This window comes from Gallibacterium sp. ZY190522 (assembly GCF_054166015.1).
In genome coordinates, this window is record NZ_CM135118.1 from 2,356,200 (window position 1) to 2,409,136 (window position 52,937).

Consider the following 52,937-nt stretch of genomic DNA (forward strand, 5'->3'; position numbering starts at 1 on the left):
GAGCAATCTTTTGTTCTTGTTGTTTTATTTGTTGCTGAATTGATGCAAGATCATTTACTGCATAGCTGATATTGCTGTTCATTAGTAATAATGAACACAATATTAGGTGGCATAAAGACTGAACAGTAAAACGGGTATTGAACATAATCCAAACAATGATAATGATAAAAAACAGAATAATTTGGTGTTATTTTAGAATTTTTTTTGTTAAAGATCAGCAATTCTAATAAAAGCGAAGCCGTTCTATTTTAAAAGTAATCAAATTTTGTTATAAAGAGCGCAGTTTTTTGATCTAATTTTTAGGAGAATCATTATGCAATTAGTGTTTATTCGTCATGGTTTAAGTGAATGGAATGCATTGAATCTTTTCACCGGCTGGCGTGATGTTAATTTAAGTGAAAAGGGAGTTGAAGAAGCAAAAGCAGCAGGACGTAAATTAAAAGAAGCTGGTTTTGAATTTGACATCGCATTTACTTCTGTATTAACTCGTGCAATTAAAACTTGTAATCTTGTTTTGGAAGAATCTAATCAGTTATGGGTTCCACAAATTAAAACTTGGCGTTTAAATGAACGTCACTATGGTGGTTTACAAGGCTTAAATAAGAAAGAAGCTGCGGAAGAGTTTGGTGATGAACAGGTTCACATTTGGCGTCGTTCTTATGATGTACTGCCGCCTGAATTAGCAAAAGATGATCCTAATTCAGCACATAATGACCGCCGTTATAAACATTTGCCGGCGGATGTAGTGCCTGATTGTGAAAATTTAAAAGTAACTTTAGATCGTGTGTTACCTTTCTGGGAAGATCAAATTGCACCAGCATTATTATCCGGTAAAAAAGTATTGGTTGCGGCTCACGGTAACTCACTTCGCGCTTTGGCGAAACACATAGAAGGTATTTCTGATGAAGGCATTATGGATTTAGAGATCCCAACTGGACAGCCTTTAGTTTATGAATTAAGCGATGATTTGAAAGTAATTAAAAAATATTATCTTTAATGCTTAATTAAAAGAAATAGGCACTTTTCTGCATAATGTAGAGAAGTGCTTTATTTTTGTTGAGATTTTTTCCGGAAAAATGATGTTTCGATTGTTTAATTCTATAGAGTAAGGTTATACTTATTCAACTTTTTAACCATTAATAAGATAAGAGATCAAAATAAATGGAAGAATTTATGCCGAAGGCAATAGCGTTTGCCTCTCAACATACGGTGATGGTTATTGCGTGGATTGTCGTATTTATCGGGACAATTTATGTTTTTGTAAAAAGTGCTGTTTCTGGTGCAAAAGAGATTGATCAAGCGACTTTGTCACAATTAGTTAATAAACAGAATGCCGTTATTATTGATTTACGTAGTATTGAAGAGTTTTTGCGTGGTCATATCGCAGGCAGTCAAAATGTGTTACCAAGCGATATTAAACAGCATAATCTTGGTAAATTGGAGCAGTACAAAGAGCAACCGGTCATTGTTGTTTGTGCTTCAGGAATGACTTCACGCGGTTCAGCAGAGCAGTTGTATAAACAAGGTTTTAAGCAGGTTTATTCATTAAAAGAGGGAATCCAAGGTTGGCGAGCAGCGAATTTACCTCTTGTTAAAAAAAGTTAATTAGATAAAAAAGGAAATTAGTGATGGCAGAAGAAAATAAAACAGCAGAACAAGGTTCAGAACAACAAGCACAACCAATGTTGCAGATTCAACGCATTTATGTAAAAGATGTCTCATTTGAAGCACCGAATTTACCTCATTTATTCCAACAGGAATGGAAACCGGTCTTAAAATTTGATTTGGATACAGAAACAAATGTATTAGCAGAAAATCTTTATGAAGTGGTACTTAATGTTTCTATTGAAACCAAACTGGAAGGTACTGATACTGTTGCCTTTATTTGTGAAGCAAAACAGGCTGGTATTTTCGCCATCAGCGGTTTAGAAGAGATGCAGTTAGCTCACGCATTAACTTCACAATGTCCGAATATGTTGTTTCCATATGTTCGAGAATTAGTTTCAAATTTAGTTAATCGAGGCACATTCCCTGCATTAAATTTGGCACCGGTTAATTTTGATGCTTTATTTGTTGAATATTTGCAACGTCAACAAGCAGCGCAGGCGGAGACTGCCCAAGAACAAAAAACGGAAACTGTTATGGGGTACTGATTAATTTTGCATAAAGTAAAAAGAAAAAATTTGGGTCGGAAAAGTTAGGTGAAGGCTTGTGTTTATTGAGGTTATGGTGGTTGGTGGTGTAGTTTTATGCAAAATAAAAAGGAAATGAATTTGAGCAGAAATGAGCGAAAAATGCGTTATTTTTTGCATAAAGTGATCCACATTTAAAAACGTTTTAATCTGTTTTTAAAAAACGTGTGATCACTTTTAAAGTTTAAAAATCCCGATATCCTCTCACAACTTGTCCAATAATCATTAAAGCATCTATATCCTCTAAAGTTAAAGTAATTGGCGGATATGTTGGATTGTCGCTGATTAGTTTAATACCATTAAAATCAAAATGGATTTTTTTGACCCACATAGATCCTTGATGATTTATTACAAAAATTTTTCCTTCTTGTAGCCGTTTTTGTGCCATATTAACGATAATGTCTTCATTATCTTTAAGAGTTGGATACATACTATCTCCACTAACTCTAAACATAGCTAAATCATCTGCTTTAAAACCTCTATATTTCAGCCATGATGTTTCAATGGTTGTATAGTCTGGGTTATCTATTTCGTCATTAAAACGTCCAAAACCTGCCGAAACAAGCACATTACGATAATCAATAATATATGAATTATCAGCATATAAATTGAGTTCTGTTTTTTCAGATTCATTTTTAACTGTTTTTTCTGGTTCTGTTCCTAATGCTAACCATTCAATGCTGACGCCTGCATATTTAGATAAAGTTATTAAGTTATCCAATGTAGGTTGGCTTATATCTGATAAATAATTATGTAATGTGCTATATGAAATATTTACTTCTTTAGCAAATGAACGACCGCTCCTATTACCGATCAGTTGTTTTAATCTTTCGCTAAATTTTGTTCCTGAATGTTCCTTTTTAAAAGGATCATTATCCATTTTTACCTCAACCTGATCCTTTTGTTGCTCTGATTGGGCTGACATAGTTTTTACCCTCTTAATTAATTTCCTTAAAAAGGAACAAAATTTTATTGACTTGTTCCTTTTTCTGATCAATAATTTTATTACAGTGAATAACACTCTTGTATTATTACAAGTAATAGCAGTTTAGGTTATCAGAAAAAGGAACAAATGCAATGAATAATGACTGGAAACGAATAGATATTATCTATGCATTAAATAAGAAAGGAACAAATTTAGCTAGACTTTCAAGAGAAGCTGGGCTGAATTCACGCACATTAAATAATGCTCTTGATCGTCGTTATCCTAAAGGCGAGCGAATTATTGCCGAAGCGATTGGAGTTGAACCAAAAGATATTTGGCCATCACGTTATCCAACACAAGCTATCTAATTACGGGGGATATATGTGGCTAACAGTATCTGAATTTGTTAATTGTCCAGAATTTCCTAGTACGCCTAGAGGATGTCGAATTGCTTTAGATAAATTAGCAAAAGAAAATCCTGATATAAGACGAAAAAAGCAAGGAACAAAAGCATTTGAATACAATATCAATGCATTTCCAGAAGAGTTAAAAATTGTTGTTAAAACTTATATAGCAAAGAAATTTTTAAATAAAAGTGAAAACGTTAGCTTATCTAATATAGATACATCTAACTTAGAAAATCTAACAGAAGAACAACGGAATATTGCTGATGCAAGAATGGCTATTATTGCCTATGTACAGCAACTAGAACAATTACAACCACGTTATAAAGCAATTAAGTATTTTTGTAATCAAGCAAAGAATAATGGTTTGCCTGAACACGTACAAAGTCTAATTAAGGTAGCTAATGCTCGTAATAAGAACGGAAAAAGTGAGAGAACCTTATCAGAAAGAACCCTTAATCAATGGGTACTTGATTACGAAAAATGTAAAACCCCAGCCGAAAGATTACAACGTCTTGCTCCTCTGCAAAGACGTGAAAGAGATATTAATGAGTTGACTTGGTTGCCACACTTTTTAGCAGTGTATCGCAACACGAACGGCGTCAATATTGCCGAAGCCTATGCTCAATATATCTCGCAAGCAGCGGAACATTATGAAGATCAACCTTATATGCTTGAAATTTTGCCATCGCTCTCTGCTGTAAGACGTGGATTGAAAAAACTTAATCCGTATATGCGAGCGATTGGACGTAAAACCGGTGCGGAATTACGTGCATTAAACACTTACGTGAAACGTGATTGGTCGGTGCTAAGAGCCAATGATGTCTGGGTAGGCGATGGACATAGTATGAAAATGAGGGTCGCTCACCCTGATCACGGTCGCCCGTTTATTCCTGAATTAACCTTAGTAATGGATACCGCAAGTCGCTTTGTCGTTGGTTGGTCGGTATCACTTGTCGAAAACTGTTTAGCGGTGGCGGACGCAATCCGCTACGGAGTCGAAAAACACGGTATCCCGGCGATTTATTATTCCGATAACGGTGGTGGCGAAAAAAACTGGATGCTGGATGCGGATATTACAGGAATTTTACCGAGATTAGGGATTAATCACCAAACCGGTATCCCCGGTAATCCACAAGCACGAGGGATTATTGAACGGGTAAACCAAACCTTAGCATTACGCATTGCTCGCCAATTTGCCACTTACCACGGCACAGGTGCAGACCGTGAAACCGTGCGTAAAACCTCAACAGCGGTGATTAGCCTTGATAAGGCAATGCGAGCAAATAAAACCGAGTTGACAGATAAACAAAAGTGGGCAAAAGGCAAACTGCCAACGTGGCAACAGTTTATTGATGCGGTGCAAATTGGGGTTGATTGGTACAACAACGAGCATATCCACCGTGAAATCGGGATGACGCCCGCTCGTAAACGCCAACAGCTATTAAATAATGACGACATTATTAGAGTTACCCCAATCGAGGCTCGCGATATGTTTAGACCGCAAGTGTTGCGTGTTGCTCAACGTGGCTGGGTGTCGCTCTTTAACAATGATTACTTTAGTCAAAAATTGCTGGATGTGGACGGCGAAAAAGTGGTGGTGGCGTTTGATATCCACGATGCCAACAGTGTGATTATCCGCAAACAAGACGGCACTTATCTCTGTGATGCCGTCTGGAACGGTAACAAACGTGCCGCATTTGCTGAAGCCTTTGTCGATAAAGCTCGCCAAGCACGTCATCAACGCCGAATGAAACTCAAACAGGAGCAGGTGGATGAAATTAATGCAGAACTTAATCCTGTTATCAGTATAGAGCACAAAGAAAGTGCGGACTGGTTACATCAAATCAGGGTGAAAGGATCATCAGAGTGGGAAGAGGTAGAAGAAATCGCCGTGTTCCCAAGCGAAATGAAACGTCAACAGCAAAAAATAAAGGCAGGTTAAAAATGAAAGAACAATTACAACACTATATGCAGACACACGGGCTAACGCAGGGGCAAATTGCGAAAGCCATTGGTAAATCCATCACTACCGTCAGCCAGTATTTAAAAGGTAATTACAACGGCAAAACCGAAGACATAGATGATGCGGTAGCCCGCTTGTTGCAACGTGAAAAAGATAAGGTGGTGGAACGCCGTTTTAATGGGGAATTTGTCAACACTTATGCCGCAGAACGTTGTTTAGATGCCATCTACATTGCCCACGCAGAAAATGATGTTGCGGTGATTACAGGGGCAGCAGGCTTAGGCAAAACCCAAGCGTTAAAACATTATGTGGCACGCAACCCCGAAACCATTTTTGTTGAAGTTGAGCCAAGTTACAGCCCGAAAGTGTTACTTAAAAATCTATGTCAGCAGTTGGGACTAAACGAAAACGGACTAAACCACGAACTCTTTACCCGTATCATCGAAAAACTTGGTGAAAACCGCTTAATTATTGTGGACGAAGCGGAACTATTAAGCACCAAAAGTTTGGAATATTTACGTCGTATCCACGATTTAACTAAGTGTGGTGTGGTGTTGGCGGGAATGCCGAGACTGATCGTGAACCTCAAAGGGAAATATGGTGAGTTAGCCCAGTTATATAGCCGTGCGGGCGTACATTGCGATTTACAAAACGCCCTAGATAAGGAAGACATCGCCTTACTTGCTCAACAAGGCTTAGGCACAGACGAATTTAACGACTTACTTTACAAAGTAAGCAAAGGCAACGCCAGACGCTTAAACAAGCTAATGCGAGGGGTGATTCGCGTAGCAGAAATGCACGGCAAGCCGATTAGCGAAGCATTGATTAACCGTTATGCAGAAATGTTGATTAATTAATACCAGAGGAGAAAGAAAATGGCAAGAGCAGACATTATTGATACCGCTTATGCGTTACGCCGTGAGGGTGTGGAGATTGTGAAATCAAAAGATGGGCGTTTTCCGAGTTTTTTAATTTTACGCCCAAGCCAACGCTTAATAGCAAATGCAACGCAGATTGTGGAAAAAATTAATGGGCAACGCCGTGAGCGGTTTGTAACTCAAGTCGGCAACTGTATGGTGTATTGGTTTTGAGGTGAAAAATGGCACGCCGTCAAAAAATTTATGCCGTCTACAAAGGAGAGCAAAATTTAGCAGACGGCACAGCGGATGAATTGGCACAAAAACTGGGGGTGAAACGTAATTTTATCTACAAAATCAACAACAAACATTACTTAGCGAAATATAGCGACAAAAACACAAGATTAATTGCAATCAAAATTGAGGATTAAAAATGCAGGAAAACATCAAAAAAATTTACCGCAGTAACAAAAAATTATTTGAACGGCATTGTTATTTATTTGCAATAAAAGCAGCAAATTCCCCAGAGGCGCTAGTTGAGGCGCTTACAGAAGGTATACACCATTTTGAAGTGAAGAAATTTACCGGCTGGGTAGAAGTGAGAGCGGTATTAAATAACCAAATGACAGTAACAAAAAACGAGGAGAAAAGAAGATGGCAGTAAAAACCAGACTAAAAAGCGACACCGTGCGCTACACAACGCGTGAAGAAGTCGAAACCGCGATTAAAGAAGTGGGTGATTTACAGCGTGAATTACAACGTGTTGCCACTCATCAAAATGATGAACTGGCGGCAATTACCGAAAAATACGCACCACAAATTGCCGATTTACAGGCGCAAATCAAGCCATTGCAAAAAGCGATTGAAATTTGGTGTGAAGCCAATCGTGCTGAACTCACCAACAACGGCAAAACAAAAACGGGCTCGTTTAATACTGGGGAAGTCCAATGGCGACAACGTCCACCAAGTGTATTAATTCGCAAAGCGGAAGATGTCTTAGAACGTTTACGACAATTAGGCTTAACTCGTTTTATCAGGACGAAAGAAGAACCGAACAAAGAAGCAATGTTGGCAGAAGCCGAATTGGCGGCAACAGTAACCGGCATCACCATTAAAAAAGGCGTGGAAGATTTTGTCATTACACCGTTTGAACAGGGGGTGAAATAAATGGATATAAATATCTTAATTTTTTTGATTGGGATTTTAGTTTTGATTGGTTGGATCTGTTGGTTAACAACGAAATTATAAAGCCCTTTTCAACACGCTTTAAAGCCGATTTAAGGCGTGTTTATAAAGTGTTTTAACTACAAAACAGGAGCAAAAAAAATGAAAAACCAAGCCTACTATGACTACGCCGAACAGGCGGCAGAATTGGAGAAAAAGCAACAATACCACGATGCTGCACTGCATTGGCAACTTGCCTCCGGCAAGGCAAAAAAAGAGATCAACTGCGAATATGCCACTGAACGCAGCAAATTTTGCAACAGAATGGCAGTGCGACCATTTAGTCGAGGTGAACAATGACAACACAAAAACAAAACGAGCTGGTATTAAAGCTCAATGTGATGATCGGACAGCTCCAACAAGCAATGCAAGCGATTAACACAGGCAACTATATCGCCGCAGGCGTGTATCTGGATCTGGTGCAAAATCAACTGCCAAAAACAAGATGGCAAGTACGGGGGTAAAAATGGAATATAGATATTTTAAAGGTAACTTAAACGCAGAGCCACTAAAAACGCTGAATGAAGATTGGTTAAAACGATTTGAAGAACGTAATAAAAAATTAAAAGCGATTTTTGACACAATGCCTTTTTATGATGGTTGGTATGGGGGCGAAGAATTTATCAGTGGGATTGTTTGCAATAGCGACAATCCACACCTTGAGCAATTAAAGCAAACCAAAGGCTATAAATTAACATTGAGTGATAGTCAGGATAAATACATTGTTAGACCAGATAAGCGATATAAGATTGGAAAAGAGCTAGATAAAGCAATTTACAATGTCTATCAAATCTTACGGCAATATCCTCCTTTTAAAAAATTTATCACAGAATGCCTAGATATAAACAGAATGGTGCTTGATGGGCGAATTGGTTACTTCTCATCAGCGGGCGTTTGTGGAGAGGTGCTTTTAGTTTGCATTCCGGTAAAAGGTCAGGGATGTTCGGGTGATGATTTTCCTGCTGTGCCAGATAGCTTAACTGAAATCAAAGAAAGTGAATTTTTGGCTATTCAGGGAAAATAAGGGGTAAAAATGAAAATAACAGATGATGAGATTTTAGCGTATATCTGGGATGAAACACTAGGTAGGGTTGCTCGAAATGCAGTTATACACTATATGGGGCATAAGCTAGGCACTTATGATATTAACGCATTAAGAGATGATGATTTTGAACGGTTCTCATTGTTACATCGCACTAACCTTTATGCTGGTGCGACATTAAGTAAAAGCCAATTTAGAGTACGCCTTAACCAACTGATTAATCAAGGAAGAATATTACCTAGATTAGGCAAAGATAGTAAAGCTTTTGTGATCAACGCAGATGTCAAAGCCGTTGTAATCAGTGCAATTACATTTTGGCAAAATGCAGGGCTACCATTTGATTATACCGATGAAACAAGAACTTGTAAGAGAACAATCCCCACTGAAAGCATTAATGTCTTTAATTTAACCACAGCGTGTTATCGATTACTTAGATGCGAATATCCAATTTATCAAATGAAAGGGGAATAAAAATGAAATCCTTTACCTTAGTTTTAACGGCAACCTTTGATTTTCGTGATGATGAGACAGCTGAAATAGGTATTCAGTGGTCTATCGAGCAAGGGAAAATGTTATCAGAAGCACCCAAAGAGCTAAATTTTACGATTAGGAAATTGATGAAAGATTGCATTTACGCATTGTCTATTTTATCCCATTTTTTTGAGAAGTTTAGCCAAGAGATGCAACCCGTTACGGCTACTGCAAGCGTGAAGTTTGAAGGGGAAAATGAGGACTATCAACTGGCTTTTTCCGCGTCAGAAAAAAACGAAGCAAACGAATATATCCAAGGATTGCTTTTTGGATTGCTAACACAGAGAAATGAACTTTTGCGAAAGATAAAGTTATTGGAAAAGGAATTGTATTAACGCTCATAAACAGGGGAAAGCAAATGAAACATAACATTGATCTAAAAAATGATTTTGATACTGCTGTATTAGCTTTTATCAAAACGGTTTATATCCAATCTAAATATGATAAAGATAAAGTGCGGGCTTTATTTGCTGATGAGGTGGTTGAAGCAGTTATGCAAATGGTTGATATAACAGAGAGAAATAAGGAGTAAATAATATGCCAAATTGGTGCGTAGGTGATTTAAAAATCAGAGGTAAAGTTGAAAATATTACTCAATTTTTAACTGAATGTATTGATGACTGTAACGTGCAAGTGAATGGATGTGGTGATCTGGAGATTGAAAATATCGGAGGGCAGCTAATTAAAAATATAGGACGTGTTTATTGCGATAATGGGCGTAATGAAACAATTGAGGGATACGGATCGGCTGAATGCCTTATTGTCATTATCCCTATCATGGCGGCGTGGCGATTAGGAGAATCTGAGCTAATTGAGTTAAGTACGCGTTTTAACGTTGATTTCCGTTTTTATGGCTTTGAGCGAGGATGGCCTTTTAATCAGGAGCTAGAGGTGGTAAGAGGCAAGGTAACGTTAAGCAAGTGTATTAAATTTGATGATTATACTTGGGAATGTCCTTGCCCAAGACTTGGTGGGTAAATTTAGAACCCATTTACCGTCCTTTGGTTCAGAGGGCGGAATAATGTGTTTTAACCCCGTTTTAAAAGGAGTTTAAGAATGAAATGTAAATGCCCTGCCTGTGGGGCGGTGTTGTCTTTAGATGTGTTATTACAGCACGACCAAGCAAGCCAAGCGGTGATGAATGCCTTATCGCTCAATGGCGAGTTTGGGCGGTTGGCGGTGCAGTATTTAGCTCTATTCCGCCCTGAAAAATCCGCACTCACAATGGATCGCTTAGCGAAACTACTCAGTGAATTGGTTGATGATGTGCAACGCGGGCAGTTTTGCCGTAATAGGCAGGTTTATTCAGCCCCCATTGAATGTTGGATTGATGGCTTAACCATTGTGTTAAATAGTCGTCACCATATCAAACGCCCGCTCGCCTCACACGGCTATTTGTATGAGGTGATGACGAAATGGCAAGGCAGAAATAGCCATCATAATATGATGAACGGACAAAGTAATCCGCCTGCCACTGCCCCACAATTCGGCAGCAAAACAGGCAAAGCCTTGCAGCATTTAGCGGAGTTTGTCCATGAAAAAGATTGAAAGCCCTAAATGGTTACGTGTTGCTGTTGCTCAAGGTTTAGGGAAATTGGTGGTGTTACGCCTTGCCAACCAACCGCCGGAAGAGATGATTAAAGCCACTGCCGAAGTCTGGGTACAAGTGATCTTAAGCCAACGCATTTACGGTGGCTGGCAAGAAAAAGAGGATAAATGGCGGATTGATCAGGCATTTATGCGGCTATGTGCCGAGTGTGAACGTTTCCCCGCACCGAAAATGCTCTTAGACCGTCTGCCCAACCGAAAAATAGCGGAATTACCGCCACCAGAGCCAAAACCGCTCACTCCGGCACGGCGAGAACAACTGGCGAAAATGTTTGCAAAACTAAAAGGAGCAATCAATGTTGAATAATGCTTACCGTAAACGGCTGATAGCGTTGGTACATATCGGCAAAACACAACTCAATATGGACGAAGAAACCTATCGCCTGTTTTTGCAAAACACCGTAAACAAAAACAGCTGTAACGAAATGGATCAAACGGATTTGTATAACGTACTACAAACAATGGCAAAAATGGGGGCAAAAGTACAACTGCCGTTTTGGCAAAATCGCCCGAGTCCAAAGGCGGATAAAAAGCCCTATCTTGCCAAAATTACCGCACTATTGGCGAAACATAACTTACCGCCACAATATGCAGACGGCATAGCAAAACGGGCATTTAACATCGACCAAGTGCAATGGCTGACTGTTTGGCAGTTAAAAAAAGTGATCCAAATGTTGTCGGTGTATGACCGCAAGAACAAGTTGTAATTTATTTTGCATAAGTATAAATTAAAGGCTCGGTTGAAGCCTTTTTAGTGGAGATAATATGAAAAAATTAATATTTGTAATGCTATGTAGTATGCTTTCATCGTCTGTTTTTGCAATGACAGATGAGGCAAAAAATGAATTAACAAAAGCATTGCAAGGAGATTATCAAACCTTAAGAAATGTAGCGTTTGCGATGAAAAATGGTTCTTTCGGACACGATAAAAATCCGATTGCAGGGTGTGCATTGCGTAAAATAATTTTAATAGTAAACCAAGGCGAAACAGATACTGGTGATTATAGCAATGAGTATGTAGATTGTAAGGCATTATCGCCAAGTGATGCTGAACAAGCTTGGAAAACCACCTTACAACTTTTGCCTACAGTATTAAAAGCTAAATCAAATTAACATTTAATCTCAGCATAAAGCTGAGATTTTTTCTGTCTATCAAAAAAGTCTAAAAGTGAGTTTTTAGAAAATCCTATGTTTTAATAGCCTCCAAACAACATTTTAGGAGTGCTTAAATGGACCAACTAACCTTAAATGATGTGCGTCATTGTTTGCCAGAAGTCGTATTAGAGATGATTGATGTGCTTGGATTTGCCGATACGCAACAAGTCATTGATAAATTCGGTGGGACACGTCTTTACTTTATGAATAAAGCACACTATTACAAGCTAATTAAAGAGACAATTAATGAAGACGTGGCGAAGAAAATGCGTGATTTTTTTCGCACTGAATCCGTTTATATCCCCCGCTGTGATGTTGCCTTGCGGCTATTGCGTAATATGCAATTTAAAGCGGAATATGACTGTCTGGTAGATAGCGGAGTGAGCGGCAGAATGGCAATGGTGCAACTTTGTCCGAAATACAATATCACTGACCGCACTGGCTGGCAGATATTAAAGCAAAACTGGCAGCAAACGTATCAACAAGATTTGTTTTAGTGCTGAAATGCTGCACCAGTTTTAATCCCCACTTTTTTTAGAAAATACCTCTACTTAATCATAGTTTGAGGTATTTTTTATGTCTTTTCCAATCACAAAAATTGTTGTGCATTGCAGTGCAACACAAAATGGCAAACCGTTACGCACAAAAACACAAACTGCTGCACAAGTCATTGACGGCTGGCACGCTAAACGTGGCTTTAAACGTCGAGCAAATCCCCCTGTTTTTAATTCTCACCTCCCTCACATCGGTTATCACTTTGTGATTGATACCGACGGCACAGTCGAAACAGGTCGACAAGTCGGAGAAATTGGCGCTCACATCAAAGGACATAACGCTGGCTCAATCGGAATTTGCTTAGTTGGCGGTATCTCGATCGATGGGAAAAATTTTGGACGCTATACCGCAATACAATGGCAAGCCTTACACAAGCTATTACGCGAATTGGAAGCGAAATTCCCCCGTGCCAAAATCTGCGGACATCGTGACTTAAGTCCAGATCTCAATGGAGATGGCAAGATTACGTCAAATGAGTGGCTTAAAGACTGCCCTTGTTTTGATGTTTGGAGCTGGCTTGATAGTGAGCAAGTGATTAACCCAGACCATCTATTTAAGGAGTGACGATGACGATTAATACATTATCTATCATTTTGACTGTATTGATAATCGGCATTTGTTTTGAGGTTGGCAAAGCGATTGGGGCTTATCTTGTAGATGAAATCCGGTGGTGCTATCAACGTCGGCTGCTCAAAAAGCGAGGTAGCAAAAAATGAAACTCACAGAATTAATCACTAACGATAACGGTCGCCTTTCCACCACCGCCTTTATCCAGTTTTTCGGGGCGGTATTAATGGCGGGCGTATTGACCTATTGCGTCTATCTCGACCGCAGTTACACGCCCGAACTTTTTATGACTTTCGCTATTTTTTGCGGTGGCGGCGTGGCAACCAAAGGTTTTGCCAATGCGATTAAAAATAAAGGGGGTAATTAATGTGGCAACTTTACGCATTAGTGGTTTTTGCCGCTGCATTTGTGGTCGGTTATCTGCACGCCCGTTGGCAGGGCAAAAAAATCGCAGAACAAGCAAAACAGATCGAGCAAGTACAAGCCGAAGCCAAAGCGATTGCGGAGGAATTAGATAATGCAGAACAACGTAAAAAGATTGAGCAGGCTAATCGTCGTCTCACTGCTAACGGTGTTGATGAGCAGTTGCAGTCAAAAGGTTACTTCCGTGACGATTAGTGGCTGCGCCTCGTTTGGATTGATTTATCCGAGTCGTAAAGATACTGATGAGACAAAACGTCAAGTGCTTAATCATAATTTGACGTACGAGCGAGTGTGTGGAGGACAACGTGGATCTGCAAATTAGCGGCGAATGGGTCTTTAACGGCGTGGTGTCGATTGCGGTTACCTTTGTTGGTTTTTGGCTTAAATCGGTCAAAGAAGAGCTTAAAGAGCTAAAAAACGAGTGTAAGGATATCCGCAATGCGTACCAAACCAAAGAGCTTGCCAAGGTGCAATCAACGCATACGGATAGCATATTAACGGAGATTAGGGACGAGCTAAAAATCCTTAATGCAAAACTAGATAACAAGGTGGATAAATAATGTCAGCAAGAATGCAAAAACGATTAATGCAACAAAATACAAATGCCAAATTAGACGAATTACTGGATTTAAGCAAAGAGGCGAACCGCAAAATTGACCGGATTGGTGAGCGCGTTGATAACATCGACCACCGCTTATCCTCGCTTGAAATGCAGGTCGGCAAAGTGACCACCAAAGCCTTTGTCGCCGGTGGTTTAGGTGGCGCGATTGTGACCGTCGGGATTGAGTTGCTTAAAGCAAAATTCGGGGGCTAAGTATGGCACACGATGCACAAACCAAAGCCCAACTCCGTCGTTATTACGTCTTTGACTTTTTTACGCTTGAGCAAGCAGCGGATAAAGCCGGTGTCTCTTTTCCAACGGCGCGACGCTGGAAAAAACAAGCTGAAGAATTGGGCGATGATTGGGATAAAGTGCGTGATGCCCAATCCATTGCAGGCGGAAAGATTGAAGAGGTAGCCAAGGGAATGCTAACCCGTTTTGTGTTGCATTTTTCGAGCGTAATGGACGAGTTAGAACAATCCGAGTTACCGCCGTCCAAAAAAGCGGAACTATTAAGCGGCTTAGGCGATAGCTTTACCAAAATGACCGCCGCAAGCAAACGAATTTTACCCGAAGTCTCCGAATTAGCCGTTGCCCTGAAAACCGTTGAATTGCTAGGCGAATTTATCCAAGTCAACAAACCACAACTATTAAGCGAGTTTGTTGAGTTACTGGATGCATTTGGTCAAGTCCTCAATAAGGAATTTAAATAGTGAATTTATTGACCTTTATTTGTGTAATTTTAGCCTGTCTCTCTGCCCGTGATGGTGGTGCGTGGGGTTGGTGGGTATTATTAGCTGTCTTGGTGAGTGATTGATGAAAAGCAAAGAATTTATCAAAGAGTTAGCCGCGTATGCGGATAGTTTACGCCAGAAACTCGAAGCCTCGTTTGACGGTTGGGATGATAATCCGAAAGCTGTCGCAGAACGGCGGGCTAAGGTATTGGATAAAGAACAGGGCTATGATTATTTTGTGAGCCACTATTTTCCGCATTATGTACGTTCTACCTCAAAATCACAGTTGCACCGCTATTTATTTGCCCGTTTACCGCAAATCTTACAGCAGTCAAAAAGCTGTTTAGATGCGATTGCCGCACCGCGGGGTGAAGCAAAATCGACGTTAGTCTCACAATTATTTACTCTCTACTGTCTGATTACGCAACAAAAACGTTATTGCTTAATCGTGATGGACAGTATTGACCAAGCCTACCCTATGCTTGAAGCGATTAAGGTTGAGTTGGAATTTAACCAACGCTTACGCATTGATTTTCCCGAAGTGGCAGGGCAAGGACGGGTGTGGCAAGCCGCTACGATTATTACTGCCGCCAATCAAAAAGTCCAAGTAGCTGGCTCAGGCAAAAAGTTACGTGGTTTGCGCCATGGCGCTTATCGTCCTGATTTAGTGGTATTAGATGATATCGAAAATGACGAACAAGTGCGCAGCCCAGAGCAACGGGATAAGTTACATAATTGGTTGAAAAAGACCGTATTACCACTTGGCTCGGCTGACGGTAAGTTAGACATTGTTTACATTGGCACCATCTTGCACTACGACAGCGTGCTGAATCGTACCCTTGCGAGTAAAGCGTGGCATACCGCCAAATTTAAAGCATTAATTAGCCTGCCAGACAATATGGCGTTGTGGGACAAATGGGAAGCCTTTTATCTCAATGAAGGCGAAGCGGTTGCCGATGCGTTTTATTTAGCTAATAAAGCTGAAATGGATGCAGGCTCGGAAATCTCTTGGGCTGCTCGTCCACTGCTTACGCTAATGAAAATCCGTGCCAGAGACGGACACAGCACGTTTGACAGTGAATATCAAAATGATCCAATCAGCAGTGATGACGCAATATTTGCAAATAGTATCCAATATTGGACCGCGTTGCCTGATGACTTGATTTATTATGGCTCACTTGACCCATCAATGGGAAAAGCTGGGGCAAGTCGTGACCCGTCGGCGATTTTGGTTGGCGGCTATCATCGGGAAACTGGGAAGCTCTATGTCATCGAAGCGCAAGTCAAAAAACGCTTACCCGATTTAATGATTGAGGATGTGATTAGGTTGCAACAACAATATCAATGCAAACGTTGGTTTGTTGAAACTGTCCAATTTCAGGAGTTTTTTAAAGATGAATTAGTCAAACGCTCAGCACAACGACACTGCCCCGTACCGGCAACGGCGGTCAAACCAAATACCGACAAGATGCTACGCATTGAGAGCCTGCAGCCGCATATCGCAAACGGTTTAATTTTACTGCATCAATCACAGTCAACGTTGATTTCGCAGTTACGCCATTTCCCGAAAGCGGATCACGATGACGGCCCGGATGCGTTGGAAATGTTGTGGCGGAATGCACTGAGCAATTCCGCCCCGATCGAGTGGCAAAGTCTGGCGGAAAGTGATGTCGATACCGAATTTGATGACAGCGATAAAGATTTATACAGTATTTGGCGGAGTTAATAATGGCAAAGAAAAAGCATAAACAACGGCAACAGCAAAAATTACTACAACAGAAAAATTTAGATACCGCACTACAAACGGCACGTGTTACCGAAACGGGACGCATTATTGCCGACCATCCGAGTCATAAAATCACGCCAAGTAAAATGCAGTCTATTTTTGAAGCGGCAGAAAATGGCGAGTTAAAAGAACAACACGAGCTTTTCGCCGATATTGAAGAACGGGACAGCGATATTGCTGCCAACATTGCCACTCGCAAACGTGCGGTACTCACCTTTGACTGGCATATCGCCGAGCCACGCAACGCTACATCGCAAGAAGAGGCGTTGCAACAAGAGATTGACGAACTTTTTTATCAGATAACCAATTTTGAAGATTTGGTAATGGATTTAATGGATGCAGTTGGACACGGTTTTGTTGCACTGGAAATTGATTGGAAATTTATGAATGGCAAATGGCTACCGAAACGCTTTATTCATCGCCCACAATCGTGGTTTAAACTGGATAAAGACGACAATCTGTTACTGAAAACGCCGGAAAATTATGAGGGAGAAGCCTTACAGCCCTACAAATGGATTGTGCATACCCATAAATCACGCTCGACCCAATTAGCTCGTGTAGGGCTTTATCGTACACTGGCGTGGCTTTATATGTTTAAACATTATTCCGTCCACGACTTTGCTGAATTTTTGGAACTTTACGGTATGCCGATTCGTATCGGTAAATACGGGGCCGGGGCAACCGAAGCGGAAAAACGTACCTTGCTTAGAGCATTAGCACAAATCGGGCACAACGCCGCCGGCATTATGCCTGAGTCAATGAAAGTGGAATTGCATAATGTTGCCAATGGCGTCAGTCAAGGAAACAATCCATTTTTGCAAATGGTCGACTGGTGCGAAAAATCCATTGCTCGCTTGATTTTGGGGCAAACTTTAACCTCCGGTGCGGACGGCAAAACCAGCACCAATGCTCTCGGTCAAGTACATAATGAGGTGCGGCGAGATCTGTTAGTTTCTGATGCCAAACAACTTGCTCAAACCATTACGCAACAGATTATCTTGCCGTATATCCAAATTAACATTAATCCAACTATCGACCCGATGCGGATACCGTATTTTGAGTTTGATACCAAAGAAGTCGAAGATTTAACAAAATATGCCGAAGCGTTGCCAAAATTAGTGGGAGTTGGGGTAAAAATCCCTGAACAATGGGTGCGAGATAAACTTGGGATACCTGAACCAGAAGATGATGAAGCGATTTTAAGTGCCATTAAAACGGATTTTAAACCTGATTTAAAAGCGGAAAAAACAGCATTATCAACCCATCCAGCAGGGTGTCCTTGTGGCTGTCAACAAGGGATAGCGTTATCAGCAGTGGATAATGAACAGCAACTACTAGATAATGAGTTGGATAAAGCGCTAGCAAATGTTGATTTTAACGCGCAACTTGATCCGATGGTCAAACAAGTTGTCGGTATATTGCAAACTGTTGAGAGTTATGAGGCTGCGTTTGAAGTACTAGCACAACGCTATCCGACTTTAAATATCCAACAGCATCAAGACTATCTAACTAAAGCGATTTTTTTATCAGAGTTACTTGGAGCACACAGTGTCGGACGTTAGTTTTGCGTTTAATCTTGCCCCCGAAAAAGCAATAGAGTTTTTAAAGCAAAAACGACTGTTTTTAAATGGTGTTGATGTTGACGAGTTGCAATTAAGTGCGAGAGGACGAGCGGCGAAAATTGCGAATCTCACCTGTCTTGAGATGATGCAAGATATCTATCAATCATTAGCCGACGCCAAGGCGGAGGGGAAAGCCTTTGGGCAGTGGCGCAAAGACTTGCTTGGTCATCTCACGAAAAAAGGGTGGCTACAAACTGAAAAAATAGGACGTAAGCAAAATACTTATATTGCTGACCCCAAGACCGGGGAGCTATTTGGCACACCATGGCGGCTAAATACCATTTATCGCACCAATGTGCAAACCGCGTACTCGGCGCAACGTTATCAACAAGCGCGCGATAATGCTATCAACCGCCCTTACTGGCAATATTCGGCTGTGGGTGATAGCCGCACACGTCCGAGTCATGCAATGCTCAATGGGCGTATCTATCGCTATGATGATCCGTTTTGGCAAACCTTTTACCCGCCAAACGGTTTTAACTGTCGCTGTACGGTGATTGCCTTAAGCCAACGACAACTTGACAGCGAAAAGCTCACGGTAGAAACCGCCGAATTAGAAAGCTATGTTAATGAAAAAACAGGTTACCGCACCACAGGCGTGAAACTCGGCGATCAGCTGTTTACTGCCGACAAAGGTTTTGATTATCACGCCGGACGCAGTGTGTATAAACCGAATTTGGATAATTACCCCGAAGCCTTAGCCCATCAATTTGCTAAACGGGAAATGGGTGGGGAGAGTTTTAAGTTGGATTATCAACAGTTTCAACGTGAATTGAAACCTTATTTACCTCAATTATCAGAACTTTCAGGGACAGAAAAAAGCGACAAATTGGTCGAAATACGAAATCATTTGCGAAAAGAATATAAATTTGCTGCAGGGGTGTTAAGTAAAAATACCCAAGAAATAATGCAAACGTCATTAAAAACCGTTTGGCTATCTGATGACAGTTTGATTAAGCAAATTGTTAATCGGGAGAGTCAGAATTTTACAGCCGAAGATTATAGCGTATTGCCATTAATAACAAACGATCCAGATAACATTATTAATACTAGAGATAAGCATTACCAACTTTTAAAACAAATTAATGGTAAAAAATACACTATTGTATTGAAAGTATTAACAAGTGAGATATTTGTGCAGTCGTTTAGAAAATTGAAAGATAAAGAGTGGGACAAATTAGTAGCCACTAGGTAGGGCTCCCCACACCTACACACAATCCCCGGTACTCTTTCAACCGTTCGTCCGCGATCTGGGAGATTCATCGCTTTTCTAGTGGCTATTCAGGATATTACTATGATTAAAATAGAAGTCAATAATGTTGAGCAACTCCTCAAACAATTAACCGCATTGAGTCAAGGTGTGGTTTATAAAGCCCCGTTAATGCGGCAAATTGCCGGCACAATGCAAACCGCCGTTGATCGCAATTTTGCGGCAGGTGGTCGTCCGAAATGGTTAGGGCTAAAAGCAAGACAAGGTAAACCGTTAATTGATAGCGGTGAATTACGCAATAGCATTAATGCTCGTTGGGATAATGATTATGCAATGGTCGGCACTAATCTGCCTTATGCCGCCCTGCATCACTTTGGCGGCACAGTCAAAGCAAAGCGAGCAAAATACTTGAAATTTAAGGTTGGCGATAAATGGGTACAGAAAAAACAGGTGGCTATTCCTGCTCGTCCGTTTATGCAATTAACCGAAGCAGATGAAAGGGAGATTATTGACGATATTCAAGCCTATTTCCGGAAATTGCTTTAAAGCCGTCTAAAACGCCCATAGCGGCGTTTTTAGTCTTACCGGTACAATTTATCATTCAAAATTTTTTAAAAAAAATTAAAAGCGATTTAAAAAGATTTAAAAAGGGTCTTAAACCTTATCCTTTCCGATTTGTTCTTTTCCTCAAAAAAATAGTGTTGCTGAAGTCGTGCAGCAGGTCTGTTTTTTCTTATCCGTTATGCTGTCATCCTCAACAGGAGGATTGCATCCATGAAATTAACTGCCATTGCTTGTAGCGAGATTAAACAGCCTAACGGACGTATCCAGTTATTTCCGTTTGGGCGGTTTTATCCGTCTGATGGACGTCCAGAGGGAAAAGGGGGCTGGTATGTAGATGACACCAACGGTTATGCGTTAGCGGACAAGATTAATCAATCTACCATCAAGATAATGATTGATTATGAACACCAAACGTTATTTATTGCACAAAACGGACGCGGTAATCCCGCTGCTGGGTGGATTAATCGTGCGGAATATATCTCAGGCGAAGGCTTATTTGCCGATGTCGAGTGGACAGAAAAAGCCTCTGCGCAAATCAAAGGCAAAGAATACCGCTACATCTCACCTTACTTTTACACCGATGATGAGGGCAAAGTGTTAGACGTGATTAATGCTGCACTGACAAACCGCCCTGCATTACACGAATTGCACGAAGCGATTGCCACATCTCAACTTTACAAACATCAACAAGAGGACAAACCAATGCTGAAATTATTGCAAGCATTATTTGATTTACCTGATGCCTCCGAAGAGGTCATCAAAGAAAAATTAACGGCATTATCTGCCGAAAAAACCAAAGCAGGGATTGCACTGAGTGCTGTCTATGTCGAATTGGCGACACAACAACAAAAAGCGGTAGCGTTATCCGCACAAGAACCCGACCCAACCAAGTATGTCGCACTGTCTGCAATGAAAGCCGTACAAGATGAATTACGCACGTTAAAAGAGAGTGTAACCGCTGACAAAGTCGAAAAAATGGTCGAGGTGGCGTTATCGGAAGGAGCGTTGCTACCGGCACAGAAAGAATGGGCAATCAAATTGGGTAAAGCCAATCCACAGGCCTTATCTGATTATTTAGCCGTTGCCCCGAAACATAATCTCGGTGAGAAACAAGCCAAAGCCGACCCGAACGGCGAAAAGGTTGCTCTTTCCGCCGAAGATAAGCACGTTGCCAAAATGTTGGGCTTAACTGAAGACGAATACATCAAAAACAAAGCATTGGGAGCATAAACAATGACAGTAGAATTTAAAAAATCTGAAATTTTAAAAGGGTTGGATACTCAATTCCGTGCCGAATTCAGTAAAGGCATTGCTCATATTCAACCGCAATACCCGAAATTAGCGATGACCGTGCCGTCTAACACCGCCACCAATACTTACGGCTTTATGCGTGCATTTCCACAACTTATTGAGTGGGTGGGAAAACGTACCATCAAAAATATGTCAGCCGTCGGTATGACACTCGAAAACAAAAAATACGAAGCGACCGTTGGCGTACCGCGTGAAGCGATTGAGGACGACCAACTTGGTTTGTTCCGCAATATGATGGCGCAAGCCGGACAATCGGCTGGCGAACTCCCCGATAGCTTATTGTTTAAGTTGTTATTAGCGGGTGAAAGTACATTGTGTTACGACGGACAAAACTATTTTGATACCGACCACCCGTATTACCAAGATGTGGACGGCACCAATCCAGGTACGGCACAAAGCAATATCACAACAGGGTCTGATACTGGTGCGAAATCGTGGTATGTGTTTGATACCAATAACGTGATTAAACCATTTATCTTCCAGGAGCGTACCAAACCTGAATTTGAGGGAAAGTTTGACCCGTCTAAGTCGGATACCGTGTTTATGGAAGATGTCTATCTTTGGGGTGTACGTTACCGTTGTAATGTTGGTTTTGGTTTTTGGCAACTTGCACACAAAGCCAAACAGCTTAATCTCACTGCCGAAAATGTAATGGCTATCCTCACTAAGATGACCACGCTGAAAGCAGACGGTGGTGCGTTTATTAACGTGCGTCCAACCACACTGGTTGTTCCACCAAGTCTTGAAAAAGCAGCATTAGACATTTGCAAAGCAGATGTCATTAATGGCACCACCAATGTGCTTAAAGGACGCTTAGAAGTAATGGTCTCACCGTACATTGTTGAATAAGGAGCAAGAAATGGCGAAGCGGACAAATAAAACAGCAGAGGTTGTTAATGATGAGGTAATGCAAGAGGGTATAACCGAAGAAAATACAATGAGCGACGTATCAACGGCAGACACGAATGTGGAAACCGAAAACGATACACCGGAAAACATCAACAGTAATATCTTTGAGCCGGTTGCAGTTGAAGTATTGCTACGTGCCAATCATCCGCAGGAGAGTTACGGACGCATTGGGCGTAGGTTTACCAAAGATGTGCCTGTTGTGATTGAGTTAAAAGACTTAAGCGGTGAAGAGGTCTTTGCACTTGAGCAAGATATTTGGCTTGAAACAAGGTATATCGGGTGATGATGATGTATGCCACAGCAGATGACTTTGTCTTACGCATTGGCGAGCAACAAGCAATTGAATTAACCGACCGTGACCGTACGGGCGAGATTAATCAGCAGGTGCTTGCGGTGGCATTAACGGACAGCAGTAGTCAGATTGATGGTTACTTACTCGGTCGTTATACCCTACCGTTAGCCAGTATTCCTGATAACTTAATCCGCATCTGCTGTGATATTGCTCGTTATCGTTTAGTGAGTATGTCGGAAGTGACAACAACCGATGAGATTATCGAGCGTTATAAGCTCTCACTCAAAGAGTTAGAGCAAATTGCGAGCGGTAAAATCTCACTTGGGATTGAATCTAACGATGTACAAGCGGAAGACAGCGTTGGCGTGATGTTTAGTAATCCAGGTAACAGGATATTTAGTCGTGATAACTCAAATTGAGCAAGCGTTAATTAATCGGCTAGCACGTGGGTTGGGAAAACTGACTTATCGGGTGGATAGCTATCACGGTGAGTTAGACGATGCCACGATTGATGTGCGTCGTTTACCAGCCGTGTTAGTGACATATGGTGGCTCACGCATTGAACGAGCTAGCGTTACCGCTAAAGGTCATCGTCACAAAAGTACCGATACCTTTGTTGTGATTGTGATGGTACGCTCGTTACGCAGCAATCAAGCCGCGCGACAAGGTGGCGTAGCGAAATTTGAGATCGGAGCAAATCAACTGGTTTATGCAGTGTTGCGATTATTGACCAATCAAACACTGGATAATTTAGTTGAGCCGATAAAGCCGGTTGCGGTGCGGACGCTCTTTAATCATATGGAATTGCAAAAAGAGCGGTTGACAGCGTATGCGGTGGAATTTGAGGTTTGTTACTCCATTCAGCCACCGCTCGAAGATGGCGAATATCCACAACCAACCGATGATCCAACGCACCCAGATTATCTGTTTAACGCTTATCACGGCGAATTAACGCCACCGCATTATCTTGAACGGATTACCGGCGTAATTACTGACCCCGAAGCAACAACAGGGTTTGATATTAAAACGGAGACAAAAAATGAAAGTAAAAGCTAAAAATGGCATTAAAGTGCCGAAAGAAAATAGCCCATTTAGCTATATCGAACAAGAGCCAGTCGAAATTGAACCAACGCTCTATTATCAACGACGCATTGCCGATGGCGATTTAATTGTGGTCACAGAAACCACTCGCACAACACGTAAAGAGGTGACAAATGGCTAAAATCGAATTTGATAATATTCCGACATCATTACGCAAACCGGGTGTTTACACCGAATATAACTCACGTAATGCCGTAACTACCCTACCAACAAATGAGTCAGAAGTGTTAATTATTGCACCAATGACCGCTGAGAGTGAAACGGCGTTTACCCTGCCGCAACGTATTTATTCTGACAAAGACGCAGAGGCGTTATTTGGTGCCGGCAGCTGGGCGCATTTAATGGCTCGTATTGCCATCCGTAATAACAATTTATTGAACTTATCAGTGATGGGCTTAAAAGACCATAGTGCCGGCGTGGCGGCAACCGCAACGCTGACATTTGCCGGTACGGTCACGATGAGCGGCGTGGTGACGGCAAAGATTGGTGGCGTAGATTATCAAGTCCGAGCGGATAAAACCGAAGCCGATACTGCAGTGGCAAATCGTTTAATGGCGGTGATTAACGGCACGGCAGACTGTCCAGTAACGGCAAAACTCAACGAAAAAGTGCTGACATTAACCGCGAAATGCAAAGGCGAAATCGGCAATGAATTGACATTAGCCACCAAAGTGACGGCGGACGGTTTGACCCTTACTGCTGCTACCTTTGAGAGTGGTGCAACTAACGCTGACCTTGCACCGGCATTGGCAAGTATTGCCGGAACGCATTATCACATTATTGTTTCACCGTTTACCGATGATAAAAATGCCAAAGCACTCAAGGAGCATTTGGTTAGTGTTGCCTCGCCAACGGAAGACAAGCCGGGCATTGGTGTGATGGGGTGGCGTGACACAATGGCAGCCGGCACCACATTTACCGAAAAACTCAACAGTGAACGTTTAACGGTCGGTTGGTACAAAGGTGCGATTGAGGCAAACGCACTGATTGCAGCAGGTTATGCGGCGATCATTGCAAAAGAAGAAGATCCGGCACGTCCACTGAATACGCTGGAAATTTTAGGTTTGACCGAAGTGGATGCGACCCAAACGCCGCTATTAACCGAGGTCAATCAAGCGTTATTTCACGGCTTAACTCCAATTACAGTCGTAAATCATACCGTGCAAATTATGCGTGCGTTAACCACCTATACTCGTAATCCGACCGGCGAAGACGACATTGCTTATCTGGATTTAACCACGATTCGCTCGCTTGATTATGTGCGTAAGTCGATTCAGCAACGTATCCGTCTGCGCTTCCCGCGTGAAAAATTACTCAAGCGAACCGAAATGGCGGTACGCTCTGAAATTTTAGATGTATTGCGTTTGCTTGAGGAGTTGGAGGTGGTGGAAAACGTCCAACAAAACAAAGATAAATTATTGGTGCAACGCAATGGACAAGATCCAAATCGTTTAGATACGGTTATTCCATCTGATGTGGTCAACGGATTACACGTAGTGGCGAACCGTATCGACTTAATCTTATAAGCGAGGTGAGGAATGGAAAAATATGCTGGTAGTGCCGTGCTGGAAGTGGACGGCAAGGAAATTGAAATTGTTGATTTGACGGTCACTAAAAATACCGGTCGCAAACTGGTCAAAGCAATGAACTCAAAAGGGCGAGCAAGAGGTTACGCTCAAGGTATTGCAACGTGGGAGTTGTCATTGACTGCGGTAAATCCGCTTGACGATACATTAGGGATTGATTGGTGGAAAATTGATAACGCTAAAGTCACAGTGTATCCGATCGGACATAATGATCAGCGTGTTACTTACGTGGAGTGTTTTGTTACCGAAGTGGGCGAAAAATACACCGTGGATAACGAAGAGGTGATTGATATTAAGATGAATGCACTTGATGAGGTCAAAGAATAATGGCGAGATTATTGATTGGTGTTAGTTACCAAAACAAAATTTACCATCAATTTGAGATTTTCCCGTTGACACTGGCTGGTGAGTGCCAAGCAATGGAAGTTATCGAAAATTTAGGTTTGCACGAGGTTGATACGCTTACCTATCAACAACAACGTCTGGTTGAGTTGGCTTACCTTGCCCAACAAATCACGATAGACGGTATCCCTCGTGATCTCTTAACACCGGAATTTTTGTTTAATGCACTCAGTACCGATGACTATGTGTTGATTAATGAAAAAATTTCCGAAATGCGAAAAAAGCGTATCGACGCTGGGGAAAACCAAGCGAACAACAGCGACGGCTAAAGCGACGCTATCTGTTACGTGATGCGGTAAAAAATTATCAACGTATTACTGTGCTACTTGCCAAAATCGGCTTTACCGCCGCACAAGTGGCACAAATGAGTGCGATTGAAGCGCAAAGTTGGTTAGCTGTTTATTTGGAAAGTCAAGGGATTAAACCAGCAACGCAAGACGGCAATACAACACATTACATTATTCAACGTAAAAAGAGGGCGTAAGCCCTTTTTTTATAGGATTTAAACGACGTTTAAAAAGGGTTTAAAAAATGGCAAATATGAAGCTCGGCATTGAGATTACCGCTCAAGATAACGCCAGTAAAGTCGTCAAGACGGTCGGTGATAATGTGGCAAAAACAACTAAAGCCACAGAACAGCAGACCGTGAAATCAGGCAAAAAGATGGAGGACAGCTATCTTAAAGCCGCGAGGACATTTGAGCAAAGCTATAACAAACGCAAGCAAGCCTACCGCACGATGGAGTCATATGGATTACGCTCAGAACGGGCGATACAAGCTGAAATCAACCGTACGCGAGAATCTTATAACCGGTTACGTAATAGTGGCGTGATGTCAAGTCGTGAGCTTGCCAGAGCCACTGAAGCACATCGCCGCAAAATTGCAGAGTTAAATGCCGAAATGGGTAAAACCTCATTCGGACAAAAAATGGGGGCTGTGGGCGGAGCGATGATGCAAGTCGGGGCAGGTGTCATGGCAGGGGCGATGGTAATGCGAGAACCGGTACAAAAAGCAATGACTTATGACCGTCAATTAGCCATGACAGCTAATACGGCATTTTCGGACCGCGATGTTGCCGGCAGAATTGCGGGAAAAAAAGAACTCCATGCTGCAGTGAAACAAGCTGTTGAAACAGGCGGTGGCACAAAAGAAGAGGCATTAGGAGCACTAGATACATTGCTAGCCTCTGGGGCAGTAAAAACAGATACTGCAATGGCGCTATTACCGACATTACAAAAAGCGGCAGTGGCAACGGGTGCAAGCACAGATGATATTGCCAAGATTATGATTTCATCCATGCAGCAAATGGGTATCAGTGAAGATCAGATTGGCGCAGTGTTGGATAAAGCCGTAGCCGCAGGACAAGCTGGAAACTTTGAGTTAGCCGATATGGCACGTTGGCTACCACAGCAAATGGCAGCAGCAAAAGCGGCAGGCTTAAGTGGTATGTCAGGGTTTGAAGCGTTATTAGTCGCTAATCAACAAGCACGTGTTACAGCAGGCACATCGGATGAAGCAGGAAATAATCTTGTTAATTTGCTCGCAAAAATCACATCGAAAGAAACGAACGACCGGTTTAAAAACTTGGATTATGTTGATCCAAAGACAGGTAAGAAAGTCGGCATTGATTTTGTCGGCTCAATGGCAAACTACAAAAAATCAGGCATGAACTCACTAGAAGCCTTTAGTCAAATTATTAATGATGTAGTTGGCAATGATAAACAATATCAAGCCTTACAAGCAAAATTAAAAACCGCTAAAAAAGAAGACCAACACCGAATTTTAGACGAAATGGCAAAGTTGGTTGAAGGTACAGCAATCGGGCAAGTTATCTCTGACCGCCAAGCACTGATGGCATTAATCGGTATTCGAAATAACGCCGAGCTTGGCAAAGAAGTACAACAGCAAATTAGCAATGCACAAGGTGCAGTTAATACATCACACAAGGTAGTTGCTGATACCGCAGATTACAAAGTCAATGATTTAAAAAATACACAAGAGTTTGCACAGTTAAATAATTTAAGTGGCTTTAATACAACACTCGGCGAAGTGTCACAAACATTAAGTAAATATGGCAAAAAGTACCCGGAATTAACTAATTTTGTTGTTGGGGCGACGGATGCAGTGAAGGCTTTTGGTATGGCATTAGGAGCTATTTCACTATTAGATTTATTTAAGAAAAAAGGTGGTGGAATAGAGAGTATATTTCGTCGTACCACTACAACAGTAGGTACTGCAACTACGGCTGGTGCAGCAACTACTGTGGGTACTACATTAAGTCGAGCTGGTACAGGGTTACTCTCAAAAGCCAAAGGAGTGGTTAGCGTGCCGACGTTAGCACTCACCGGACTTGCCATTGGTGCAGAAAATGCGACAAGTTATTTTGCGCAAAAAGAAGCCAAAGATGAGCAACAAGCTGACAGCAAAAAGCAATTTTATCAAGCATTAAGCCAACAAACAGCGCCGAAAACCAATTATTGGGCAGGTTATCAACCACCTACCACGACGACTGCACAATCCCCAAAAACACAAAATGCGATGGCATTAGCCTATGGCGGGGCAACAATGGCGTTTGATAATGAGGTGGCAGCAGAACGCGTAAAACAAGGCACACTTAGTGAAGCAGACTATCAAGCAAGAGTGAATCGTAATGCGAGCAGGATGGAGCGATGGCGAAATGCCGCGACGAATACACCATATCAGGGATTGAAAAATATTGATATGACGAATGCCGGTAATCCATTGCAACAAGCCAAACGCAGTAATCAAACAGACAAGATTGATTTAGTCGGTGAAATACAATCAATGGGGCAAACGTTGTCAGAGACACTTAAACGGATATTAGATAATCAAAGTTATACGCTTAAAAATCTGATTACGGTTGAGCTAGATGGACGGCAAATCGCCGAAGCGGTCTCAGAAAAACAATATCAACATTTTGTGAGGGGGTAAGTAATAATGGGTTGGACTGTACCAATTCGTCAAGCGAGTTTTCGCGGTGTGAAATTTGATGTGATTACGGTGGATGATAGCTTTGACCGAGATACTGTTGAGCATGCTTATCCTTATGTCAATGGTGCGGACATTGAAGACTTAGGGCTCACACCACGTACGGTTACGTTTGAAGCTATCTTTAATGGACCAGGGTATTTAACCGATGTCAAACGGCTACTTGCTGCATTACAAAAACCAGGAGCCGATACACTAACGCATCCGATTTTTGGGCGAATGCAAAATATGCTTTGTCGCTCAATGTCGTTACGCCACGATGCTGATTATATTAATTATGCGTCTGTGGATTTAACGTTTGTCGAGACGACACCCGCAAAGCCAATATTTTTATTTGAGTTTTCGATTTTTGGGAAAATCGACGAGCTGTTGTCTATGTTAGAGGACTTTGTTGATGACATTTTTGATTTTTATGCTGCAATGATGGAGGTCATGAGCTTTGCTTTTAATGTTAAAGACCGATTACTCGGTGCGTGGGGTGGTATCTACTCGATTGTTGACTCGGTGAGTCAGTTAATTGATGAGGCAAGTTTTGACTTGCCTGCACTGGTGACAGCAACAACATTTAAGGCTGATGCGTCGAAAGCAGTTAAACAGCTTGCTAATGCACTCGATAAAGCCATCAAAGCACAAGCTAATATGCAAGACGATGAGGAGACCACAGCACAAACATCAAAATCAACAGGCTTGTTGTATAACCAAAATCGTTTTAATGACGCCTTGCTATTAGTGCGTCAATTACAACAAATTGCCGATGACGTGGTTACGAGCAAAAATGACAGTTACTCACGTGAGCAAACACGCATTAAATCGCGCGTGACGACATTGCGCAAAGAGGATGTCAAAGAGATGGCGTGTGCGATTAAACTCCTTAGTACCACAACGCTTGCTCACTTGACGGCACAACTCATTGCCGACGAAGTGGAGAATTTATTACCGTCAGAAATTGAGACAATGACAACAACAGTCAGAGAGTTAATCCAGGATTGTATTACGGCTGTCCGTGCATTACAAATTGAGCAACAAACGTATCAAAATCGTGGTGAGATGGAGACTGCACGTTATACCAGTGCTTATCGTGTGATTGAGAAATTACGTCAGATTGCACAGAATATTACTGTATTAGCGGTTAATGCCATTAATCAAAAACCACCAATGATTATTAGAGAAGCACCAATTGCGGGTACATTACAACAAATCGCTCATGCATTTTATCAAGATTATACCCGTACAGATGAGCTATTGCGTCTTAATCCGCAAATTATTAATCCAAACTTTATTGAAAAAGGGGCATTAATTAATGGCTACACAGTATAACTATCCGTACGACAACGAAATTGCGGTAGAGATTGATAGTAAGACACACAAAAACTGGAAAAGTTATGAGATTGACAGTGATTTTTTAATCCCTGCTGATGCGTTTAGTTTTGAGATTGGTACGCCTGCAAACCATACAGTATTGCCTGATTTGTCAGGAAAAGACGTGCGTGTGCTAATTAATGGGCAAGTGGTTCTCACTGGAATTGTCGATGCAACACAACATCAAATCAGTAAAAATAGCCGTACGTTTAGTTTAAATGGGCGAGATAGAGCATCTATTTTAGTCGATTGCTCTGCACCGACCACAAATGTGAAAGGATTGACGGTATTGGACGCCATAAAAAAAATTGTGCAACCGCTGGGGATTAAAAAGATTGAGTTGCGAGCAAAAGACAATAACCCCGTGATTGATAAAATTGATATTGAGCCGAGCGAGACAGCATGGAGTGCGGCTTTGCGGTGTGCAAACTTTGCAGGATTACATCTTTGGTTTGATCCAAATGGTATATTAATCGTAGGCGGTCCAGATTATCGTAGTCCACCTGTCGCAACATTATGCTGTCAAAAAAATGGTGTGCGTAATAATTTTGAGCAAGCCCAACTTACCTATGATATTTCACAATCATTTAGCGAAGTTACGTTTTTAGCCCAAAAACATGGACGTAGCCATGATGATAATAAAAACAATCTCAAATGGGTGTGGCAAGATAAAAGCGTCAAATTTTATCGTCCAAAAACCGTCGTGATACACGACGCAGAAGACTTAGAGTCATTAAAAAAACACGCTAAAAAATACCTTTCAGATGCCGCACTTAATGCATTTACGCTGACAATTATTGTCCCTGACCACAAAACCGAAAGTGGTGTGTTGTGGCAACCAGGACAACGCGTCCACGTTATTTGCGAAGAATACGATATTGATGCAATTTTTTTTGTGATGGGACGACGTTTTACGCTCTCACGCTCACAAGGGACACAAACCGAACTACGACTAAAACAAGATGGTATCTGGATACCCGATGCGTTCCGTGAACACTCAAAACGTGCGCGAAAACGCAAGGGCAAGAAAGCCAAAGAACTGATTGCATTAGGACCAAAATCATGAGACAGATAAGACAGCAGATTGGACAGATGATTGATAATGCTGGTAATGCGATTCGGCATGTGTTTCGTGGCAAAATCAATCTCACAAAGTCCGCAGACAAAATCCAAAAAGTGCAGATCTCGGCATTAGCGGATGAAACGTTACAAGATGTCGAGTTAATGCAGCACTTCGGCTTTACCTCACATCCACCCGCCAGCACGGAAGCGTTGATAATTCCGATTGGCGGAAAAACCTCGCATAGCGTAGTCGTGGCAACCGAAAATGGGCAATACCGAATTAAAGCCTTAAAAAGCGGCGAAGTTGCTATCTATGATCAAAGTGGCTCATCGATTGTGTTAAAACAGGGTAAAGTGATTGATATTAACTGTACAACCCTTAATATCACTGCGCCGACGATTAATATTAAAGGCGATATCACACAAAAAGGCTCTATCACAAATAACGGCGATGTGACTGCAAGTGGCGTGTCATTGGTCGGTCATACTCACACGGGTGACAGTGGCGGTACAACCAGTACACCAAATTAATCAACCAACCTTTCTTAAAAGCGTGGTGCTGAACTCTAGCACCACGTTTTTTTTTGCCTGCTCTCTATCATCAACAATATGGACAGAGAGATCAGCCCGCTTACCGGGGACTACACATTATCACAGACAGATACACTGCAAAATGCTGTGTATATCAGACTTACAACTCCACTAGGCTCGTGGTGGGCAGATGGGCGTGTAGGCTCCCTGCTCCATTTAATTCAGCGGGAGAAAGATAAGGAACGCGTTGGTTTACTCGCTCAACAATATGCCGAAGAAGCCTTGCAGCCGTTATTGGATGATGGGCGAGCAAAATCAATAACCGTTGATTATCAGCAGCCACATAACGGCACATTACAGCTATTAATTAGTGTGATTGATGCACGCGGCAAAACATTTGAGTTTAAACACCCTGTAAAAGTCATTTAACTGAGATTTAAAGGATATTTAAATGTATTTCGTACCGACACTGGAAGAAATCAGAGAGCAGATATTACGTGACTATCAAAGTATCAATCCAACGATTGATATTAGTGTTGATTCGGACACATTTGCCCGCGCAAGTAGTTTAGCCGCTGTTGCAGAAGGCTTATACGCACATCAAAAATGGCTTATCAAACAATTTTTTCCCGATTCGTCCGATACCGAATATCTTGAAAAACATGCAGGTTTGCGCGGATTACGCCGTAAAAATGCGACTTATGCCGACGGACAAGCAACAGTAACAGGATTGAGCGGTGCTGTCATTGCGGAAGCGATGCAGATTAAAACGGATGATAACCGTTTTTACCAGACAACTCAAGCTGTCACGATTGGTGGGTCGGGTACAGCGGTAGTCAATATTAAATCGTTAGCGATGGGTAGCCAACAAAATGTAAATAAAGCAACTGCAGCGAGCTTTATGTCTGCGCCGACAGGTGTTCAGTCTGATGTTGTGATTACCAAGGTAACCGGTGGCACAGCCGCAGAAACGGATGCGTCATTACTTGCACGCCTACTTGAATTAATCCGTCGTCCACCAGCGGGTGGCAATAAATACGACTATAAAAACTGGGCGTTGGAAGTGGACGGTGTAGATGCTGCTTATGTCTATCCTCTGCGACGTGGATTGGGGACGGTGGATATTGCGATTACAAGCAATAACGCATTGCCAAGTGATGACACGATTACCCGTTGTCAGCATTATATTGATAATGTGCGTCCGGTAACGGCAGTAGAGTCAAAAGTGGTTAAACCTGATGTTACGCAAATTAATTTTGACATCAAAGTCAAAATTAAGGGACTGACTTTACCGGCAATTACTGCAGCAATTAACAGTGGATTAACTGCTTATTTTGATACCTTGCGACCGGGCGATGACTTAATCGTGTCGCAGCTTGAAGCGATTGTAAGTGATATTGTCGGCGTGGTTGACCGCCGGTTTACTACACCGACAGAAAATCGAAAAGCGGATGTCATTAATAAAATTGAGTGGTTTCGACTCGGCAATGTAACGGTTACGGAGTTACGCGATGAGTAAGTACCAATCCGTATTAGCCAATCTCTACCCGCCAGTAAGCTACAACATCAATGGTGAGCAATTTACTGCACAATGTGCCGTAGATGGGCAAGCATTTGACCGATTACAAGCAAGTGCCGAAGCAATTCTCAAAGTCATCGAGCCGGCGACCTCTAATGAGTTATTAGCAGATTGGGAGCGATTGTGCGGTATTACAACAGACGTCTCAAAGACTTACAGCGAGCGTGTTAAACGCGTCATTATCCAGCTTAACGCATTAGGTGGCTTATCAATTCCGTACTTTTTGCAGCTTGCAGAAAGCATTGGTTACACAATCCAAATCAAAGAGTTTTCGCCGTTAAAAAATGACCTCCCAAATATTGGCGATACCACGCTTTGGGTAGACCAGCCCAAAGAACGCCTAATTTTTATGTGGCGTGTCACGGTGATTAATGGTGATGATAACATTATTTATTTTCGCGCGGGACAATCGTTAGCAGGCGACCGTTTGGTCGATTTCGGAGACCCAATTATTGAAGAGTTTTTTGAAGATTTAAAACCTGCTCACACTTACTGCTACTTTGCATATCAATAATTTAGGAGAGAGAGTTAATGAAAGATTTAATGCCAACAATTGGCTCAGTAGACAATTGTTTCCACGACGGCAATCCTGCTACGGGCGAGCAAGGCACGCGTGTTACCGCACAATTTTTAAATGACGTGCAAGATCACTTGCGAGATGTAGAAGCAGAGCTAAAATATGTATTGTCTAAAGCGGGACTTAATCCTAATGATGCTAAAACAACACAGGTCTATGATGCCATCATTGCGATTATTAACGCTAACCGTCGTAGTGCAAGCACAACAAGCAAAGGTGAGGTGCAGCTCACTGATAGTATTAATATGGCATCCGGCGTGTTTGGTGCGAGTGCTCTTGCAGCTAAAACCGCATACGACAAAGGAGTGCAAGCACTCAATGCTGCAAACGGTAAATTGGCAGCTACTGGGCTTGTTACTAGTACAACCGCAACAGGCACATCTAATACTGTAACATCAAATAACAACACATACTTAAATATTGTCGAAAAAAGAGGATCTAGTTCAAATGCTGTCGGCTCATCCAAGAAAGTGACTGGTTCCGGGCTGGTTGATGTATATAGTGATGCAAGTGGTGTATTAATAATTCGTGGCAGTCAAGATGTTAAGAAATTAGACAAATTGGGCGACCAGGAATTAAAGGGTAAATTAACAGTAGATGACATATTGCTTGCAGCTAACAAAAATCAATCGTTATCTAAAATCATTAATGCAATAAATAAACTGTTTGCTGGTGACAGAGATGCGTTCAAGGGCATTGTTAACGGCTGGGGAACATCAGGGACAACGCCACTCGGCATAAGCTATGATTTCACCAACCAAAATGCGTGGTGGATTAAGTTTGGAGCCCTGTTCGGAGGGCTAATTATCCAAGGGGGATTATTTGGCATAGCACCTAATACATATGGGACTATTGTTAAAATTCCAATCATTGTCAAAAAAACTCTTTTTGCCATAAATGCACAAGCTGAAGGAAATACAGAGTCAGCAATCCAAACATTTTCTACTTGGCATATAGGTGGAGCAGATAACAAAACTGCAATACACTTTTTAATTAACAGATTGCTGCCATACCAAGACATGATGGAGTGGATAGCCATTTGTATTGCTTAAATACCAAAAGCAATCCACCTTAACGGTCCGTAATATATTGAGGTCATATTCATCCACGGCGAGTTGATTATAAATATAGTTTTATCAGTATAACGGATAAATGCACCATTGTCAGAGTCAGCACTACCGCCAGCAATAATACCAGCTGTAGATGATAAGATTGGTGTTAAACTATTTTTGCTAAAGTTTATTGGGTACTTAATACTAATCTCTGCGTTATTGCTAAGTGAAAATGAGGTAACATTTCCCCTTGGCTCACACCGCAATTATTAAAAAATAAACATTATTACCTGACGTTATACCAGCATAATTTAGTCTGTTATTTGTTACACTTGATAATAAAGTATCTACGGTTCCGCCTGTTTTATTGCCAGCTTCTGACGGCGCCACAAAAAGTATGTCAGCGACAACGACTGGATACGTAATAATCCCGTTTTCCGTTGCTTCTCTCAAAAATACCCCTTGGCTAGGAATAAGCAATAACAATCCATTGCTGAGTATCTCTTGATATATAGTTTGTCAAAAATTCTATTTCTGTTTTGTTATTAGCACCTGATTGATGCCAGGCATAATGCAAGCTCGGAGCTTCTTCTGCTACTCCCTCAATCTGTGCATTTGTCGCAAATATAATTTTATTAACATTAATCGGTAATTTAACGATAAATTTTTTTGCATTAAATACGTCGAAAAATCCCCCTTGGATAACAATCTTAATGACTAAACTGTACTTTTTGCCCGTTTTTGTAGTCTATAACACACAAATAACAATCGCTTTAAACAGCGATTTGGTCACGGTTTAAAGCGATTTAAACGCGTGTTAAAAACACGATTAACTACGCTATTTGAGTAGATTTATCACTTTTCTCAAGTGTATCAATGTCTTATGTGTGTAAACACTATCTCCGACATTGCTAGAGGCGTGTCCCAGCAATCTGTCGCGTGCAACTTTGTTGGCACCGGCAGCATCAAGCAGCGTTGCTACGGTATGCCGGCAGTCGTGCGTGGTATGTTTTGCTCGGATTGCTAGCATTGCTTTTGCAAATTGTGTAGCTGCTTTAGCATAAGTTAGGGGTTGGTTGTTATCATCAACAAATAGGTATTTATGTTTTTTCTCAAGCCGTCGCTCAACAATCGGTAAAATGCGTGGATGGATTGGGATAATGCGGATGCCGGCTTTGGTTTTTGAGGTGGTGATATTAAAGTATTTTTGCTTTAGATTAATCTCACTACGTTGTAGTTGCAACAGCTCTCCGACTCGCATCCCACTATAAAGTAAGATTAATGCTAAATCAGTGTCTGTTGTTTGGCATTGCCATAGCTTATTGATTTGTTGTCGCGTAAAAATTTTATGTGGATGGACAGGTGTGTTTTTCCCCATTTGCAAATATTGCCCATAACTCTTATCTGTCCATTCATTGATTATTGCGTGAGCAAATAGCTGATTTATCAATGACCGCACTTTTTTAAGACTAGCGTACGACAAGCCTTTTTCTTTCATCGCATCCAGTACGCTTTGCAAATGACGATATTTAATTTTGTGGATCGGCATAGAGATGATTGACGACAAATGATTGTAGCTATTGCGATAACTTTCTGCCGTTGACGGCGACACTTGTCTGGCGTGGATTGGGTACCAAAGCTGATAGACTTTCGCCAGTGTTATGCTGGGTTCCGGCTTATCTTGCTGATTATGGTTGGCAAGTGCGGTTAATGCCTCCTCTTTTGTTTCGTAATAGCCAATCACACTGTAAATTTGTTTGCCACTATCAGTGTAACCGACCGTTTTTCGGGCAATATATGGGCGACGCCGCACGCCACTAAGTTTAAATACTGAGCCGTAGCCGTTTGGTAGTCTCATATCTCCTCCTTAGTTCTTAGTTAATGCTGAAATGCGTAATCATTATGAGTATTACAGGATTGATACACTATTAAATTAAGTGGAGGGGAGATATGGAATATTTGATTATTATTGATAAATCAACAGGCAGACGAGAGACATCATACCCACTAACTAATGAATCGTTCGAGCAGCTTTGCGAGTTGGCAAGGCAGAGTGGTTATGATGATAAGTTTTTGTATCTGCATGATATAAGTGGTGGATTACAGGCACAGCTGGCAAATCAAAACACATACTGGCTCAACAATAGGATTGAGATTAAGCCATCATCATTACACGACTGGAACGGTACAAAGTGGGTGCTTAATCAGCAACGACAAGCTGAATTAGCTAACGCAACACGTCAGCAACTTATTAATGATATTGATAACACAGCAGCACAATATCTCGAAAAGTGGACTCGCTTTACAAGCGAGTATGAAGGACGCGAATCGGCTGCATTAGCTTATCAATCAGCAGATTATCAAGGTGAGGTAAGTGTTTTTATTACTGGATTTGCTCAAGCAGCAGGCTTGGATTTACGTACTGCGACCGAGCTAATCCTCAAGCAGGCGGTGCAGTTACGGACTACGCTGGAGCAGATGAGTGTGTTGCGAATGCGTAAGTATGAGTTAAAACAGCCAAATTTAACGTTAGACGAGATGCAAAAAATTCACGATGACATCATTGCACAAATGCAAGCATTAGCGGAGGCACAACAATGAGTCAGGTATATCTAGCCTTATACAAGGGCAAGCGTGATGGGCATAGCCTGTATAGCTATTGGTGCAGACTTAGCGATTGGTTAATCCGTAAATTTACGCGCGGCAGATATAGCCACTGCGAAATTGCGGTTAAAAAAGAGACTAATTTTACCGACCGCTATGATTGTGATGTTTATTACGAGTGCTATTCTTCATCAGTCCGTGACGGTGGTGTACGTAAAAAAGTCATTAATTTAGATGATGGAAAATGGGATTTGATTCCGCTTTCGGGTGTATCTGAATCTCAAATTGTCTATTTTTATCAGCTTACTAAAGGGCGTAAATATGACTGGTGGGGCGCGTTAGGATTGATTTTTTTAATTCCAGAACGTCGTGATAAATACTTCTGCAGTGAGTGGTGTGCGAGGGCGATTAACTACAGTTGTGAAGGTTGGCGGTTTTCTCCGAACCATTTAGCGGCAATTTTTAAAAGGAGTGAATGATGAAAAAATATACTGCGGGGGGGGGTATGTAGCAATCCATTAAAACGGCAGGACAGGTTTATCGACATTAAGCCTGTCCCCGATTAACGCAGAACAAGGCTGCATAACCGTTGCCGTCTACCTAGCCAGGCAGGCGGATTATAGCAAAAAATCTGTCTAGGAATCGTGTTATGCAAAATAAAATGCAAGAAATGCGTTGCAAGTGCTGTAAAAAGCTACTAGCACGCGCAAAAGATAGTCAATATTTAGAGATTAAATGTACTCGTTGCAAAACGTTAAATGTATTTAATCGTAACAAACATTAATCAACTTTGAGTGTCGGAGCGTCCAGAACGCCGGAACGCCATAACAAGGAGAGGTTATGGCAACTCAAAAAGTCATTGTATGGGCGTTGTTTGATAGTGGAAATGGTTGTTACACTCAAGCAGCTCAATCTTTTTCCGATATTGAAATTTACCCAATAGGCATTGATATTGAGGGTAAAAATCATCACGTTATTCCCTTAAATCTCGCGGATTACGGGAGATTATTTGGCGATAATACGCTGCTTAATAAGCTGGATAGTCTTCCAATACCTGACGTTATTTTAGCTAGCCCGCCTTGTGAAAGTTTTTCCGTCGCAAACTCTATTAAGGGTGGGAATGTCTGTTGGCAATGGCAAGGAAATACACGTTTTGCTATTCGCAGTCGCAAGGATTTTGACGCGGCAGCGGTTAAAAAGCGACGTTATCGTTATGAAACCGCTTTTTTAAATCGGATTAATGGTGAGCTTTGCATTTATAACACCATTGAGATTATTCAGCGTTATCAGCCGAAAATCTATGTCATTGAAAATCCTTATTCTAGCCGTATTTGGCATTACTTGACTGACATTCTTAATTTCCCTATTTCTTATGATAACCCAACCTATTATGGGAATTATGGCTGGCCCTGCAAAAAGGCAACCAAGTTTAAAAGCAATATTCCGCTAAATTTGCGTTATCAGCATTATATTTCGGGCAAAACGATGTTTGACTGTTTACACAGTTATAACGCCCGTTCAGCCATTCCGTTGCTACTTATCCACGATATTTATCGTCGTATTATTGAGGTGTTAGGAGGTAACGATGCGTCATTTTAGTCAAGCTCCGTTGCCGTTTGTCGGGCAAAAACGGCTGTTTTTAACTTACTTTAAATCGGTTTTAAACGAGATGATTGCGAATAATGGCGAGGGTTGGACGATTGTTGATGCGTTTGGTGGCAGTGGTTTGCTAAGTCCTACCGCAAAACAACTCAAACCACAAGCTCGAGTTATCTATAATGATTTTGACGGCTATGTTGAGCGACTTAATCATATTGATGACATTAATCGCTTACGTCAAATATTAAGTGAGCTATTGATCAATTATCAGCGGCAAAAGCGCTTAGATATTGCTACTCGCCACAAAGTAATTGATGCGATAGAGTCATTTGATGGTTACAAAGATCCACATATTTTATGCTCGTGGCTGCTATTTTCAGGGCAACAAGTTAAATCGGTTGATGAGTTATATCGACACGGTTTTTACAACTGCGTGCGGCAAAGCGATTACCCAACGGCGGACGGTTATTTAGATGGGATTGAGGTGGTTCACGAGAGTTTTTCTACCTTACTTCCGCAATTTTCAGATGATAAAAGGGTGATATTTGTGCTTGACCCACCCTATCTGTGCACACATCAAGCAAGTTATAAGCAAGATGGATATTTTGACTTAATTAATTTTCTGGAGTTAATCAGGCTTGCACAACCACCTTACATCTTTTTTAGTTCAACCAAAAGCGAGTTTGTGCGGTTTGTGGATTGGCTAATCGCCACCAAAGGTGATAATTGGCAATCTTTTATTGATTATCAACGGATTGCTGTACAAACGTCCGCAAACTATAGTGGCAAATATGAGGATAATCTCATTTATAAAAGCTGAAAAAGTGCCTTGCGGCACTTTATAAACGGGTAGACAATTCTGAAAGCAGACAGTATAAGGCAGGTTGATTTGGATGAGTATTTGGTACTAACTTGATCACTTTGTCTTTTCTGTCATCGGCTAAATAATGGATGGCAAGGTAATATGCACGATATGAGGTTTTAAAAAGTACTAGGTCAAGGTTAAAGAGGCTAAAGGTATCGCACTCACGTTCCGCAACTAACGAAAGTTCTAACATCATTTCACGTTCGGTTCTAATTTCATCCTAATCTCCTTTTGCTGCTTTATATCCAGCATCAAATGCTGCTCGTAGCATTGCTTTCATGCACCATACTGACATATCGTAAAAATCGAGATGATCACTCATCCGAGTTTCAAGCGTATCAATATACCCGACCTTTTTCGCAATGGTTTCTAAGACTCGATTAATTTCTTTTTCGCTTGGCTTTTTCATTGTTATCCTCCTGTTTTTGTGTTGAGGACATCATTGCTCTGTTGCGATGCAATGTGGAGAGGTATAGAGCTCTATTTGACTGACTGCTTAATAATGCAACTGGAGAGGTATAGAGGTCTAATTAGGGCTATTAGGGCTAACAGCCCTAATAGATTAATCTGCTAATAGAGTATCGTCATTAAATATATCCTCTAATTTAGCGACTAATATTTTCTTTTCTGTTGAGTTATATCCTACAACTTCATAACTTGTTTGCGATGATGTTTTAATTTCTAACTCAAGATCAGCATATCCTATTCTTTTTAATTGTTTAGGCAAACGCTGTTTTAATTTATTGATGATTGTTTGCTGTTGCAGTTCTTTTTCATCGTCATATTGTTTGGCAAATTTTAAGATAAGTTTTTTCATTGTTTAACCTCTTATACTGTATAAATATACAGTTATTTTATAGAGGTTTTTTATACTGTCAATATATACAGTATTTTTTCATAATTTCTTTATATTTTGCATAACTTTTAAAAATTTATTTATGCAAAATATAATGCTTTTTTATGCAAAAAATTCCGCCGTCTTACACTGTAAATTAATTCCTGAAAAGCGTCTCTTCGGAGATGCTTTTTCACCTCTTTTCTAAAATCTTATTGAAATCCTCTCTCTTTCGTCTATCCTTTGTTTAACACTAATCAAATAAAAGCGATAGTTATGACAGAATTTTTACCCATTACCGTAATTGGTGCTGGTTCTTACGGAACAGCATTAGCGATAGCACTTTCGAGAAATGGCTTGCCAACAATATTATGGGGGCGAAATACGGTAGAAATGAGAAAATTGGCACAACAACGGAAAAATGAACGTTTTTTGCCCGGTGTTACTTTTCCGAAAGCATTACAAATTGAAACTGAATTGGATACAGCAGTTGCAAACAGCCGAGATATATTGATCGTTGTGCCGAGTCACGTTTTTGCCGATGTTTTAAAGCAGATTAAGCCCTTATTAAAACCGCAACATCGTATTATTTGGGCAAGTAAAGGTTTGGAACATAATAGCGGACGCTTGTTACATCAGGTAGCGAAAGATATTTTAGGAAATAATATGCCATTGGCTGTTTTATCAGGGCCGACATTTGCTAAAGAACTGGCTTCAGGCTTGCCGACTGCTATTGTGCTGTCTTCAACAGAAGAGGCTTTTGCCAAAGCGTTACAGGAACGTATTCATTGCAGTAAACATTTCCGCGTTTATCTGAATCCGGATATGATTGGTGTGCAGTTGGGTGGAGCGATTAAAAATGTGATCGCAATTGGTGCTGGTATTTCAGATGGTATCGGTTATGGAGCGAATGCAAGAACAGCATTGATCACGCGTGGTTTAGCAGAAATTTCACGTTTAGGATTGTCTTTAGGTGCAGAACCACACACATTTATGGGAATGGCCTGTTTAGGTGATTTAGTTTTAACGTGTACCGACAATCAATCTCGTAATCGCCGTTTTGGAATGATGTTAGGCAAAGGTTATTCTGTAGAACAGGCGATGCAGGAGATCGGTCAGGTTGTGGAAGGCTATTTCAACACACAGGAAGCCTACCGCTTGGCGCAACAACAGCAGGTGGAAATGCCGATTGTTGAGCAAATTTATCAAATGCTATTCTGTGGGTTAACTGCAACTGAAGCAGCAGCAAATTTATTATCAAGAGAAAAGAAAAGTGAATAGGGGTATCTATGTCGGTACTATTACAACGGATTTGGCAAAGCATTCGAGATGAAGCAAAATTACTCGCAGAACAAGAACCTTCATTGGCAAGTTTTTTCCATTCAACAATTTTAACGCATCAACATTTGGGTACGGCGCTAAGTTATATTTTAGCGAATAAGTTATCTAGCTCGACAATGCCAGCGATCTCATTGCGTGAAATTATTGATGAAGTTTATCGGGAAAATCCAAAAATTATTGAAAGTGCCGCTCACGATATTGAAGCTGTGCGGGTACGCGACCCGGCAGTGGAGCTTTATTCTACACCGTTACTTTATCTAAAAGGATTTCACGCGTTGCAAAGCTATCGCATCACTCACCACTTATGGCAGAAACAACGGAAAGCATTAGCTATTTATCTACAAAATCAAATTTCTGTTGCGTTTGATGTTGATATTCATCCGGCAGCAAAAATTGGTCACGGTATTATGTTAGATCACGCCACAGGTATTGTTATTGGGGAAACATCTGTGATAGAGAATGATGTTTCTATTTTGCAAGATGTGACATTGGGCGGTACAGGAAAAGAAGTTGGTGATCGCCACCCTAAAGTGCGTAAAGGGGTGATGATTGGTGCTGGTGCAAAAATTTTAGGAAATATCGAAGTAGGTGAATATGCCAAAATTGGCGCCTGCTCGGTAGTGTTACATCCGGTTGTAGCTTATTCTACGGTAGCGGGCGTGCCTGCAAAACAGATAGGGCAAGATAAAAAAGCAAAACCGGCGTTAGAAATGAATCAATATTTTAATTGTGAATAAAAGCAATAAATAAAACAAAAAATTAAGGAGACATTAATGCAATATCAAGATCCTCATTATAGCGAGGAAGCTGAAAGATATGAAAATCCAATTCCAAGTCGTGAATTGATCCTTACGGTTATTCGAGATCATAATAAACCGATGAGTCGGGAATCTATTTTACAAGCGTTAGCAATTACCGATCCGGAGCAGCAGGAGGGAATGCGTCGCCGTTTACGAGCAATGGAAAATGATGGGCAGTTGGTTTTTACTAAGCGCAAATGTTATGCCTTACCTGAACGATTGGATCTTTTGAAGGGAACGGTGATTGGTCATAAAGATGGTTATGGCTTTTTGCAGGTTGATGGCGTAAAGGATGATTGGTTTATCCCTAATAGCCAAATGCAAAAAGTGTTACACGATGATTATGTATTGGCACAGCCGAACGGCGTAGATCGTCGCGGACGCAAAGAGGTGCGAATTGTTCGGGTACTAGAACGTCGCAAGAAGCAGATTGTCGGTCGTTTTTTCTTAGAAGAGGGCATCGGTTATGTAGTGCCGGATGATAGCCGGATTAATCACGATATTTTAATTCCGAATGGATATCGTGCCGGAGCAAGAATGGGGCAAGTTGTGGTGGTGGAACTGAAACCTAAAGAAAAAGGGCTTTCCCGTTTAACCGGCAGAATCACCGAAGTGTTGGGCGACAATATGGCGAAAGGAATGGAAGTGGAAATTGCTATTCGCAATTACGATATTCCGCACGTTTGGCCGGAAGAGGTGGCACAGCAGATTCAAGGATTGAGTGAAATCGTTGATGACAAGGATAAACAAGGGCGTGTCGATTTGCGACAACTACCTTTGGTTACGATTGATGGTGAAGATGCCCGTGATTTTGATGATGCAATATTTTGTCAAAAATGCGAGCACGGCGGTTGGAAATTATGGGTGGCGATTGCGGATGTTAGTTACTATGTGCGTCCAAAAAGTGCGCTAGATAAAGAAGCCTATCAAAGAGGAAATTCCGTCTATTTTCCAAGTCGGGTTGTGCCGATGTTACCGGAAGTGCTATCTAATGGCTTGTGTTCACTTAATCCACAGGTAGATCGCCTTTGTATGGTGTGTGAAATTCAACTGTCTGCAAAAGGTAGAATTGAACAGTACCAATTCTACGAAGCGGTAATGAATTCACACGCACGTTTAACATACAGCAAAGTATGGCGAATTTTGCAGGGAGACGAAGAATTAACCGAACGTTATCAAGATTTAGTGCCACATTTACAAGAACTGTATGCAATGTTTAAAGTGCTATTGAATGCACGACATAAACGAGGCGCAATTGATTTTGAAACAGTAGAAACCAAATTTATTTTTAATGATCAAGGCAGAATTGAAAGAATTGAGCCGATACAACGCAATGACGCCCATAAAATTATTGAAGAGTGTATGATTTTGGCGAATATTTGTGCAGCACATTTTATGGAACAACATCAAGAGCCGGCACTATTCCGCATTCACGCCTTGCCGAGCGAGGAAAAACTCACCTCTTTCCGTACTTTCTTAAGAGAATGCGGTTTAACTCTGGAAGGCGGATTAAAGCCGACACCGGCGGATTATGCCAAATTAATGTTAAAAGTGAATGAACGCCCGGATAAAGAATTAATTCAGACAATGTTATTGCGCTCATTAAGCCAAGCGATATACAGTGGTGATAATATTGGACACTTCGGTTTGGCTTTGACAGAATATGCGCATTTTACTTCACCGATTCGCCGTTATCCCGATTTATCTTTACACCGAGGCATCAAGTATTTATTGTCAAAACAGCACGGTTTAACCAAACGCACTACTAAGAGTGGTGGCTACCATTATAAATTGGATGAGATTGATCTGTTAGGTGATCACTGTTCAATGACAGAACGCCGTGCAGATGAAGCAACAAGAGATGTTGCGGATTGGCTTAAATGTGAATTTATGCAAGATCACGTTGGTGAAGTGTTTGAGGGAACCATTTCCAGCGTTACCGGATTCGGTTTTTTTGTCAGATTGAACGATCTTTTCATTGATGGCTTGGTTCATATCTCTACGCTGGATAACGATTATTATCGTTTTGATCCGAGTACTCAGCGTTTAATCGGTGAGAACAGCGGAATGTTGTATCGTATCGGTGATAAGGTTACGGTCAGGGTTGAAGCGGTGAGTTTGGAAGAAAAAACATTAGATTTCACACTGATTTCAAGTGAGCGTAAACCGCAACGATTAGGTAAAACAGAAAAAGATCGTGTTAAAAAGAGCTTGCGTTATAGTGAAAGTTTGCAAAAACGGTTACGGAAACAGGCTAATGCCGATGAGAAAAAACGTAGAGAGAAAAAGAAAAAAACAAAACGTAGTAAAAATAAAAAACGAAAATAATTAGAGAGTGTGTATGAGCGAACAAATTTACGGTATTCACGCAGTTTCGGCAGTGTTATCAACTACGCCGGAGCGTTTCATTGAAGTATTTGTGTTAAAAGGGCGTGAAGATAAACGTTTACAGCCTTTATTAAATGAATTACACCAATGGGGCATTTCAGTACAGTTTTTAACACGTCAAGCATTGGATAAAAAAGCGAATGGTGAAACACATCAGGGCATTATTGCCAAAGTACAACCACCAAAAGAGCAGACAGAAAATGATCTATATGTTTTATTGCAACAGAAGAAATATCCATTATTATTGGTGCTTGATGGGGTAACGGATCCACATAATTTAGGCGCTTGTTTGCGTACTGCCGATGCAGCTGGAGTGGATGCGGTTATTATACCGAGAGATAAATCCGCACAATTAACTTCTGTGGCAAGAAAAGTAGCGTGCGGTGCGGCCGAAGTCGTGCCGTTAATTCGGGTAACAAATTTAGCTCGTACTTTAAAAACGCTACAACAAGATTATAATGTCTGGGTTGTGGGGACAGCCGGTGAAGCCAATAGCTCAATTTATCAGAATAAGTTAACTGGGGCATTAGCGTTAGTGATGGGGGCAGAAGGCGATGGTATGCGCCGTTTGACACGAGAACATTGCGATCAGTTAGTGAGTATTCCAATGCAAGGTTCTGTTTCTTCATTGAATGTTTCTGTCGCAACTGGTGTTTGTTTATTTGAAATTGTCAGACAGCGATTAGCTTAATGGAAAAAGATGATGATAAAAAAACTAATTTTTTCAATAACAATTCTATTTCTTGCAGGATGCAGTTCAAATATTGATCCTTATCCTGCAGAATATGCTAATGCTGATTATGAGTTAAGTGATAATGATGCACGGCGTTGGGTAGTGGCGAGTCATCAGGCAGAACAATGCATCTATCCAAACTTAACACGTATTCAGCAAGAGCATTTTTCTAAAGAAGATGCTTATATTCATTCACAATATGTATTCTTTTATCCTCTGGAAGACATTATTGGCGCAGATTATGTAAAGATGATCCAACAGGATGAAAAATCAATGGGGTATGCACAATATCAATATAAAAAATTCAAACAAACTGAATTTGAACCGATGCCAACGACGGAATGTGCAACATTGAGAATTAAAGCACGTGATGATTTAAAAGTGGTGAAAGGACAGTATCAAAGCGGAATGGCTGTGGATGAATCTAAAAGCAATTCAGTGGACAGTAAAAATAGTAATCCGGATGGGATTGCGACCAATGAAAATAAATTTTTCTTTGATATCATCAAATGGGGTTCGGCTTTATTGTTGTAATTTTAAAAGCGGTTAATGAAACAGAAAACTGCACGACAAAGTGCAGTTTTTTATTTAAATACAATTAGTTAGAGAATATTTGTTGAAAATTTCTTTAATAATTCGCTCGTTTCAAACAACGGTAAGCCCATCACACCCGAATAACTGCCACTTAAATGCCTGATAAAACTTGCAGCCAATCCTTGTATCGCATATGCTCCTGCCTTATCAAAAGGTTCTCCACTGGCAATATAAGAGTGAATTTCTTCTGTCGAAAGCGATTTAAAAATGACTTCGCTAGATTGCAGACAATAATGTTGTTTGATGGGTGTTGAAACGCAAATAGCTGTTAATACCTGATGAGTATTGCCGGACAACATTGAAAGCATTGCAAAAGCCTCTTCTTCTGTATGGGGTTTGCCTAAAATTTGATTATTAAATGCAATACAGGTATCGGCAGTGAGAAGTGGATATTTTCTTTTGTTAGGGAAAAGATAGCGAATTTGCTGATTTTTACTGATTGCCATTCGTAAAACATAATCACTTGCTGTTTCATTTTCACCAACCGTTTCGTCAATTTCACCTTTTAATACCTCGACAGATAAACCCAGTTGTTGTAATAGTTGAAAACGGCGTGGACTGTTAGATCCTAGATAAATTTTTTTCATAATAGATTCCTATATTCAGTTTGGCTAATATTGTAATGATTACGGGATTTCAGATCAGCATTTGTTATACTGAATCAGTCAATTTGTTTTTTGAGGAGAAGTTATGGATTTTGTACTTTATATTGTTATGTTGTTATTAGCTTTGACCAGTGTTGTGTTTATCTTATTGAATTTGCAGAAACAAAAATTATTGCAGGCGTTACAACAGCAACAAGCACAAACGGTGGAACAGTATAATGTGCTGTTGCAGAAATCAGAGTCATTAACAGAGCAATATCAATTGGCGTTACAAGAAAAAATCCGTAGCCAAACGGAAAAACAGGGAATTGAGTCGTTGCTACAGGAGAAAAATCGACAACACCAAGAACTGGAACAGCTAAATGTATCGGCGCAACAACAAATTATGCAATTATCGCAACAATTAACAGCATTACGCACCAGTTTAGCGGAAAAAGAGACGCATTTTGCTGAACAACAGCAGTTGTTAGAAAATAATAAAAAACAATTAACGTTAGAGTTTCAACAGCTTGCCAATCAGATCTTGGAAGAGAAAAGTCGTAGTTTTTCACAATCCAATCAAGTAGTGTTGGATAATTTATTAAAACCATTTAAAGAGCAGATTGAGGGCTTTCAAAAACGTGTTAATGAAGTGCATTCTGAAACGGTAAAAGGGAATGCCAGTTTGGAAGCAGAACTTAAAAAGGTGTTGGAAATTGGATTAAATATGTCGAAAGAGGCAAATAATTTGACAACAGCATTGAAAGGGCAGAAAAAAACATTGGGTAACTGGGGTGAAGTGCAGTTGGAAAATGCTTTGCAATCTGCTGGCTTAGTAGCGGATGAGCAGTATGTTGCCCAAGCTCATTTTAAAGATAATGAGGGTAATCATCGCTATCCTGACTTTTTAATTAAATTGCCTGATAACAAGCATATCGTGATTGATTGTAAAGTGTCACTAGTGGCTTATGAACAAGCGGTTTCTGCTACTGATGAAGCTAAAATTCAATTACATTTAAAAGAACATATTCAAGCTATTAGACAGCATATCAAATCGTTATCGGAAAAGGATTATAGTCATTTAGAGGGTATTCAAAGTCCCGATTTTGTGTTGATGTTTATTCCGATTGAACCGGCATATATCGAAGCATTAAAACAAGATCCGACATTGTTTAATAATGCTTATGAAAAAAATGTTATTTTAGTGTCATATACTACATTAATGCCAATTTTACGCACTGTTGCCAGTTTATGGCGTATTGAAAAAGGCAACCGAGAAGCGCGAGAAATCAGCGAAAAAGCAGGTGATATTTATAATCAGGTTTGTGTGGTGGCGGAACGACTACAAAAATTGGGTAACGGCTTAAATAGTGTGGTTAAACAATATAATGATTCGGTTACTTCGCTTTCTGGACAACGAGGTTTATATGGTAAAGTCGAGCGTTTTCAGACGCTCTCTAATAAAGTTAGCAAGCAGTTACCATCAATGGAACCATTAACAGCTGATGTTGAAATAGAACGTTTAAATGCGATTGTTGAGGTGTAGTTATGCGATAAAAAAGCGATCCGAAGATCGCTTTTTCAATGTGATTTTTTTTAAATTTATTTCTTTTGTGTAGTTTCAATTTGAGCTTTTAAATCGGCAAGCGCTTTTTCAGCATCGGAAAGTGATTGCGTGGTTTTGGCTTGAAGCTCTTTATAAGCCTTAATTTGTTCCGGTGTAGGTTGTTGAGTAACATAATCGGAAGATTGTTGCATTAAATCAATAAAAGATTTTAAACCGGCATCATATTGTGCTTGTACTTTTTTTGCTTCTTCGGTTTTGATTTTGAGTTCACTGATAGATTTCACTACCATTTTGTAATTATCAATAATTGCTGCATATGCTTTGGTTTTATCCTCAGCAGTTTGAGCTGATTCCAATTGCTGGATTAATGCAGAACCGCTTTCCTGTTTTAACACAGTATTCAATGTTTGTTGAAGCAAATCAACATCTGCTTTCATATCAGCAGTTTTATCGCCACAAGCGGCTAAAAAGAGAGAAAATAGAGCAATTAATAGAAAATTTTTTAACTGTTTCATAAATATGTCCTTATTAAATAAAAATTAATCTGCAGAATAATAAAGTTTGCCGATCTCAATTTTAGCTCTGCCTTGAGATTCACGCCACTTATTAGTATCACGCAAAGAGTAAACACAACCGCAATACTCTTGTTGATAAAATTTCTCACGTTTACTAATTTCAATCATTCGTTGAGAACCTCCACCTTTACGCCAGTTATAATCCCAATAAATGACATCATCATATTTTTCAGCAGCACGATGACCACAACCATTAATTTGATTCATATCTTTCCAACGAGAAATGCCAAGACTGCTAGTAAACACGGGAAAACCGTGTTCGTGTGCATATTGAGCCGCTTTTTCAAAACGCATATCAAAGCACATTGTGCAACGAATACCACGTTCAGGCTCATCTTCCATCCCTTTTGCCCGTTCAAACCATTCTGCACGATCATAATCAGCATCAATAAATGGGATGTTATATTTTTCAGCAAACCGAATATTTTCTTCTTTGCGAATTAAATACTCTTTTTGAGGATGAATATTAGGATTATAAAAATAGATAGTGAAATCGATTTCCGAAGCAAGTAAAGCCTCCATTACCTCACCTGAACAAGGTGCACAGCAGGAGTGGAGCAATAGTTTGTTATGTCCGTCAGGCAAAGTTAATTTTGGACGAACAAAGGGGGCATTCGGATCTTTAGTAATTTTCTTTTTTCTCCCTCTAGAAATAGGAGGTATTTGTTGAATATCTGACATATTGTTTTCTTAATAATTACGTTCTACAGAAATTTTTGCAAGAGAAATTAATGCTTCTTTATATAGGCTATCATCAATAACAGAGAGTGCATCAATTGCTTTTTGGGCTTCCTGTTTTGCTTTTTCTATCGTATAGGTAAGAGATTTATATTTATCCATCATTGACTGAATTTTAGTAAGATATTTACGCCCGTGACCGTGTTCAATAATGGAGCGAATTAATTGTCGTTCATTTTCGCTGGCGTGTTGCATAGCGTGAAGTAGCGGCAATGTTGGCTTGCCTTCTTCCAAATCATCGCCAAGGTTTTTACCTAATTTATCCGCATCAGCACAATAATCCAATACGTCATCAATCAGTTGGAATGCTGTGCCTAAATAACGACCATATAATTTCATTGCTCGTACTTGTTCTTCAGTTGCTTCGGATAATAGTGCCGAACATTCAGCTGCAACTTCAAAGAGACGTGCGGTTTTACTGTAAATAACCTGCATATAGCTCTGTTCAGTAGTATCAGGATCGTTACAGTTCATTAATTGCAACACTTCACCAGCAGCAATAACATTCACTGCATCTGACATTACTTGCATAACAGGCAATGAACCTAAACGAGCCATTAATTGAAATGCACGAGTATAGATAAAGTCACCGACTAAAACACTGGCAGCATTGCCGAAAATAGCATTTGCAGTATCTTTACCACGGCGCAAAGTTGACTCATCAACAACATCATCATGTAATAAAGTAGCCGTATGGATAAACTCAATAAATGTTGCACAGGTAATATGCCGATTACCTTGATAATTCAATGCATTAGCTACTAACACAGCAATTAATGGTCGAATACGTTTGCCGCCACCGTTAATAATATAGAAGCTAAGTTGATTGATTAAGGCTACATCAGATTGCAATTGTTGTGAAATCATTGCGTTGACGGCTTGCATATCCTTAGCAGACAGCGCTTGAATTTCGTTTAAATCCATACTTCCCTTCATAATTGTTGTGCAAGAATTGTTAATACTATTAATGAATTCCCAATTCTACCTTAAAAATTTAATTTCTAAAATTAAACTGTGAAATTAAGCAGATTTTTTTATTTTGTTTAAAATCCGTGCTTGCTATTTTGTTTTTTTTTCCGTAAAATCCGCCACCTATTATGTGAATTTTACAAGTGCCAAGTTAGATAACTTTCGAGTTTGATTTGATGGTACTATTTTATTTAGCGGAGTTTTCTTCTATGTACGCGGTTTTCCAAAGTGGCGGCAAGCAACACAGAGTAAGCGAAGGTCAAGTTGTTCGTTTAGAAAAACTTGAAGTGGCAACGGGTGAATCAGTTGAATTTGATTCAGTGTTGATGGTCGTTAATGGTGAAGATGTTAAAATCGGCGCTCCGGTTGTTACTGGTGCGAAAGTAGTGGCTGAAGTTGTAGCACACGGTCGTGGCGAAAAAGTTAAAATCGTTAAGTTCCGTCGTCGTAAACACAGCCGTAAGCAACAAGGTCATCGTCAGTGGTTCACAGAAGTGAAAATCACTGGGATTCAAGCATAATTTCAGAGGAGATCAAGTAGATGGCAACTAAAAAAGCTGGTGGTTCAACTCGTAACGGTCGTGATTCTGAAGCTAAACGCCTTGGTGTTAAACGCTTCGGTGGCGAGTCTGTATTAGCAGGCAATATCATTGTTCGTCAACGTGGTACTAAATTCCACGCAGGTAATAACGTTGGTATGGGACGTGACCACACTTTATTTGCAACAGCTGATGGTAAAGTGAAGTTTGAAGTGAAAGGTGACAAGGGTCGCAAATACGTAAGTATTGTCACTGAATAATTTGCTTATCAGTTTAATGAGAGTTTATAAACTGCACCTTTTTTAGGGTGCAGTTTTTTTATTTGTAGATTTTGATATTGGAGTGCTAAAGATGCCTGAATTACCGGAAGTTGAAACTACGAGAAAGGGGATTCAGCCTTATACCAAACATCAACGAATTGTTAAGTTGATTATTAGAACAGAAAAATTACGTTGGATTGTCAGTAAAGAGCTTTATCAAATTGAGAATGAAGAAATTTTGGATGTACAACGTCGTGCAAAATACCTAATTTTTCAATTGGAGTGTGGATATATCATTGTGCATTTAGGAATGTCAGGATCGTTAAGAATTGTAACAGCAAAAGATGAGATCGATAAACACGATCATATTGATATGATTCTGTCGAATGGAAAAATTCTGCGTTATAACGATCCACGTAAATTTGGTGCTTGGCTATGGGTGGATTCAATACAGCATTTCTCTTTATTTTCAAAATTGGCGCCCGAACCGTTAAGTGATGATTTCAATGGAGATTATCTTTATCAAAAGAGCCGTAATCGGCATACTGCAGTTAAATCTTGGTTGATGAATAATGCAGTAGTTGTGGGTGTTGGTAATATTTATGCTAATGAGGTGTTGTTTAATTGTGGAATTTATCCTAACGCTTCGGTTAGTTCTTTGAGTAAAGAAGATTGTGAACGTTTAGTAGCTAATATTAAACAGACATTACAGCAAGCGATTAAACAGGGTGGCACAACATTGCAAGATTTTATCCAGCCAGATGGTCGCCCTGGATATTTCCAACAATCACTCAATGTCTATGGCAGAAAGGGGGAAAATTGCCCAACCTGCGGACATTTGATTGAAATGGTAACTATCGGACAACGCAGTAGTTTTTATTGCCCTATTTGTCAGCCAGTCCGAATCTCTAAAAACTCAACAAAAATTGAAAAAATCAAAAAAAAGTAACTATCTTGAGGGAGTGAATCACGGAAATTTGATCTAGATAACGTTTTTTTTTTCGAAAAAGGATTAGAATACAAAGTATGATTTTTTTATATTCAATTTGAAGGAAAATATTATGTCAGACTTAAAAGCCTATCTAGATTCAATTGGTATTCACAATGTTGCTGAAATTATTCATAACCCAAGTTATGAACAATTATTTGCAGAAGAAACCAAAGCAGATTTACAAGGTTATGAAAAAGGTCAAGTGACTGAGCTTGGCGC

General features: G+C 40.6%; 77 protein-coding genes (2 of these 77 cut by a window edge). 66 read left to right on the forward strand and 11 right to left on the reverse strand.

Features of this window, described 5'->3' with window-relative positions:
* Positions 1-145: the beginning of a murein hydrolase activator EnvC gene (gene envC / locus ACXPAV_RS11295; protein WP_458003516.1), read on the reverse strand. It extends 1,079 nt beyond the left edge of the window; 145 of the gene's 1,224 nt are visible here — the first part of the coding sequence; it begins with the start codon at positions 143-145; its stop codon lies off the left edge, out of view.
* Between the two features lie 168 nt (positions 146-313).
* Here envC and ACXPAV_RS11300 point away from each other — a divergent pair, with 168 nt between their 5' ends.
* The 3 genes from ACXPAV_RS11300 (at position 314) to secB (ending at position 2,153) form a co-directional block, all read left to right on the forward strand.
* Positions 314-997, forward strand: a complete 684-nt coding sequence (locus tag ACXPAV_RS11300; RefSeq protein WP_039094662.1) for a 2,3-diphosphoglycerate-dependent phosphoglycerate mutase — start codon at positions 314-316, stop codon at positions 995-997.
* 164 nt (positions 998-1,161) lie between these two features.
* The gene (locus ACXPAV_RS11305) at positions 1,162-1,605 is read left to right on the forward strand and encodes a rhodanese-like domain-containing protein (protein ID WP_039133573.1); all 444 of its coding nucleotides are present in this window, start codon (positions 1,162-1,164) and stop codon (positions 1,603-1,605) included.
* 23 nt (positions 1,606-1,628) lie between these two features.
* Positions 1,629-2,153, forward strand: a complete 525-nt coding sequence (secB, locus tag ACXPAV_RS11310; protein WP_458003517.1) for a protein-export chaperone SecB — start codon at positions 1,629-1,631, stop codon at positions 2,151-2,153.
* A 223-nt stretch (positions 2,154-2,376) separates the two neighbouring features.
* On the opposite strand, the gene ACXPAV_RS11315 is transcribed toward secB, so the two are convergent.
* Positions 2,377-3,117: an XRE family transcriptional regulator gene (locus ACXPAV_RS11315; protein WP_458003518.1), complete on the reverse strand. Its 741-nt coding sequence runs from the start codon at positions 3,115-3,117 to the stop codon at positions 2,377-2,379.
* A 152-nt stretch (positions 3,118-3,269) separates the two neighbouring features.
* On the opposite strand from ACXPAV_RS11315, the gene ACXPAV_RS11320 reads away from it, so the two are divergent.
* From ACXPAV_RS11320 to ACXPAV_RS11555, 48 genes are all read left to right on the forward strand, one after another.
* The gene (locus ACXPAV_RS11320; protein ID WP_458003519.1) at positions 3,270-3,485 is read left to right on the forward strand and encodes a helix-turn-helix domain-containing protein; all 216 of its coding nucleotides are present in this window, start codon (positions 3,270-3,272) and stop codon (positions 3,483-3,485) included.
* Positions 3,486-3,498: 13 nt separating this feature from the next.
* On the forward strand, positions 3,499-5,466 hold the full coding sequence (locus ACXPAV_RS11325) for a Mu transposase C-terminal domain-containing protein (RefSeq protein ID WP_458003520.1): 1,968 nt from the start codon (positions 3,499-3,501) through the stop codon (positions 5,464-5,466).
* Between the two features lie 2 nt (positions 5,467-5,468).
* Positions 5,469-6,344 (forward strand): AAA family ATPase, encoded by an 876-nt coding sequence (locus tag ACXPAV_RS11330; RefSeq protein WP_458003521.1) that lies wholly within the window; start codon positions 5,469-5,471, stop codon positions 6,342-6,344.
* A gap of 18 nt (positions 6,345-6,362) precedes the next feature.
* Positions 6,363-6,578, forward strand: a complete 216-nt coding sequence (locus ACXPAV_RS11335) for a hypothetical protein (RefSeq protein WP_458003522.1) — start codon at positions 6,363-6,365, stop codon at positions 6,576-6,578.
* Positions 6,579-6,586: 8 nt separating this feature from the next.
* Positions 6,587-6,775: a hypothetical protein gene (locus ACXPAV_RS11340; protein ID WP_039088602.1), complete on the forward strand. Its 189-nt coding sequence runs from the start codon at positions 6,587-6,589 to the stop codon at positions 6,773-6,775.
* A gap of 2 nt (positions 6,776-6,777) precedes the next feature.
* Positions 6,778-7,008: a hypothetical protein gene (locus ACXPAV_RS11345; RefSeq protein ID WP_416107765.1), complete on the forward strand. Its 231-nt coding sequence runs from the start codon at positions 6,778-6,780 to the stop codon at positions 7,006-7,008.
* Positions 6,999-7,511, forward strand: a complete 513-nt coding sequence (locus ACXPAV_RS11350; RefSeq protein WP_458003523.1) for a host-nuclease inhibitor Gam family protein — start codon at positions 6,999-7,001, stop codon at positions 7,509-7,511. Before ACXPAV_RS11345 ends, ACXPAV_RS11350 begins: the two co-directional genes overlap by 10 nt.
* Before the next feature lie 159 nt (positions 7,512-7,670).
* A complete protein-coding gene (locus ACXPAV_RS11355) occupies positions 7,671-7,868 on the forward strand; it encodes an ANR family transcriptional regulator (RefSeq protein ID WP_458003524.1) in 198 nt (65 codons plus the stop codon).
* Positions 7,865-8,032 carry a hypothetical protein gene (locus ACXPAV_RS11360; protein ID WP_458003525.1) on the forward strand — a complete coding sequence of 56 codons (168 nt, stop codon included), beginning with the start codon at positions 7,865-7,867 and terminating at the stop codon, positions 8,030-8,032. Before ACXPAV_RS11355 ends, ACXPAV_RS11360 begins: the two co-directional genes overlap by 4 nt.
* 2 nt (positions 8,033-8,034) lie before the next feature.
* Positions 8,035-8,592, forward strand: coding sequence for a DUF5420 family protein (locus tag ACXPAV_RS11365; protein WP_458003526.1), 558 nt, complete (start codon positions 8,035-8,037; stop codon positions 8,590-8,592).
* Between the two features lie 9 nt (positions 8,593-8,601).
* On the forward strand, positions 8,602-9,081 hold the full coding sequence (locus ACXPAV_RS11370; RefSeq protein ID WP_458003527.1) for a hypothetical protein: 480 nt from the start codon (positions 8,602-8,604) through the stop codon (positions 9,079-9,081).
* Positions 9,082-9,083: 2 nt separating this feature from the next.
* On the forward strand, positions 9,084-9,476 hold the full coding sequence (locus ACXPAV_RS11375; protein WP_458003528.1) for a hypothetical protein: 393 nt from the start codon (positions 9,084-9,086) through the stop codon (positions 9,474-9,476).
* Positions 9,477-9,499: 23 nt separating this feature from the next.
* Positions 9,500-9,673, forward strand: a complete 174-nt coding sequence (locus ACXPAV_RS11380) for a hypothetical protein (RefSeq protein ID WP_458003529.1) — start codon at positions 9,500-9,502, stop codon at positions 9,671-9,673.
* Between the two features lie 5 nt (positions 9,674-9,678).
* Positions 9,679-10,119, forward strand: a complete 441-nt coding sequence (locus ACXPAV_RS11385) for a hypothetical protein (protein WP_458003530.1) — start codon at positions 9,679-9,681, stop codon at positions 10,117-10,119.
* Positions 10,120-10,197: 78 nt separating this feature from the next.
* Positions 10,198-10,689 (forward strand): hypothetical protein, encoded by a 492-nt coding sequence (locus ACXPAV_RS11390; protein WP_458003531.1) that lies wholly within the window; start codon positions 10,198-10,200, stop codon positions 10,687-10,689.
* Positions 10,676-11,056: a hypothetical protein gene (locus ACXPAV_RS11395; RefSeq protein WP_458003532.1), complete on the forward strand. Its 381-nt coding sequence runs from the start codon at positions 10,676-10,678 to the stop codon at positions 11,054-11,056. Before ACXPAV_RS11390 ends, ACXPAV_RS11395 begins: the two co-directional genes overlap by 14 nt.
* Complete coding sequence (locus tag ACXPAV_RS11400) at positions 11,046-11,456, forward strand: gp16 family protein (RefSeq protein ID WP_458003533.1); 411 nt, start codon at positions 11,046-11,048, stop codon at positions 11,454-11,456. The genes ACXPAV_RS11395 and ACXPAV_RS11400 overlap by 11 nt, the downstream gene beginning before the upstream one ends.
* Before the next feature lie 58 nt (positions 11,457-11,514).
* Positions 11,515-11,862 (forward strand): hypothetical protein, encoded by a 348-nt coding sequence (locus ACXPAV_RS11405; RefSeq protein ID WP_458003534.1) that lies wholly within the window; start codon positions 11,515-11,517, stop codon positions 11,860-11,862.
* Positions 11,863-11,978: 116 nt separating this feature from the next.
* Complete coding sequence (locus ACXPAV_RS11410; protein WP_458003535.1) at positions 11,979-12,401, forward strand: Mor transcription activator family protein; 423 nt, start codon at positions 11,979-11,981, stop codon at positions 12,399-12,401.
* 79 nt (positions 12,402-12,480) lie between these two features.
* The gene (locus ACXPAV_RS11415; protein ID WP_458003536.1) at positions 12,481-13,023 is read left to right on the forward strand and encodes an N-acetylmuramoyl-L-alanine amidase; all 543 of its coding nucleotides are present in this window, start codon (positions 12,481-12,483) and stop codon (positions 13,021-13,023) included.
* A gap of 2 nt (positions 13,024-13,025) precedes the next feature.
* On the forward strand, positions 13,026-13,175 hold the full coding sequence (locus ACXPAV_RS11420; protein WP_458003537.1) for a hypothetical protein: 150 nt from the start codon (positions 13,026-13,028) through the stop codon (positions 13,173-13,175).
* Positions 13,172-13,393, forward strand: coding sequence for a DUF2644 domain-containing protein (locus tag ACXPAV_RS11425; protein ID WP_039174294.1), 222 nt, complete (start codon positions 13,172-13,174; stop codon positions 13,391-13,393). The genes ACXPAV_RS11420 and ACXPAV_RS11425 overlap by 4 nt, the downstream gene beginning before the upstream one ends.
* Complete coding sequence (locus tag ACXPAV_RS11430; protein ID WP_458003538.1) at positions 13,393-13,644, forward strand: DUF2681 domain-containing protein; 252 nt, start codon at positions 13,393-13,395, stop codon at positions 13,642-13,644. Before ACXPAV_RS11425 ends, ACXPAV_RS11430 begins: the two co-directional genes overlap by 1 nt.
* 110 nt (positions 13,645-13,754) lie before the next feature.
* Positions 13,755-14,009: a hypothetical protein gene (locus ACXPAV_RS11435; protein ID WP_458003539.1), complete on the forward strand. Its 255-nt coding sequence runs from the start codon at positions 13,755-13,757 to the stop codon at positions 14,007-14,009.
* Positions 14,009-14,263: a hypothetical protein gene (locus tag ACXPAV_RS11440; protein WP_039088573.1), complete on the forward strand. Its 255-nt coding sequence runs from the start codon at positions 14,009-14,011 to the stop codon at positions 14,261-14,263. The genes ACXPAV_RS11435 and ACXPAV_RS11440 overlap by 1 nt, the downstream gene beginning before the upstream one ends.
* A 2-nt stretch (positions 14,264-14,265) precedes the next feature.
* Positions 14,266-14,763 (forward strand): DUF1804 family protein, encoded by a 498-nt coding sequence (locus ACXPAV_RS11445; protein ID WP_458003540.1) that lies wholly within the window; start codon positions 14,266-14,268, stop codon positions 14,761-14,763.
* Between the two features lie 103 nt (positions 14,764-14,866).
* Positions 14,867-16,510: a phage terminase large subunit gene (terL, locus tag ACXPAV_RS11450; RefSeq protein ID WP_458003541.1), complete on the forward strand. Its 1,644-nt coding sequence runs from the start codon at positions 14,867-14,869 to the stop codon at positions 16,508-16,510.
* A gap of 2 nt (positions 16,511-16,512) precedes the next feature.
* On the forward strand, positions 16,513-18,132 hold the full coding sequence (locus ACXPAV_RS11455; protein ID WP_458003542.1) for a DUF935 domain-containing protein: 1,620 nt from the start codon (positions 16,513-16,515) through the stop codon (positions 18,130-18,132).
* On the forward strand, positions 18,119-19,387 hold the full coding sequence (locus ACXPAV_RS11460) for a phage minor head protein (RefSeq protein ID WP_458003543.1): 1,269 nt from the start codon (positions 18,119-18,121) through the stop codon (positions 19,385-19,387). The genes ACXPAV_RS11455 and ACXPAV_RS11460 overlap by 14 nt, the downstream gene beginning before the upstream one ends.
* A 99-nt stretch (positions 19,388-19,486) precedes the next feature.
* Entirely contained in the window at positions 19,487-19,948 is a 462-nt protein-coding gene (locus tag ACXPAV_RS11465; protein WP_458003544.1) for a phage virion morphogenesis protein, read from the forward strand.
* 228 nt (positions 19,949-20,176) lie between these two features.
* On the forward strand, positions 20,177-21,196 hold the full coding sequence (locus ACXPAV_RS11470; RefSeq protein WP_458003545.1) for a phage protease: 1,020 nt from the start codon (positions 20,177-20,179) through the stop codon (positions 21,194-21,196).
* A 3-nt stretch (positions 21,197-21,199) separates the two neighbouring features.
* Positions 21,200-22,126, forward strand: a complete 927-nt coding sequence (locus ACXPAV_RS11475) for a Mu-like prophage major head subunit gpT family protein (RefSeq protein WP_458003546.1) — start codon at positions 21,200-21,202, stop codon at positions 22,124-22,126.
* 10 nt (positions 22,127-22,136) lie between these two features.
* Entirely contained in the window at positions 22,137-22,469 is a 333-nt protein-coding gene (locus ACXPAV_RS11480) for a hypothetical protein (protein WP_458003547.1), read from the forward strand.
* A gap of 2 nt (positions 22,470-22,471) precedes the next feature.
* Positions 22,472-22,897 carry a gp436 family protein gene (locus tag ACXPAV_RS11485; protein ID WP_458004432.1) on the forward strand — a complete coding sequence of 142 codons (426 nt, stop codon included), beginning with the start codon at positions 22,472-22,474 and terminating at the stop codon, positions 22,895-22,897.
* Entirely contained in the window at positions 22,881-23,534 is a 654-nt protein-coding gene (locus tag ACXPAV_RS11490; RefSeq protein ID WP_458003548.1) for a phage protein Gp37, read from the forward strand. The genes ACXPAV_RS11485 and ACXPAV_RS11490 overlap by 17 nt, the downstream gene beginning before the upstream one ends.
* Positions 23,518-23,700 carry a DUF2635 domain-containing protein gene (locus ACXPAV_RS11495; protein ID WP_458003549.1) on the forward strand — a complete coding sequence of 61 codons (183 nt, stop codon included), beginning with the start codon at positions 23,518-23,520 and terminating at the stop codon, positions 23,698-23,700. Before ACXPAV_RS11490 ends, ACXPAV_RS11495 begins: the two co-directional genes overlap by 17 nt.
* Positions 23,693-25,105, forward strand: coding sequence for a phage tail sheath subtilisin-like domain-containing protein (locus tag ACXPAV_RS11500; protein WP_458003550.1), 1,413 nt, complete (start codon positions 23,693-23,695; stop codon positions 25,103-25,105). Before ACXPAV_RS11495 ends, ACXPAV_RS11500 begins: the two co-directional genes overlap by 8 nt.
* A 12-nt stretch (positions 25,106-25,117) precedes the next feature.
* The gene (locus tag ACXPAV_RS11505) at positions 25,118-25,492 is read left to right on the forward strand and encodes a phage tail protein (RefSeq protein ID WP_458003551.1); all 375 of its coding nucleotides are present in this window, start codon (positions 25,118-25,120) and stop codon (positions 25,490-25,492) included.
* A complete protein-coding gene (locus ACXPAV_RS11510; RefSeq protein ID WP_458003552.1) occupies positions 25,492-25,836 on the forward strand; it encodes a hypothetical protein in 345 nt (114 codons plus the stop codon). The genes ACXPAV_RS11505 and ACXPAV_RS11510 overlap by 1 nt, the downstream gene beginning before the upstream one ends.
* Positions 25,837-25,886: 50 nt before the next feature.
* Entirely contained in the window at positions 25,887-26,051 is a 165-nt protein-coding gene (locus tag ACXPAV_RS11515; RefSeq protein WP_458003553.1) for a hypothetical protein, read from the forward strand.
* 47 nt (positions 26,052-26,098) lie between these two features.
* The gene (locus ACXPAV_RS11520; RefSeq protein WP_458003554.1) at positions 26,099-28,519 is read left to right on the forward strand and encodes a phage tail tape measure protein; all 2,421 of its coding nucleotides are present in this window, start codon (positions 26,099-26,101) and stop codon (positions 28,517-28,519) included.
* Positions 28,520-28,525: 6 nt separating this feature from the next.
* A complete protein-coding gene (locus ACXPAV_RS11525) occupies positions 28,526-29,893 on the forward strand; it encodes a DNA circularization protein (protein WP_458003555.1) in 1,368 nt (455 codons plus the stop codon).
* The gene (locus tag ACXPAV_RS11530) at positions 29,877-31,001 is read left to right on the forward strand and encodes a phage baseplate assembly protein (RefSeq protein WP_458003556.1); all 1,125 of its coding nucleotides are present in this window, start codon (positions 29,877-29,879) and stop codon (positions 30,999-31,001) included. Before ACXPAV_RS11525 ends, ACXPAV_RS11530 begins: the two co-directional genes overlap by 17 nt.
* Positions 30,998-31,528: a phage baseplate assembly protein V gene (locus tag ACXPAV_RS11535; protein ID WP_458003557.1), complete on the forward strand. Its 531-nt coding sequence runs from the start codon at positions 30,998-31,000 to the stop codon at positions 31,526-31,528. Before ACXPAV_RS11530 ends, ACXPAV_RS11535 begins: the two co-directional genes overlap by 4 nt.
* Positions 31,529-31,606: 78 nt before the next feature.
* Entirely contained in the window at positions 31,607-31,957 is a 351-nt protein-coding gene (locus tag ACXPAV_RS11540; protein ID WP_416107046.1) for a phage GP46 family protein, read from the forward strand.
* 22 nt (positions 31,958-31,979) lie between these two features.
* Positions 31,980-33,047: a baseplate J/gp47 family protein gene (locus tag ACXPAV_RS11545; protein WP_458003558.1), complete on the forward strand. Its 1,068-nt coding sequence runs from the start codon at positions 31,980-31,982 to the stop codon at positions 33,045-33,047.
* Entirely contained in the window at positions 33,040-33,621 is a 582-nt protein-coding gene (locus ACXPAV_RS11550) for a YmfQ family protein (RefSeq protein ID WP_458003559.1), read from the forward strand. The genes ACXPAV_RS11545 and ACXPAV_RS11550 overlap by 8 nt, the downstream gene beginning before the upstream one ends.
* Before the next feature lie 17 nt (positions 33,622-33,638).
* Positions 33,639-34,736 carry a phage tail protein gene (locus ACXPAV_RS11555; RefSeq protein WP_458003560.1) on the forward strand — a complete coding sequence of 366 codons (1,098 nt, stop codon included), beginning with the start codon at positions 33,639-33,641 and terminating at the stop codon, positions 34,734-34,736.
* Between the two features lie 255 nt (positions 34,737-34,991).
* Here the strand turns inward: ACXPAV_RS11555 and ACXPAV_RS11560 are convergent, their stop codons facing one another.
* Together ACXPAV_RS11560 and ACXPAV_RS11565 are read right to left on the reverse strand one after the other, a co-directional pair.
* On the reverse strand, positions 34,992-35,189 hold the full coding sequence (locus ACXPAV_RS11560) for a hypothetical protein (RefSeq protein ID WP_458003561.1): 198 nt from the start codon (positions 35,187-35,189) through the stop codon (positions 34,992-34,994).
* A 385-nt stretch (positions 35,190-35,574) separates the two neighbouring features.
* The gene (locus ACXPAV_RS11565) at positions 35,575-36,594 is read right to left on the reverse strand and encodes a tyrosine-type recombinase/integrase (protein WP_458003562.1); all 1,020 of its coding nucleotides are present in this window, start codon (positions 36,592-36,594) and stop codon (positions 35,575-35,577) included.
* A 92-nt stretch (positions 36,595-36,686) separates the two neighbouring features.
* On the opposite strand from ACXPAV_RS11565, the gene ACXPAV_RS11570 reads away from it, so the two are divergent.
* The 5 genes from ACXPAV_RS11570 (at position 36,687) to ACXPAV_RS11590 (ending at position 39,759) form a co-directional block, all read left to right on the forward strand.
* A complete protein-coding gene (locus ACXPAV_RS11570; RefSeq protein WP_458003563.1) occupies positions 36,687-37,337 on the forward strand; it encodes a hypothetical protein in 651 nt (216 codons plus the stop codon).
* Entirely contained in the window at positions 37,334-37,819 is a 486-nt protein-coding gene (locus ACXPAV_RS11575; RefSeq protein ID WP_458003564.1) for an enoyl-CoA hydratase, read from the forward strand. Before ACXPAV_RS11570 ends, ACXPAV_RS11575 begins: the two co-directional genes overlap by 4 nt.
* Positions 37,820-38,010: 191 nt before the next feature.
* Positions 38,011-38,124, forward strand: a complete 114-nt coding sequence (locus tag ACXPAV_RS11580) for a Com family DNA-binding transcriptional regulator (RefSeq protein WP_458004433.1) — start codon at positions 38,011-38,013, stop codon at positions 38,122-38,124.
* A 56-nt stretch (positions 38,125-38,180) separates the two neighbouring features.
* Complete coding sequence (locus ACXPAV_RS11585; protein WP_458003565.1) at positions 38,181-38,939, forward strand: DNA methyltransferase; 759 nt, start codon at positions 38,181-38,183, stop codon at positions 38,937-38,939.
* Entirely contained in the window at positions 38,926-39,759 is an 834-nt protein-coding gene (locus tag ACXPAV_RS11590) for a DNA adenine methylase (protein WP_458003566.1), read from the forward strand. The genes ACXPAV_RS11585 and ACXPAV_RS11590 overlap by 14 nt, the downstream gene beginning before the upstream one ends.
* Before the next feature lie 19 nt (positions 39,760-39,778).
* Here ACXPAV_RS11590 and ACXPAV_RS11595 read toward each other — a convergent pair whose 3' ends face one another.
* From ACXPAV_RS11595 to ACXPAV_RS11605, 3 genes are all read right to left on the reverse strand, one after another.
* Positions 39,779-40,000 carry a hypothetical protein gene (locus ACXPAV_RS11595; protein WP_458003567.1) on the reverse strand — a complete coding sequence of 74 codons (222 nt, stop codon included), beginning with the start codon at positions 39,998-40,000 and terminating at the stop codon, positions 39,779-39,781.
* A gap of 24 nt (positions 40,001-40,024) precedes the next feature.
* Positions 40,025-40,213: a DUF6900 domain-containing protein gene (locus ACXPAV_RS11600; protein WP_039146505.1), complete on the reverse strand. Its 189-nt coding sequence runs from the start codon at positions 40,211-40,213 to the stop codon at positions 40,025-40,027.
* 153 nt (positions 40,214-40,366) lie between these two features.
* Positions 40,367-40,621 (reverse strand): DinI-like family protein, encoded by a 255-nt coding sequence (locus ACXPAV_RS11605; protein WP_458003568.1) that lies wholly within the window; start codon positions 40,619-40,621, stop codon positions 40,367-40,369.
* 294 nt (positions 40,622-40,915) lie between these two features.
* Here ACXPAV_RS11605 and gpsA point away from each other — a divergent pair, with 294 nt between their 5' ends.
* From gpsA to ACXPAV_RS11630, 5 genes are read left to right on the forward strand one after another with little or no spacing between them, the layout of a single operon-like run.
* Entirely contained in the window at positions 40,916-41,920 is a 1,005-nt protein-coding gene (gene gpsA / locus ACXPAV_RS11610; protein WP_458003569.1) for an NAD(P)H-dependent glycerol-3-phosphate dehydrogenase, read from the forward strand.
* Between the two features lie 8 nt (positions 41,921-41,928).
* Entirely contained in the window at positions 41,929-42,717 is a 789-nt protein-coding gene (gene cysE / locus ACXPAV_RS11615; protein WP_285097423.1) for a serine O-acetyltransferase, read from the forward strand.
* A 36-nt stretch (positions 42,718-42,753) separates the two neighbouring features.
* Entirely contained in the window at positions 42,754-45,108 is a 2,355-nt protein-coding gene (gene rnr, locus ACXPAV_RS11620; RefSeq protein WP_458003570.1) for a ribonuclease R, read from the forward strand.
* Between the two features lie 13 nt (positions 45,109-45,121).
* Positions 45,122-45,859: a 23S rRNA (guanosine(2251)-2'-O)-methyltransferase RlmB gene (gene rlmB, locus ACXPAV_RS11625; protein WP_065231408.1), complete on the forward strand. Its 738-nt coding sequence runs from the start codon at positions 45,122-45,124 to the stop codon at positions 45,857-45,859.
* 12 nt (positions 45,860-45,871) lie between these two features.
* Entirely contained in the window at positions 45,872-46,435 is a 564-nt protein-coding gene (locus ACXPAV_RS11630; RefSeq protein ID WP_458004434.1) for a DUF5358 domain-containing protein, read from the forward strand.
* A 68-nt stretch (positions 46,436-46,503) separates the two neighbouring features.
* Here the strand turns inward: ACXPAV_RS11630 and ACXPAV_RS11635 are convergent, their stop codons facing one another.
* On the reverse strand, positions 46,504-47,082 hold the full coding sequence (locus ACXPAV_RS11635) for a Maf family protein (RefSeq protein ID WP_458003571.1): 579 nt from the start codon (positions 47,080-47,082) through the stop codon (positions 46,504-46,506).
* A gap of 127 nt (positions 47,083-47,209) precedes the next feature.
* Between ACXPAV_RS11635 and ACXPAV_RS11640 the strand changes: the two genes are divergently transcribed.
* Positions 47,210-48,625: a DNA recombination protein RmuC gene (locus ACXPAV_RS11640; protein ID WP_458004435.1), complete on the forward strand. Its 1,416-nt coding sequence runs from the start codon at positions 47,210-47,212 to the stop codon at positions 48,623-48,625.
* A 56-nt stretch (positions 48,626-48,681) separates the two neighbouring features.
* On the opposite strand, the gene ACXPAV_RS11645 is transcribed toward ACXPAV_RS11640, so the two are convergent.
* The 3 genes from ACXPAV_RS11645 to ispB are packed head-to-tail and all read right to left on the reverse strand — an operon-like array spanning position 48,682 to position 50,883.
* Positions 48,682-49,161: a hypothetical protein gene (locus ACXPAV_RS11645; RefSeq protein WP_458003572.1), complete on the reverse strand. Its 480-nt coding sequence runs from the start codon at positions 49,159-49,161 to the stop codon at positions 48,682-48,684.
* A 24-nt stretch (positions 49,162-49,185) separates the two neighbouring features.
* Positions 49,186-49,902 (reverse strand): epoxyqueuosine reductase QueH, encoded by a 717-nt coding sequence (locus tag ACXPAV_RS11650; protein WP_039133468.1) that lies wholly within the window; start codon positions 49,900-49,902, stop codon positions 49,186-49,188.
* A gap of 9 nt (positions 49,903-49,911) precedes the next feature.
* Positions 49,912-50,883 (reverse strand): octaprenyl diphosphate synthase, encoded by a 972-nt coding sequence (ispB, locus tag ACXPAV_RS11655; protein ID WP_065231412.1) that lies wholly within the window; start codon positions 50,881-50,883, stop codon positions 49,912-49,914.
* Between the two features lie 254 nt (positions 50,884-51,137).
* Here ispB and rplU point away from each other — a divergent pair, with 254 nt between their 5' ends.
* From rplU to pckA, 4 genes are all read left to right on the forward strand, one after another.
* Positions 51,138-51,449: a 50S ribosomal protein L21 gene (gene rplU / locus ACXPAV_RS11660; protein ID WP_065231413.1), complete on the forward strand. Its 312-nt coding sequence runs from the start codon at positions 51,138-51,140 to the stop codon at positions 51,447-51,449.
* Between the two features lie 20 nt (positions 51,450-51,469).
* Positions 51,470-51,727, forward strand: a complete 258-nt coding sequence (gene rpmA, locus ACXPAV_RS11665) for a 50S ribosomal protein L27 (RefSeq protein WP_013745795.1) — start codon at positions 51,470-51,472, stop codon at positions 51,725-51,727.
* A 91-nt stretch (positions 51,728-51,818) separates the two neighbouring features.
* Complete coding sequence (gene mutM, locus ACXPAV_RS11670) at positions 51,819-52,676, forward strand: bifunctional DNA-formamidopyrimidine glycosylase/DNA-(apurinic or apyrimidinic site) lyase (RefSeq protein ID WP_039173397.1); 858 nt, start codon at positions 51,819-51,821, stop codon at positions 52,674-52,676.
* A 112-nt stretch (positions 52,677-52,788) separates the two neighbouring features.
* Positions 52,789-52,937 carry the 5' end (the start) of a phosphoenolpyruvate carboxykinase (ATP) gene (gene pckA, locus ACXPAV_RS11675; protein WP_039133458.1) on the forward strand. 1,465 nt of this gene lie beyond the right edge of the window, so the window shows 149 of its 1,614 coding nt (coding positions 1-149); its start codon is at positions 52,789-52,791; the stop codon falls past the right edge of the window.

Excerpts from the sequence above, each read along its gene's own strand:
- ACXPAV_RS11540 (WP_416107046.1), top strand. The coding sequence starts at position 31,607 with ATGGACAGAGAGATCAGCCCGCTTACCGGGGACTACACATTATCACAG.
- rlmB (WP_065231408.1), top strand. The coding sequence starts at position 45,122 with ATGAGCGAACAAATTTACGGTATTCACGCAGTTTCGGCAGTGTTATCA.
- ACXPAV_RS11440 (WP_039088573.1), top strand. The coding sequence starts at position 14,009 with ATGTCAGCAAGAATGCAAAAACGATTAATGCAACAAAATACAAATGCC.
- ACXPAV_RS11495 (WP_458003549.1), top strand. The coding sequence starts at position 23,518 with ATGAAAGTAAAAGCTAAAAATGGCATTAAAGTGCCGAAAGAAAATAGC.
- ACXPAV_RS11395 (WP_458003532.1), top strand. The coding sequence starts at position 10,676 with ATGAAAAAGATTGAAAGCCCTAAATGGTTACGTGTTGCTGTTGCTCAA.
- ACXPAV_RS11330 (WP_458003521.1), top strand. The coding sequence starts at position 5,469 with ATGAAAGAACAATTACAACACTATATGCAGACACACGGGCTAACGCAG.
- ACXPAV_RS11380 (WP_458003529.1), top strand. The coding sequence starts at position 9,500 with ATGAAACATAACATTGATCTAAAAAATGATTTTGATACTGCTGTATTA.
- ACXPAV_RS11400 (WP_458003533.1), top strand. The coding sequence starts at position 11,046 with ATGTTGAATAATGCTTACCGTAAACGGCTGATAGCGTTGGTACATATC.
- ACXPAV_RS11320 (WP_458003519.1), top strand. The coding sequence starts at position 3,270 with ATGAATAATGACTGGAAACGAATAGATATTATCTATGCATTAAATAAG.
- ACXPAV_RS11430 (WP_458003538.1), top strand. The coding sequence starts at position 13,393 with ATGTGGCAACTTTACGCATTAGTGGTTTTTGCCGCTGCATTTGTGGTC.
- ACXPAV_RS11600 (WP_039146505.1), bottom strand. The coding sequence starts at position 40,213 with ATGAAAAAGCCAAGCGAAAAAGAAATTAATCGAGTCTTAGAAACCATT.
- ACXPAV_RS11300 (WP_039094662.1), top strand. The coding sequence starts at position 314 with ATGCAATTAGTGTTTATTCGTCATGGTTTAAGTGAATGGAATGCATTG.
- ACXPAV_RS11470 (WP_458003545.1), top strand. The coding sequence starts at position 20,177 with ATGAAATTAACTGCCATTGCTTGTAGCGAGATTAAACAGCCTAACGGA.
- ACXPAV_RS11520 (WP_458003554.1), top strand. The coding sequence starts at position 26,099 with ATGGCAAATATGAAGCTCGGCATTGAGATTACCGCTCAAGATAACGCC.
- ACXPAV_RS11415 (WP_458003536.1), top strand. The coding sequence starts at position 12,481 with ATGTCTTTTCCAATCACAAAAATTGTTGTGCATTGCAGTGCAACACAA.
- ACXPAV_RS11525 (WP_458003555.1), top strand. The coding sequence starts at position 28,526 with ATGGGTTGGACTGTACCAATTCGTCAAGCGAGTTTTCGCGGTGTGAAA.
- ACXPAV_RS11360 (WP_458003525.1), top strand. The coding sequence starts at position 7,865 with ATGACAACACAAAAACAAAACGAGCTGGTATTAAAGCTCAATGTGATG.
- ACXPAV_RS11420 (WP_458003537.1), top strand. The coding sequence starts at position 13,026 with ATGACGATTAATACATTATCTATCATTTTGACTGTATTGATAATCGGC.
- ACXPAV_RS11640 (WP_458004435.1), top strand. The coding sequence starts at position 47,210 with ATGTTGTTATTAGCTTTGACCAGTGTTGTGTTTATCTTATTGAATTTG.
- ACXPAV_RS11635 (WP_458003571.1), bottom strand. The coding sequence starts at position 47,082 with ATGAAAAAAATTTATCTAGGATCTAACAGTCCACGCCGTTTTCAACTA.
- ACXPAV_RS11565 (WP_458003562.1), bottom strand. The coding sequence starts at position 36,594 with ATGAGACTACCAAACGGCTACGGCTCAGTATTTAAACTTAGTGGCGTG.
- ACXPAV_RS11590 (WP_458003566.1), top strand. The coding sequence starts at position 38,926 with ATGCGTCATTTTAGTCAAGCTCCGTTGCCGTTTGTCGGGCAAAAACGG.
- ACXPAV_RS11335 (WP_458003522.1), top strand. The coding sequence starts at position 6,363 with ATGGCAAGAGCAGACATTATTGATACCGCTTATGCGTTACGCCGTGAG.
- ACXPAV_RS11595 (WP_458003567.1), bottom strand. The coding sequence starts at position 40,000 with ATGATGTTAGAACTTTCGTTAGTTGCGGAACGTGAGTGCGATACCTTT.
- ACXPAV_RS11325 (WP_458003520.1), top strand. The coding sequence starts at position 3,499 with ATGTGGCTAACAGTATCTGAATTTGTTAATTGTCCAGAATTTCCTAGT.
- ACXPAV_RS11555 (WP_458003560.1), top strand. The coding sequence starts at position 33,639 with ATGAAAGATTTAATGCCAACAATTGGCTCAGTAGACAATTGTTTCCAC.
- ACXPAV_RS11410 (WP_458003535.1), top strand. The coding sequence starts at position 11,979 with ATGGACCAACTAACCTTAAATGATGTGCGTCATTGTTTGCCAGAAGTC.
- mutM (WP_039173397.1), top strand. The coding sequence starts at position 51,819 with ATGCCTGAATTACCGGAAGTTGAAACTACGAGAAAGGGGATTCAGCCT.
- ACXPAV_RS11345 (WP_416107765.1), top strand. The coding sequence starts at position 6,778 with ATGCAGGAAAACATCAAAAAAATTTACCGCAGTAACAAAAAATTATTT.
- cysE (WP_285097423.1), top strand. The coding sequence starts at position 41,929 with ATGTCGGTACTATTACAACGGATTTGGCAAAGCATTCGAGATGAAGCA.
- ACXPAV_RS11385 (WP_458003530.1), top strand. The coding sequence starts at position 9,679 with ATGCCAAATTGGTGCGTAGGTGATTTAAAAATCAGAGGTAAAGTTGAA.
- terL (WP_458003541.1), top strand. The coding sequence starts at position 14,867 with ATGAAAAGCAAAGAATTTATCAAAGAGTTAGCCGCGTATGCGGATAGT.
- ACXPAV_RS11580 (WP_458004433.1), top strand. The coding sequence starts at position 38,011 with ATGCGTTGCAAGTGCTGTAAAAAGCTACTAGCACGCGCAAAAGATAGT.
- ACXPAV_RS11465 (WP_458003544.1), top strand. The coding sequence starts at position 19,487 with ATGATTAAAATAGAAGTCAATAATGTTGAGCAACTCCTCAAACAATTA.
- ACXPAV_RS11530 (WP_458003556.1), top strand. The coding sequence starts at position 29,877 with ATGGCTACACAGTATAACTATCCGTACGACAACGAAATTGCGGTAGAG.
- ACXPAV_RS11505 (WP_458003551.1), top strand. The coding sequence starts at position 25,118 with ATGGAAAAATATGCTGGTAGTGCCGTGCTGGAAGTGGACGGCAAGGAA.
- rnr (WP_458003570.1), top strand. The coding sequence starts at position 42,754 with ATGCAATATCAAGATCCTCATTATAGCGAGGAAGCTGAAAGATATGAA.
- ACXPAV_RS11570 (WP_458003563.1), top strand. The coding sequence starts at position 36,687 with ATGGAATATTTGATTATTATTGATAAATCAACAGGCAGACGAGAGACA.
- ACXPAV_RS11605 (WP_458003568.1), bottom strand. The coding sequence starts at position 40,621 with ATGAAAAAACTTATCTTAAAATTTGCCAAACAATATGACGATGAAAAA.
- ACXPAV_RS11425 (WP_039174294.1), top strand. The coding sequence starts at position 13,172 with ATGAAACTCACAGAATTAATCACTAACGATAACGGTCGCCTTTCCACC.
- ACXPAV_RS11575 (WP_458003564.1), top strand. The coding sequence starts at position 37,334 with ATGAGTCAGGTATATCTAGCCTTATACAAGGGCAAGCGTGATGGGCAT.
- ACXPAV_RS11535 (WP_458003557.1), top strand. The coding sequence starts at position 30,998 with ATGAGACAGATAAGACAGCAGATTGGACAGATGATTGATAATGCTGGT.
- rpmA (WP_013745795.1), top strand. The coding sequence starts at position 51,470 with ATGGCAACTAAAAAAGCTGGTGGTTCAACTCGTAACGGTCGTGATTCT.
- ACXPAV_RS11405 (WP_458003534.1), top strand. The coding sequence starts at position 11,515 with ATGAAAAAATTAATATTTGTAATGCTATGTAGTATGCTTTCATCGTCT.
- ACXPAV_RS11485 (WP_458004432.1), top strand. The coding sequence starts at position 22,472 with ATGATGTATGCCACAGCAGATGACTTTGTCTTACGCATTGGCGAGCAA.
- gpsA (WP_458003569.1), top strand. The coding sequence starts at position 40,916 with ATGACAGAATTTTTACCCATTACCGTAATTGGTGCTGGTTCTTACGGA.
- ACXPAV_RS11480 (WP_458003547.1), top strand. The coding sequence starts at position 22,137 with ATGGCGAAGCGGACAAATAAAACAGCAGAGGTTGTTAATGATGAGGTA.
- ACXPAV_RS11650 (WP_039133468.1), bottom strand. The coding sequence starts at position 49,902 with ATGTCAGATATTCAACAAATACCTCCTATTTCTAGAGGGAGAAAAAAG.
- ACXPAV_RS11545 (WP_458003558.1), top strand. The coding sequence starts at position 31,980 with ATGTATTTCGTACCGACACTGGAAGAAATCAGAGAGCAGATATTACGT.
- ACXPAV_RS11475 (WP_458003546.1), top strand. The coding sequence starts at position 21,200 with ATGACAGTAGAATTTAAAAAATCTGAAATTTTAAAAGGGTTGGATACT.
- ACXPAV_RS11315 (WP_458003518.1), bottom strand. The coding sequence starts at position 3,117 with ATGTCAGCCCAATCAGAGCAACAAAAGGATCAGGTTGAGGTAAAAATG.
- ACXPAV_RS11455 (WP_458003542.1), top strand. The coding sequence starts at position 16,513 with ATGGCAAAGAAAAAGCATAAACAACGGCAACAGCAAAAATTACTACAA.
- ACXPAV_RS11355 (WP_458003524.1), top strand. The coding sequence starts at position 7,671 with ATGAAAAACCAAGCCTACTATGACTACGCCGAACAGGCGGCAGAATTG.
- ACXPAV_RS11305 (WP_039133573.1), top strand. The coding sequence starts at position 1,162 with ATGGAAGAATTTATGCCGAAGGCAATAGCGTTTGCCTCTCAACATACG.
- ACXPAV_RS11445 (WP_458003540.1), top strand. The coding sequence starts at position 14,266 with ATGGCACACGATGCACAAACCAAAGCCCAACTCCGTCGTTATTACGTC.
- ACXPAV_RS11510 (WP_458003552.1), top strand. The coding sequence starts at position 25,492 with ATGGCGAGATTATTGATTGGTGTTAGTTACCAAAACAAAATTTACCAT.
- ACXPAV_RS11645 (WP_458003572.1), bottom strand. The coding sequence starts at position 49,161 with ATGAAACAGTTAAAAAATTTTCTATTAATTGCTCTATTTTCTCTCTTT.
- ACXPAV_RS11630 (WP_458004434.1), top strand. The coding sequence starts at position 45,872 with ATGATAAAAAAACTAATTTTTTCAATAACAATTCTATTTCTTGCAGGA.
- ACXPAV_RS11585 (WP_458003565.1), top strand. The coding sequence starts at position 38,181 with ATGGCAACTCAAAAAGTCATTGTATGGGCGTTGTTTGATAGTGGAAAT.
- rplU (WP_065231413.1), top strand. The coding sequence starts at position 51,138 with ATGTACGCGGTTTTCCAAAGTGGCGGCAAGCAACACAGAGTAAGCGAA.
- secB (WP_458003517.1), top strand. The coding sequence starts at position 1,629 with ATGGCAGAAGAAAATAAAACAGCAGAACAAGGTTCAGAACAACAAGCA.
- ispB (WP_065231412.1), bottom strand. The coding sequence starts at position 50,883 with ATGGATTTAAACGAAATTCAAGCGCTGTCTGCTAAGGATATGCAAGCC.
- ACXPAV_RS11365 (WP_458003526.1), top strand. The coding sequence starts at position 8,035 with ATGGAATATAGATATTTTAAAGGTAACTTAAACGCAGAGCCACTAAAA.
- ACXPAV_RS11340 (WP_039088602.1), top strand. The coding sequence starts at position 6,587 with ATGGCACGCCGTCAAAAAATTTATGCCGTCTACAAAGGAGAGCAAAAT.
- ACXPAV_RS11350 (WP_458003523.1), top strand. The coding sequence starts at position 6,999 with ATGGCAGTAAAAACCAGACTAAAAAGCGACACCGTGCGCTACACAACG.
- ACXPAV_RS11500 (WP_458003550.1), top strand. The coding sequence starts at position 23,693 with ATGGCTAAAATCGAATTTGATAATATTCCGACATCATTACGCAAACCG.
- ACXPAV_RS11550 (WP_458003559.1), top strand. The coding sequence starts at position 33,040 with ATGAGTAAGTACCAATCCGTATTAGCCAATCTCTACCCGCCAGTAAGC.
- ACXPAV_RS11390 (WP_458003531.1), top strand. The coding sequence starts at position 10,198 with ATGAAATGTAAATGCCCTGCCTGTGGGGCGGTGTTGTCTTTAGATGTG.
- ACXPAV_RS11375 (WP_458003528.1), top strand. The coding sequence starts at position 9,084 with ATGAAATCCTTTACCTTAGTTTTAACGGCAACCTTTGATTTTCGTGAT.
- ACXPAV_RS11370 (WP_458003527.1), top strand. The coding sequence starts at position 8,602 with ATGAAAATAACAGATGATGAGATTTTAGCGTATATCTGGGATGAAACA.